The sequence below is a fragment of the Variovorax sp. P4_B11 genome, assembly GCF_056402355.1.
In genome coordinates this window covers 1-40,598 of sequence record NZ_JBFUHO010000063.1, presented here as the reverse complement: position 1 = coordinate 40,598, position 40,598 = coordinate 1, and the positions used below count along the sequence as shown (strand labels likewise).

41 protein-coding genes and 1 pseudogene are annotated in these 40,598 nt (G+C 68.1%); 25 read left to right on the top strand and 17 right to left on the bottom strand.

All coding sequences use genetic code 11. From position 1 onward, the window contains the following. The 3 genes from AC1DYD_RS34060 to flgL form a co-directional block, all read left to right on the top strand. The coding region (locus tag AC1DYD_RS34060; protein ID WP_478177151.1) for a methyl-accepting chemotaxis protein at nucleotides 1–684 on the top strand (684 nt) is incomplete at its 5' end. Nucleotides 685–766: 82 nt separating this feature from the next. Beyond that, nucleotides 767–2,731: a flagellar hook-associated protein FlgK gene (gene flgK / locus AC1DYD_RS34055; protein WP_478177150.1), complete on the top strand. Its 1,965-nt coding sequence runs from the start codon at nucleotides 767–769 to the stop codon at nucleotides 2,729–2,731. 35 nt (nucleotides 2,732–2,766) lie between these two features. After that, nucleotides 2,767–3,978, top strand: coding sequence for a flagellar hook-associated protein FlgL (flgL, locus tag AC1DYD_RS34050; protein WP_478177149.1), 1,212 nt, complete (start codon nucleotides 2,767–2,769; stop codon nucleotides 3,976–3,978). A 3-nt stretch (nucleotides 3,979–3,981) separates the two neighbouring features. On the opposite strand, the gene AC1DYD_RS34045 is transcribed toward flgL, so the two are convergent. From AC1DYD_RS34045 to fliF, 17 genes are all read right to left on the bottom strand, one after another. Beyond that, on the bottom strand, nucleotides 3,982–4,611 hold the full coding sequence (locus AC1DYD_RS34045; RefSeq protein ID WP_478177148.1) for a hypothetical protein: 630 nt from the start codon (nucleotides 4,609–4,611) through the stop codon (nucleotides 3,982–3,984). Nucleotides 4,612–4,642: 31 nt separating this feature from the next. After that, nucleotides 4,643–5,431 carry a DUF899 domain-containing protein gene (locus AC1DYD_RS34040; RefSeq protein WP_478177147.1) on the bottom strand — a complete coding sequence of 263 codons (789 nt, stop codon included), beginning with the start codon at nucleotides 5,429–5,431 and terminating at the stop codon, nucleotides 4,643–4,645. 32 nt (nucleotides 5,432–5,463) lie between these two features. After that, complete coding sequence (locus tag AC1DYD_RS34035) at nucleotides 5,464–6,141, bottom strand: Vgb family protein (RefSeq protein WP_478177146.1); 678 nt, start codon at nucleotides 6,139–6,141, stop codon at nucleotides 5,464–5,466. Between the two features lie 46 nt (nucleotides 6,142–6,187). Then, nucleotides 6,188–7,408, bottom strand: coding sequence for a helix-turn-helix domain-containing protein (locus tag AC1DYD_RS34030; protein WP_478177145.1), 1,221 nt, complete (start codon nucleotides 7,406–7,408; stop codon nucleotides 6,188–6,190). A 73-nt stretch (nucleotides 7,409–7,481) separates the two neighbouring features. Continuing rightward, complete coding sequence (gene fliR, locus AC1DYD_RS34025) at nucleotides 7,482–8,276, bottom strand: flagellar biosynthetic protein FliR (RefSeq protein ID WP_478177144.1); 795 nt, start codon at nucleotides 8,274–8,276, stop codon at nucleotides 7,482–7,484. Nucleotides 8,277–8,448: 172 nt separating this feature from the next. Next, the gene (gene fliQ, locus AC1DYD_RS34020; RefSeq protein ID WP_478177143.1) at nucleotides 8,449–8,718 is read right to left on the bottom strand and encodes a flagellar biosynthesis protein FliQ; all 270 of its coding nucleotides are present in this window, start codon (nucleotides 8,716–8,718) and stop codon (nucleotides 8,449–8,451) included. 145 nt (nucleotides 8,719–8,863) lie between these two features. After that, the gene (gene fliP, locus AC1DYD_RS34015; protein ID WP_478177142.1) at nucleotides 8,864–9,622 is read right to left on the bottom strand and encodes a flagellar type III secretion system pore protein FliP; all 759 of its coding nucleotides are present in this window, start codon (nucleotides 9,620–9,622) and stop codon (nucleotides 8,864–8,866) included. After that, a complete protein-coding gene (fliO, locus tag AC1DYD_RS34010) occupies nucleotides 9,616–10,029 on the bottom strand; it encodes a flagellar biosynthetic protein FliO (RefSeq protein ID WP_478177141.1) in 414 nt (137 codons plus the stop codon). The genes fliP and fliO overlap by 7 nt, the downstream gene beginning before the upstream one ends. After that, a complete protein-coding gene (gene fliN, locus AC1DYD_RS34005; protein WP_478177140.1) occupies nucleotides 10,026–10,460 on the bottom strand; it encodes a flagellar motor switch protein FliN in 435 nt (144 codons plus the stop codon). Before fliN ends, fliO begins: the two co-directional genes overlap by 4 nt. Beyond that, nucleotides 10,453–11,454 (bottom strand): flagellar motor switch protein FliM, encoded by a 1,002-nt coding sequence (gene fliM, locus AC1DYD_RS34000; protein WP_478177139.1) that lies wholly within the window; start codon nucleotides 11,452–11,454, stop codon nucleotides 10,453–10,455. Before fliM ends, fliN begins: the two co-directional genes overlap by 8 nt. A gap of 21 nt (nucleotides 11,455–11,475) precedes the next feature. After that, nucleotides 11,476–11,949 carry a flagellar basal body-associated FliL family protein gene (locus AC1DYD_RS33995; protein ID WP_478177138.1) on the bottom strand — a complete coding sequence of 158 codons (474 nt, stop codon included), beginning with the start codon at nucleotides 11,947–11,949 and terminating at the stop codon, nucleotides 11,476–11,478. 163 nt (nucleotides 11,950–12,112) lie between these two features. Continuing rightward, entirely contained in the window at nucleotides 12,113–13,459 is a 1,347-nt protein-coding gene (locus AC1DYD_RS33990; RefSeq protein WP_478177137.1) for a flagellar hook-length control protein FliK, read from the bottom strand. 19 nt (nucleotides 13,460–13,478) lie between these two features. Next, entirely contained in the window at nucleotides 13,479–13,934 is a 456-nt protein-coding gene (gene fliJ, locus AC1DYD_RS33985; RefSeq protein WP_478177136.1) for a flagellar export protein FliJ, read from the bottom strand. Between the two features lie 17 nt (nucleotides 13,935–13,951). Continuing rightward, nucleotides 13,952–15,361: a flagellar protein export ATPase FliI gene (fliI, locus tag AC1DYD_RS33980; RefSeq protein ID WP_478177135.1), complete on the bottom strand. Its 1,410-nt coding sequence runs from the start codon at nucleotides 15,359–15,361 to the stop codon at nucleotides 13,952–13,954. A 3-nt stretch (nucleotides 15,362–15,364) separates the two neighbouring features. Then, nucleotides 15,365–16,165 carry a flagellar assembly protein FliH gene (fliH, locus tag AC1DYD_RS33975; protein WP_478177134.1) on the bottom strand — a complete coding sequence of 267 codons (801 nt, stop codon included), beginning with the start codon at nucleotides 16,163–16,165 and terminating at the stop codon, nucleotides 15,365–15,367. Next, entirely contained in the window at nucleotides 16,152–17,150 is a 999-nt protein-coding gene (gene fliG, locus AC1DYD_RS33970) for a flagellar motor switch protein FliG (RefSeq protein WP_478177133.1), read from the bottom strand. Before fliG ends, fliH begins: the two co-directional genes overlap by 14 nt. Next, a complete protein-coding gene (gene fliF, locus AC1DYD_RS33965; protein ID WP_478177132.1) occupies nucleotides 17,140–18,879 on the bottom strand; it encodes a flagellar basal-body MS-ring/collar protein FliF in 1,740 nt (579 codons plus the stop codon). Before fliF ends, fliG begins: the two co-directional genes overlap by 11 nt. 281 nt (nucleotides 18,880–19,160) lie before the next feature. Between fliF and fliE the strand changes: the two genes are divergently transcribed. The 22 genes and pseudogenes from fliE to AC1DYD_RS33855 form a co-directional block, all read left to right on the top strand. After that, complete coding sequence (gene fliE, locus AC1DYD_RS33960) at nucleotides 19,161–19,478, top strand: flagellar hook-basal body complex protein FliE (protein ID WP_478177131.1); 318 nt, start codon at nucleotides 19,161–19,163, stop codon at nucleotides 19,476–19,478. Nucleotides 19,479–19,884: 406 nt separating this feature from the next. Beyond that, on the top strand, nucleotides 19,885–21,549 hold the full coding sequence (locus tag AC1DYD_RS33955) for a flagellin N-terminal helical domain-containing protein (RefSeq protein ID WP_478177130.1): 1,665 nt from the start codon (nucleotides 19,885–19,887) through the stop codon (nucleotides 21,547–21,549). A gap of 152 nt (nucleotides 21,550–21,701) precedes the next feature. Continuing rightward, nucleotides 21,702–22,049, top strand: a complete 348-nt coding sequence (locus tag AC1DYD_RS33950) for a flagellar protein FlaG (RefSeq protein ID WP_478177129.1) — start codon at nucleotides 21,702–21,704, stop codon at nucleotides 22,047–22,049. Between the two features lie 42 nt (nucleotides 22,050–22,091). After that, entirely contained in the window at nucleotides 22,092–23,540 is a 1,449-nt protein-coding gene (fliD, locus tag AC1DYD_RS33945; protein WP_478177128.1) for a flagellar filament capping protein FliD, read from the top strand. 22 nt (nucleotides 23,541–23,562) lie between these two features. Beyond that, entirely contained in the window at nucleotides 23,563–23,985 is a 423-nt protein-coding gene (gene fliS / locus AC1DYD_RS33940; protein WP_478177127.1) for a flagellar export chaperone FliS, read from the top strand. A 29-nt stretch (nucleotides 23,986–24,014) separates the two neighbouring features. Then, entirely contained in the window at nucleotides 24,015–24,347 is a 333-nt protein-coding gene (locus AC1DYD_RS33935) for a flagellar protein FliT (protein WP_478177126.1), read from the top strand. A gap of 16 nt (nucleotides 24,348–24,363) precedes the next feature. Continuing rightward, on the top strand, nucleotides 24,364–25,659 hold the full coding sequence (gene fliK, locus AC1DYD_RS33930; protein WP_478177125.1) for a flagellar hook-length control protein FliK: 1,296 nt from the start codon (nucleotides 24,364–24,366) through the stop codon (nucleotides 25,657–25,659). Between the two features lie 8 nt (nucleotides 25,660–25,667). Further along, nucleotides 25,668–25,946, top strand: a complete 279-nt coding sequence (locus tag AC1DYD_RS33925) for an EscU/YscU/HrcU family type III secretion system export apparatus switch protein (RefSeq protein WP_478177155.1) — start codon at nucleotides 25,668–25,670, stop codon at nucleotides 25,944–25,946. A gap of 711 nt (nucleotides 25,947–26,657) precedes the next feature. Then, nucleotides 26,658–27,008 carry a flagellar transcriptional regulator FlhD gene (gene flhD, locus AC1DYD_RS33920; RefSeq protein WP_478177124.1) on the top strand — a complete coding sequence of 117 codons (351 nt, stop codon included), beginning with the start codon at nucleotides 26,658–26,660 and terminating at the stop codon, nucleotides 27,006–27,008. A 56-nt stretch (nucleotides 27,009–27,064) separates the two neighbouring features. Further along, a complete protein-coding gene (gene flhC / locus AC1DYD_RS33915; RefSeq protein ID WP_478177154.1) occupies nucleotides 27,065–27,673 on the top strand; it encodes a flagellar transcriptional regulator FlhC in 609 nt (202 codons plus the stop codon). A 63-nt stretch (nucleotides 27,674–27,736) separates the two neighbouring features. Next, nucleotides 27,737–28,597 (top strand): flagellar motor stator protein MotA, encoded by an 861-nt coding sequence (gene motA / locus AC1DYD_RS33910; RefSeq protein ID WP_478177123.1) that lies wholly within the window; start codon nucleotides 27,737–27,739, stop codon nucleotides 28,595–28,597. 18 nt (nucleotides 28,598–28,615) lie between these two features. Beyond that, a complete protein-coding gene (motB, locus tag AC1DYD_RS33905; RefSeq protein WP_478177122.1) occupies nucleotides 28,616–29,542 on the top strand; it encodes a flagellar motor protein MotB in 927 nt (308 codons plus the stop codon). Between the two features lie 50 nt (nucleotides 29,543–29,592). Continuing rightward, a complete protein-coding gene (gene cheA, locus AC1DYD_RS33900) occupies nucleotides 29,593–31,593 on the top strand; it encodes a chemotaxis protein CheA (RefSeq protein WP_478177121.1) in 2,001 nt (666 codons plus the stop codon). A 73-nt stretch (nucleotides 31,594–31,666) separates the two neighbouring features. Beyond that, nucleotides 31,667–33,013, top strand: a complete 1,347-nt coding sequence (locus AC1DYD_RS33895; protein WP_478177120.1) for an EAL and HDOD domain-containing protein — start codon at nucleotides 31,667–31,669, stop codon at nucleotides 33,011–33,013. Between the two features lie 61 nt (nucleotides 33,014–33,074). Continuing rightward, on the top strand, nucleotides 33,075–33,944 hold the full coding sequence (locus tag AC1DYD_RS33890) for a CheR family methyltransferase (protein ID WP_478177119.1): 870 nt from the start codon (nucleotides 33,075–33,077) through the stop codon (nucleotides 33,942–33,944). A 168-nt stretch (nucleotides 33,945–34,112) separates the two neighbouring features. Next, complete coding sequence (gene cheD, locus AC1DYD_RS33885; protein WP_478177118.1) at nucleotides 34,113–34,775, top strand: chemoreceptor glutamine deamidase CheD; 663 nt, start codon at nucleotides 34,113–34,115, stop codon at nucleotides 34,773–34,775. Between the two features lie 56 nt (nucleotides 34,776–34,831). Further along, nucleotides 34,832–35,857 carry a protein-glutamate methylesterase/protein-glutamine glutaminase gene (locus tag AC1DYD_RS33880; protein WP_478177153.1) on the top strand — a complete coding sequence of 342 codons (1,026 nt, stop codon included), beginning with the start codon at nucleotides 34,832–34,834 and terminating at the stop codon, nucleotides 35,855–35,857. 30 nt (nucleotides 35,858–35,887) lie between these two features. Further along, complete coding sequence (gene cheY, locus AC1DYD_RS33875) at nucleotides 35,888–36,277, top strand: chemotaxis response regulator CheY (RefSeq protein WP_478177152.1); 390 nt, start codon at nucleotides 35,888–35,890, stop codon at nucleotides 36,275–36,277. Between the two features lie 6 nt (nucleotides 36,278–36,283). Then, the gene (cheZ, locus tag AC1DYD_RS33870) at nucleotides 36,284–36,925 is read left to right on the top strand and encodes a protein phosphatase CheZ (RefSeq protein ID WP_478177117.1); all 642 of its coding nucleotides are present in this window, start codon (nucleotides 36,284–36,286) and stop codon (nucleotides 36,923–36,925) included. Nucleotides 36,926–37,044: 119 nt separating this feature from the next. Then, complete coding sequence (gene flhB / locus AC1DYD_RS33865) at nucleotides 37,045–38,184, top strand: flagellar biosynthesis protein FlhB (RefSeq protein ID WP_478177116.1); 1,140 nt, start codon at nucleotides 37,045–37,047, stop codon at nucleotides 38,182–38,184. A 28-nt stretch (nucleotides 38,185–38,212) separates the two neighbouring features. Continuing rightward, the gene (flhA, locus tag AC1DYD_RS33860) at nucleotides 38,213–40,306 is read left to right on the top strand and encodes a flagellar biosynthesis protein FlhA (protein ID WP_478177115.1); all 2,094 of its coding nucleotides are present in this window, start codon (nucleotides 38,213–38,215) and stop codon (nucleotides 40,304–40,306) included. 2 nt (nucleotides 40,307–40,308) lie between these two features. Next, nucleotides 40,309–40,598 (top strand): annotated as a pseudogene (locus tag AC1DYD_RS33855) (flagellar biosynthesis protein FlhF); the annotation flags it as partial.

Genomic DNA, 40,598 nt, shown 5'->3' with positions numbered 1-40,598 from the left:
CAGACGGCGGCGTCGATGGAAGAACTCACCAGCACGGTCAAGCAGAACGCGGACAACGCGCGTCAAGCGAATCAACTGGCCGTCTCGGCCTCCGAAGTGGCGGTCAAGGGCGGGGAGGTGGTGAGCCAGGTGGTGGACACGATGGCCTCGATCAACGCCTCGTCGAAGAAGATCGTGGACATCATCGGCGTGATCGACGGCATCGCCTTCCAGACCAACATCCTGGCGCTGAACGCGGCGGTGGAAGCCGCGCGCGCCGGCGAGCAGGGCCGCGGCTTCGCGGTGGTGGCSKCGGAGGTGCGCAGCCTGGCGCAGCGCTCGGCGGCGGCGGCCAAGGAGATCAAGGGGCTGATCGACGACTCGGTGGGCAAGGTGGGCGCGGGCAGTGCGCTGGTGGCGCAGGCCGGCAAGACGATGGAAGAGATCGTCGGCAGCGTCAAGCGGGTGACCGACATCATGGGCGAGATCACGGCGGCCAGCCAGGAGCAGACCTCGGGGATCGAGCAGATCAACCAGGCGATCACGCAGATGGACCAGGTGACGCAGCAGAACGCGGCGCTGGTGGAGGAAGCCTCGGCGGCCGCGCAGTCGCTCCAGGGGCAGGCCGGCGACCTGTCGCAGGTGGTGGGCGTCTTCAGGCTGCGGGCTCAGGATGACGCGGTGCGGCCTTCAAGCCTTGCCTAGTGTTGCCGATATAGACCCCGAAGGCATTGCAGCGACGATGCCGCATGCAACACCCAACCTACAGCCAACCAGGTAATCCCCCATGTCAGGAAGTTTGTTCTTTACGGGCCTGAGCGGTCTCAACGTCGCGCGAACCGCGCTGATGACCACGGCCCACAACACCGCCAACGTCTACACCACGGGCTACAGCCGGCAGGTCGCCGAGCTTGCCGCCAACGCCGCGGTCGGCACCGGCTCGGGCTACATCGGCACCGGCGCCAACGTCACCACGATCAGCCGCAGCTACGACCGCTACCTGACCGCCCAGCTCGCGTCGGCCCAATCGTCCTCGGCCGCGTTGAATTCCTACGGCACTGAGATCGATCGCATCGACTCGCTGCTGGCCGACAAGACCTCCGGCATCAGCGTGCTCATGCAGGGCTTCTTCACGGCGGTGCAGGGCGTCGCCAACACGCCGGCCGACTCGGCCGCACGCCAGCAGCTCATCAGCTCGGCGCAGTCGCTGTCGAACAAGTTCCGCTCCACCGACCAGTACATGAGCGACCTCAACGATTCGGTCAACGACCAGATCACGGGCAGCGTCTCGCAGATCAACACCTATTCGAGCCAGATCGCCAGCCTCAACCAGCAGATCAGCATGATGAGCGCGGTGGCCGGCGGCCAGCCGCCGAACGACCTGCTGGACCAGCGCGACCAACTGGTGAGCGACCTGAGCCAGATTGTCGACGTCAAGGTGCTCCAGCAGGACAACGGCAAGTACAACGTCTTCATGGGCAACGGCCAGTCGCTGGTGACGGGTGACCAGGCCATGAGCGTCAAGGCGGTGCAGTCGGCCGCCGATCCGACCCGCATCGCGGTGGCGCTGGTCGGAATCGCCGGCAACGTCTCGGAGCTCGGCGAGGACGTCATCACCGGCGGCTCGCTGGGCGGATTGATGTCCTTCCGCAGCCAGACCCTCACCCCCACGCAGAATGCCATCGGCCGGCTCGCGATGGCGGTGTCGGGTGCGTTCAACGACCAGCACAACCTGGGCGTCGACCTCCATGGCGCACTCGGGACGGACTTCTTCAGCAGCGCCACGCCCGGCGTCTTCACGAATGCGAAGAACAGCGGCAACCTGGTGCTGGCCGCAGCGGTGACCGACACCAGCCAACTCGGCACCAGCGACTACTCGGTGCAGGTCACCGATGTCGCGGGCACGCTGAACTACGCGGTGACCCGCCTCTCGGACAAGCAGTCGATGGGCACCTTCACCACCTTCCCGATCAGCTTCGACGGCGTGAGCCTGACCGCGGCGAGCGGCACCGCGCAGAACGGCGACTCCTTCCTGGTCCAGCCCACCCGGACCGGCGCGCGCGACATGGACGTGCTGGTGCTGGACCCGGCAAAGGTGGCGGCAGCCTCGCCGGTCATCACCGGCAACAGCGCCGGCAACCAGGGCAGCGGCAAGCTCGGCGCGGCGACCGTCGACGCCAGCTATCCCGGCACGCCGCTGGCTGCCAACGTGACGCTGAGCTACGACGCTGCGACCGGCACGCTGTCGGGCTTCCCCGCGACCTCTGCCGTCACCGTCACGCTGGCCAACGGCAGCTCCACCCTGTACCCGGCCGGTACCGCCGTTGCGTTCACGGCGGGCGCCACGATGAGCTTCGACGGCATCAGCACGACGATGGCGGGCGCACCGGCGGACGGCGATACCTTCACCATCGGCAAGAACAGCGCCGGCGTTTCGGATGGCAGCAATGCCCTGCTGCTCGGCGCGCTGCAGCGCCAGCCCACCATGGGCAACGGCACGACCACCTTCAACGGTGCCTATTCGTCGCTGGTCAGCGAGGTCGGCAACAAGGCGATGGAAATCAAGGTCGCGACCAAGACCCAGGAGAGCGTGACCAGCCAGATCAAGGCCAGCCAGCAATCCATTTCGGGCGTCAACCAGGACGAGGAAACCGCCAACCTGCTGATGTACCAGCAGATGTACCAGGCCAACGCGAAGGTGATCCAGACCGCCTCGACGATCTTCGACGCGATCCTCGGCATCCGCAGCTGATCGAACCGATCCCGCAACAGAATCAAGGAGCCGTGATGCGCATCAGCACCAGTTCATTCTTCGAGCTGAACACCCTCGCGATGGGCCAGCAGCAGCAGAACCTCTTCAACGTGCAGCAGCGCCTGTCCGCGGGCACCAAGTTCCTGACCGCCGGCGACGACCCGGTGGGTGCGGCACGCGCGCTCGGCGTCAGCGAGACGCTGGCCGAATCCTCGCAGTACGCGTCCAGCCGCGAGCGCGCGACACTGGCGCTCAAGCGCGAGGAGACTGCGCTCGACAGCACGACCGTGCTGCTGCAGAACATCAAGACCCTGACCGTGCAGGCAGGCAACGGCACCTTGTCGGACGCCGACCGTGCCGCATTGGCCACCACCATCCAGAGCAACCTGGACCAGCTGGTGGGCCTTGCGAATTCCGACGACGGCAACGGCCAGTTCCTGTTTGCGGGCTTCAAGAGCGCCAACCCGCCTTTCGCGGCGCAGGCCGGCGGCGGGGTGCAGTACGTGGGTGACCAGGGCCAGCGCCTGATGCAGGTCGACGTGGCGCGCCAGCTGTCGACGTCGGACGACGGCCGCAGCGTGTTCCAGTCGGTGCAGGGCGGTGCGGGCTATGTCAGCTCGGGCGCGGCGGGCAACCTGGGGACGGGCGTCTTCGGCGCGATCAGCGTGGTCGACGCCACCGCGGTCAACTACGGCAAGGACTTCACGGTCAGCTTCACGGGCGGCAACTACACCGTGTCGACCCAGGACACGCCGCCGGTGGTCGCCGCGACCGGCGCCTTCACGGCCGGCTCGCCTATCGCCTTCGGCGGCTTGCAGCTCAGCTTCACCGGCACGCCGGCGGACGGCGACAGCTTCGACGTCAGCACCGCCAAGAATGCCGGCACCGACATCTTCGCGACCATCGGCGAACTGGTCACGGCGCTGCGCACCCCGCTGACCGGTGGCGGCGCGGCGGCGCAGGCCAAGCTGCAGAACGCTTTGAGCACGGCCAATGTGAAGGTCACGAACGCCCACGACAACGTGCTCACCATCCTGTCGTCGGTGGGCTCGCGCATGAACGAGGTCGATGCCCTCGACAGCGGCGGGGCCGCGCGCGACCTGATGGACAAGAGCTACCTCTCGGCGGTCCAGGACCTGGATCCGGCCAGCGCGATCTCGGAGTTCTACCAGCGCCAGACTTCGCTGCAGGCGACGCAGATGACTTTTGCGAAGCTGGCGTCGATCTCGCTGTTCAACTATCTGTGAGCGCTAGCGAAGCACCATCAACAGCAGGCCGGTGACGGCCAGCGCCCCGTTCCAGGCCTGTCGCGGCAGCGGGCCGCTCAGCAGGCGCGGGTGCAGGGCGACGCCGCGGCACACGCCGCCGGCGATCGCGCCGGTCGTGGCCAGCATTGCCGCCGTGTGAACGCCGACGGCCGCCAGCGCCAGGACCAGCGAGCCCGATGCGGTGATCTCGCGCGCGGGATTGTCGGCCAGGCACAGCGGCACCAGCGCCGGGACCAGCATCAGGCCGGACCCGTGCGCAGTGGCCATCAGGAAGGACCAGAGCGCGATGCCGACATGGCCGGCGCGCATGCCGAGGGGCCTGTGCGGGCCAGCGCGGTGCAGCAAGCGGAACGCCGCCGCGCCGACCAGCAGCGCGCCGGCGAGGCCCTGGACCAGCGTGCGGTCCATCGACAGGCCCCGCGCAAAGGCCCAGGCCACGACCGCCACCGATGCGGCGTGCCCGATGGCGATGGGCAGCAGGGCACGCCGCACCTGCGCGCCGTCCCGAGTCCGGACGCCGCAGGCGGCTGCGAACATCCAGCCGCTGGCCGGACTCAATCCGTGCAAGGCGCCGAGTCCGGCGATGGCCAGCCAGGGCCAGAGGTGGGTCATGGCGCAGTCATCCCGGCGATGCGCGGCAGGCTCAGGCCTGCGCCTGGCAGCAGGCGCTGGCCGTCGGCGCTGCCGTTGCGACCGGTGCCGACGCGTAGCGGTCGTGATGCCGCAGCCATTCCATCCCGTAGCTCAACTGCGCCTCGTCGCGTCCCTTGGGAACGAGGTCCAGGAACGCATAGGCGCCCATCATCAATTCCACGCCGCGCCCGTAGGTCGAGTAGGTATGGAAGACCTCGCCCGCGTCGTCCTTGTAGAACACGCTGATGCCGGGGGCTTCCTCCTGCGGGAAGGGCTGCAGCGCATAGTTGTAGTCGACCTGGCCGGTCGCGCGTTCCTCCGGCGTGAAGCTGACGCCGAAGTCGTGATTGAAGTCGCTGCCGTGCGAGGATACCCACTTGAACTGCCAGCCCATGCGCTGGCGAAAGCGCTCGATTTCGGCCAGCGGCGCGCGCGCGACGACCACCAGCGTGAGGTCGCGCTGGGCCAGGTGCACGGTGATCCCGTCGATGTGGTCGGCCATGAAGGAGCAGCTCTTGCAGCCTTCCTCCCACCCCGGGCCGAACATGAAGTGCTGCACCACCAGTTGGTGGCGGCCTTCGAAAAGGTCGGCGAGCGTGCGTGGGCCCTCGGGCCCGTCGAAGACGTAGTCCTTGTCGATGCGCACCCAGGGCAGGTTGCGGCGCTCGCGGGCGAGCTGGTCGCGCAGGCGCGTCAGCTCCTTCTCGCGCGCCAGCAAGGTCTTTCGCTCGGCGATCCATCGGTCCCTGGACACGACGGAATGATTCACGGTGCTCGTTTCGGAAATGGCGGTGTTCATGATGTGCTCCTTGGCGGGCTTGCGGCGTGCGATCACGGCGTGGCGCTTTTCGGGCGACGCACGGCGCGGACCTTTCCGCTCCCACCGCCGCCGCAATAGAAGAGATCCGCACCGTCGGACTCGAGCCCGCTGACGCCGATGCCGGGCGGCATCTCGAGCCGTTCGAGCACGGTACCGTCGTCCGGGTCGATGCGGCGGATCTCGCTCTCGTCTCCCTCCCAGGTCCCGTGCCACAGTTCGCCGTCGACCCAGGTGACGCCGGTGACGAATCGGTTGGATTCGATGGTCCGCCTGACCGCGCCGGTCTCGGGGTCGATCTGGTGGATCTTGCGGTCGCGGTACTGTCCGACCCACAGGCTGCCCTCGGCCCAGGTGAGCCCCGAGTCGCTCCCGTGGCCGGGCGTGGGAATCGACGCCACCACGTTGCCGCTGGCGGGGTCGATCTTGTCGATGCGTTCCTCGGCGATCTGGTACAGGTACCTGCCGTCGTAGGCGGTGCCGGCGTCGCAGGCGCGGTCGAGCGTGCGCGTGGGCGCTCCGCTTTCGGGATCGAAGGCCACCAGCCTGTCGCCGGTGGCGGCCCAGACGCGCTGGCCGTCATGGGTCACGCCGTGGACGCGCTCGGCGCCGGCGAAGGGCCCGTATTCGCGCACGATCTCGGCCGCGCGCACCGTGGCCTGAGGTCTGTCCTTGCTGGTCTTTCGGGTCATCGTCGGCTCCTTGTGTCGCGCCTCGGATCGGCGCGGTGAGACAACTCTATTCAATCGGGAGCGCAGCGGGGAGTAACAATATCGTCGTGAAACCGGCCAGCGGCGGCGACAGCCAGCGGCGCGCCCGGGTCTGCCCGATGGCGCGCACCCGGCCGGCCGCCTCGAGCTCGGCGAGTGCGCGCTGGACGGTGCGTTGACTGGCCCCCAGGGCCAGCGACAGGGCCGAGGTCGACCAGGCCGCGCCGTCCGAGAGCAGCGCCACCAGCGATGCCTGTTCGCCGTCGATCGGCGGCGCCAGGACGGCGACATCGCGCCCGTCGCGGGGCCCGAGCACGAAGCCGCGCGGCGTGGCCTCGATCGACGCCAGCGTGGCGACCAGCGCGCGCAGACGGCCGATCTCGACCCGCAGCCGCGCCCGGTGTGTCTCGTCGGGGCGGCGGGTACCGAACGCGCACGCGATCAAGGCCTCCCGATCGACATCGCCGGGCCATGCCTCGGCGAGTGCCCGCGCCAGCGCGAACAGCACCGGCCGGCGCGCGAGCGGCCGCCACGCGGCACCCGCGCGCAGCCCGCGACGGCAGGCGTCGACCACCAGCGTGCCCGAGTCCAGCAGGGCGGCGACCTCGCCGAGGCGCAGCGCCTGCTCGCCGCCGGCGTCCAGGCGCCGGGCCGCGGGGCGATCGAGCGCGGCCCGTGCCTCCGCCACCTCGGCCAGCAGGGCCGGCACGCGTGCGCGAACGGCCGCCTCGCGCGCCCGGTCAAGTGCCGCCAGCGCCGGGCCGGTGCGCAGCGAGCGCAGCGCGAGTTCGGCCGCGGTCAGCTCGGCCACCGCCGCCAGCGACGGCGGCAGTCCGCCCGCATCGAGACGCGCCAGCGTGGCCGCGGCCTCCTCGAGGCGGCCGAGCAGCAGCAGCCGGCGCGCCGCGATCAGCCGGGCCTGCAGCGCATTGGCGTGATCGGCGCGGGCGTCCAGCGTGGCCGCGGCTGCCGCCAGCGAGCGCGGCGAACCGCCGAGATCGCGCATGGCCAGCGCCACTTCGGCCTCGGCGACGATGCAGCGGGCGCGCGCCAGTTCTTCGTGGGTGCCGAAGCCGCGGGCGGCACGCCGCAGCAGCTCGCGGGCGCGCGGATGTTCGCCGAGCTGGGCCATGGCGATGCCGCGCATGGCCAGCGCCGGCGGGTCGTCACGCAGGGCGACCCGCTTGAGGGCACCGAGCGCGTCGCCTGCGGCCAGGGCGCGCGCGGAGGCGGCGATCAGGGAGTCCATGGCGACAGGTTACCCTGCCGGGCGGCCCGACGGGCCCGTCCCGGCAAGCCGTTGCGCTCGCCGGCCGCCGCGCTCAGCGCCGCAAGGCGCCGGCGAAGCGCAGCATGGCATCGATCCCGGCCGCGAAGCGCGGCTCCAGGAACACCGCCAGGTGCGGGATCAGCAGCTGCATCATGCCGATGCCGGCCAGCAAGGTCAGCGGGAAGCCGACCGCGAAGATGCTGAACTGCGGCGATGCGCGATTCAGGATGCCCATCGCGAGGTTGAGGATCAACAGCGCGGCCACCAGCGGCAGCGAGAGCATCATGCCGCTGGCGAAGATCTGGCTTGCGCCCGAGACCAGGAACATCCAGCCCTGCGCGGCCAGCGGCGCATCGGCGATCGGCAGCGCCTCGAAGCTGCGCGCCAGCGCGGTGATCATCAGCAGGTGGCCGTCGACGGCGATGAAGATCAGCGTCGCCAGCATGTTCAGCAGGCGCGCCACCACCATCGTGGCGCCGCCGTTCATAGGGTCGAAGAAGGAGGCGAAGGACAGGCCCATCTGCAGGCCGATGTACTCGCCCGCCGCCAGCACGGCGGTGAACACCATGCGCATCGTGAAGCCCATCGCGGCGCCGACAAGCACCTGCTGGATGATGATCCAGACGCCGCCGGCCGAGACCACCGGGACGTCGGGCATCGGCCCCAGCGTGGGGGCCAGCACCAGCGCGAGCATCGCGGCGATCGCGACCTTGATCCGGCGCGAGACCCAGGTCTCGCCGAAGATGGGCGCGGTGCTCACCAGCGCCAGCATCCGGACGAAGGGCCACAGGAAGCCCACCATCCATGCGGTGAGCTGCGCCGACGTGACCTCGAAGACGGGTGGCATCAGGCCGGCGCCGGGCCGCCCCAAGGCGGCCTGCGGCCCCCTCGGGGGGCAGCGACCCACACGAAGCGGGGGAGCGTGGGGGCCATCCAGGCCGGCGCCGGGCCGCCCCAAGGCGGCCTGCGGCCCCCTCGGGGGGCAGCGACACACGAAGTGAGGAGCGTGGGGGCCACATTCACCCCACGATCTGCGGAATGCTCATGAACAGCGCGCGGATGTAGTCCAGCATCTGGCCGAGCATCCAGGGGCCGGCGATCACCAGGGTCGCGAACACCGCCAGCAGCTTCGGGATGAAGGACAGCGTGGCTTCGTTGATCTGCGTCGCGGCCTGGAAGATGCTGATGATCAGGCCGACGACCAGCGCCACCAGCAGCAGCGGCGCACCGAGCGCCAGCGACACCTGGATCGCCTGGTTGCCCATCGACATGATGGTTTCTGGAGTCATCCTGTTTCCTTCCTTCCGATCCATGGTCGTTCCCGCTTCCGGGGTGTTCGTGAAACACCGCGGAACCGGCTTTGCCGGGCCGCTGGTGTTGCCCCCGGTAGGGGGTGGGCGGGCTACACGAAGTGAGCCCAACCTGGGGGCGAGCTCATGTGTAGAAGCTCTGCGCCAGCGCGCCGATCAGCAGTTGCCAGCCATCGGCCAGCACGAACAGCATCAGCTTGAAGGGCAGCGCGATGCTGGCCGGCGGCACCATCATCATGCCCATCGACATCAGCACGCTGGCCACCACCAGGTCGATGATCAGGAAGGGAATGAAGATCGTGAAGCCGATCTGGAAGGCGGTCTTCAGCTCGCTGATCACGAAGGAGGGCAGCAGGATGCGCAGCGGCACCTCTTCCGGCCCCTGCATGTCGGGCACCTTGGCCAGCTTGGCGAACAGCGCCAGGTCGTTCTCGCGGGTCTGCCGCAGCATGAAGGCCTTGAAGGGCTCGATGCCGCGCTCGAGCGCGCGGTCGGCGCTGATCTTGTTCTCGGAGAAGGGCTTGTAGGCCTCGGCATAGACCTTGTCGAACACCGGCGCCATGACGAAGAAGGTCAGGAACAGCGACAGACCGACCAGGATCTGGTTCGGCGGCGAGGACTGCGTGCCGATCGCGGTGCGCAACAGCCCCAGCACGATCAGGATGCGCGTGAAGCTGGTCATGCACAGCAGCAGTGCCGGCAGGAAGGACAGCGAGGTCAGCAGCACCAGCGTCTGCACGCTGAGCGACCAGGTCTGGCTGCCGCCGGGTCCGGGCGTGCTGATCAGGCCGGGCATGCCCTGGGTCCACGCGGCCATCGGCAGCGCAGCCGCGAGCAGCGCCAGGCCGGCCTTCAGGCTCCGGCGAAGAGGCGTGTTCACCATGGCGCGGGGCTTGCCTTGCCGGTCAGGGACTCGCGCAGCTTGCGGGCGAACAGGCCGACCGGGCTGCGCGCACCGGCATCGGCAGCCGCCGGGGTGCCGGCCACGGCTTGCGCCGGCAGGGAATGCAAGGTGTTGATCTGGTTCGAGGTCACGCCCAGCACCAGCCAGGTCCCGGCGACCTCGACCACCACCACGCGCTCGCGCTGGCCGATGCTGGCGTTGGAGACCACCTTCACCACCTGGCCGCTGCCGCCGAAGCGCTGCAGCCCGAAGCGGCGCGCCAGCCAGGCGCACGCGAAGATCAGGCCCAGCACCATCAGCATGCCGAGGCCGGCCTGCAGCAGGCCCGAGGCACCGACCACCGGCGCCACCTCGACGGCCTGGGAGGGCACGGTCGGAAGGCTCATGAACGCGCCAGCTTCTGCATCCGTTCCGGCGGCGTGATGATGTCGGTCAGCCGGATGCCGTACTTGTCGTTCACCACCACCACCTCGCCCTGGGCGATCAGGTAGCCGTTGATCAGCACGTCGAGCGGCTGGCCGGCCAGGCCGTCGAGCTCGACCACCGAGCCCTGCGACAGCTGCAGCAGGCTCTTGATGGTGATGCGGGTGCGGCCGATCTCGGCGGTGAGCTGGACCGGCACGTCCATCACCCGCGCGATGTCGACCGCCGAGACCGCGGCGGTCGAGGCCGGTTCCTGGATCTGCTGGAAGACCTGTGCGGTGGCGGGCGCCGGCACCGGCTCGGCGGCCGGCGCGGGAGGCGTTGCAGCGGTCTGCTCGGCCAGCGCGCTGGCCCAGTCGTCCGCGTCGCTGGCGGTGGCGTTGTTGTCAGTCATGGTCGTTCTTCACATCGCTGTCTTGGTGGGAGATCATGTTTTGCACGCGCAGGGCGTAGCGCTCGTTCGAGGTGCCGAAGCCGCACTCCATCACCGGCACGCCATCGACCCGGGCGATGACGGTGGAGGGCAGTTCGATCGGCAGCACGTCGCCGACCTGGAGCTTGAGGACCTCGCCGATGGTCGAGGACATCGTCACGAAGTCGGCCGTGAGCTCGACGTCGGCGGCCTGCATCTGCCTGGACATCTGCTTGACCCAGCGCTTGTCGATCTCGACCTCGTCCTGGATCGGGTTCGACAGCAGGTCGCGGATCGGCTCGATCATCGAATAGGGGATGCACACGTGCAGGAAGCCGCCGATGGGGCCGAACTCGATCTGCAGCGTGGTGTTGATCACCACCTCGTTGGGCGCCACGATGTTGGCCAGCTTGCCGTGCATCTCGGCGCGCACGTAGTCGAATTCGAGCGGGTACACCGGCTGCCACGCCTCGCCGTAGCATTGCAGCGAGAGGTCGAGGAGGCGTTTGATGATGCGCTGCTCGGTGCGCGTGAAGTCGCGGCCTTCCACGCGCACGTGGTAGCGGCCGTCGCTGCCGAACAGGTTGTCGACCACCAGGAACACCAGCTTCGGATCGAACACGAAGAGCGCCGTGCCGCGCAGCGGCTTCATGTGCATCATGTTGATGTTGGCGGGCACCGGCAGGTGGCGCACGAACTCGCCGTACTGCTGGATCTGTACCGGCCCGACCGAGATGTCGGGGCTGCGGCGCATGAAGTTCAGCAGCGCGCCGCGCAGGCCGCGCGCAAAGCGGTCGTTGATGACCTCCAGCGTGTGCATGCGGCTGCGCACGACCCGGTCGGGCGCGCCGAGGTCGTAGGCCGGCAGCCCGTCGGCGGGCGCAGGCGGCGTGGATGTCTGGTCGACGCTGCCGCCGGTGACGCCTTGCAGCAGGGCATCGACCTCGTCCTGCGAGAGGACTTGTTCATAGGCCATGGGTGGCTTGCCTGGTGGGGGTCACTGCACCACGAAGGTGTTGAAGGCGACGCTGGCGATGCCCTGCTCGGGCAGATCGCCGTTGAGCGGCCGGTTCAGCTCGGTGCGGATCTCCTCGGCCAGCTTGTTCTTGTCCTCGGGCGAGACCAGCGAATCGGCGGTCCGGTTCGACAGCAGCATCAGGGCCCGGCTGCGCAGCTCGGGCATGAACTCGACGATCTGCGCCTTCGACGGCTCGCCGTGCACCTTGAGCGCCATGCCGACATGCAGGAATTTGGCGCGGCCTTCGCCCTGCAGGTTGACGGTGAAGGGCTCCAGGGTCACGAAGATCGGTTTCTCGGGCGCCGGCTTGGCGGCCTCGGCCTGCGCGGCCTTGGGGGCGACGAACACATAGGCGACCGCGCCGGCGGCCAGCAGGCTGATCCCGATCAGGAGGCCGATCAGCAGCTTCGAGGAACGAGGCGCGGCGGAGGAAGCGTTGGGTGAGGTGGCCATGGTGAAGCTCGATTGACTTGTTCGGTCTATTCTTTGCGAACTGAAGGCTTGGCGAACGGCCGATCAGGGGTGGAAAAGCGCGTCAGATCCGTTCATTGCGGTCTGATCAGTTGAGGACAGAGCAAAAACTGCTGCGCAGTTTCTTGGTCTGTCCCGCAAGGTCTCAGGCAAAGGTGTCCAGGCCGGCATTGGCCGCCCGTGCGACAGGGGCCAGTGGCGCTGGCTGCGCTGCCGTGGCGCTGTCGATGCCGCGGCCGGCACCCGGATACGCCGGCTGGCCGGACGAGCGCCCCGGGTTCTGGTCGGCGAAGCCGCCCTGTTGCGAGGGCTGGCGGGTCTCGGCACCGACCGAGGTGTGGCCCAGGCTGATGCCCTGGTCGGCGAGGGTGGTGCGCAATTGCGGCAGGGCGGCCTCGACCGCGCGGCGCACGCCTTCATGGGCCGAGACGAACATCGCCTGGGCCTGGTTGTCTCCCATCGTCAGCGTCACCTTGAGCGGGCCGAGGCCGGCCGGGTTGAGGTTCAGCTCGGCCACCTGGTGGCCGCTGGCACTCATGCGGATCATCTGCTGGCCGATGGCGGGCCCCCATTCGTGGCTGCCCACCGGCGGCGCGACCGACAGCACGGGCGTGGCGTCGCGGCCGGCATTGGTGCGATCGGCCGCCGGCAGGGCCGAGGCCAGCTGCGGCAGGGTCTGCGGGCTCGAGGCGCTGTCCGCGTCGATCGCCTCGCTGCGCTTCGTTTCGGGGACGGCGGCGAAGCCGTTCGCCGCGCCGGCGGCCTGGACCGCGGCGGTCTTCGGTGCGTCGGTCGCAGCGGTGGCCGCGGCGCCGCCGGCTTCGCTGGCGGACTTCAGGGCGTCCTTGGCGGCAGGCAAGGGCATGGCCGGTGCGGGCGCGGCCGTGGCCACCGGGGACGAGGCGCTTGCGGGTGCGGCGGCCGTCTCGGCCGCAGCCGCCGGTGCCAGGGCGGTCTTGATCGTTGCGTCGATCGCGCTGGCCGGTTTGGCCGCGTGCGCGGTGTCCGCCGCTGCATCCGTTGCCACGGTCTCGGAAGCCTCTTCGGCTGCGCCTGACCGCGAGGCCGCGGCGGTTGCGGCGTCCGCTTCGTGAAGCGCATTCGCAGCGCTGTCCCGTGCGCTGCCGTCCGGCAGGACGCCGGCCGAGCCCTTGGCGGCGGACAGTGCCGCATCCGTGCCCGGGCCGGCATGGGCCGGGTCGGCCACCACCGGTGCCGCGACCGGCGCCGCCAGCGGTGCCAGCAAGGCCAGCACGTCGGCGGCGCTGAGCTCGCTCTTGCGCTCGCCGTCGCGGACCGGCCGCCGCACGGCCGCGGTTTCCGGTGCGGCATCGGAAGCGTCCGGGCTTTGCTCGCCGCGGGCGGCGCGCGAGCGCTCCAGCGCTGCGCCGAAGCCGCGGCCCTCGGGCTGTTCGGCACCGCGGCCGCGCGGGCCGGCCTGCGAGACCTGCGGGCCGGAAAGATTGACGGAAGGCGAAATGAGGGTGGACATGGGCAATCCTGGGAAGACTTCAGGGAGTCGGATGGGCGGCGCGGTCGAAGAACTTCCGGGCCGAGCGTTCGTCGCTGTCGCGCTGCTCGCGCTTGGCCTGCGCCAGCATGTCCTGGCGGCGCACGCGCTCGGCCAGGGTGTCGAAGGAGTTGAGCCGGCGCTTGTGCTGCTGCCAGTCGGTGCGGCCGTGGTCCAGCCGGCTGGCGGCCTGGGCCACGATCGCGCGCTGCTGTTCGATGGCGCCGTCGAGCGTGCCCAGGAAGGCCTGGAAGTTGCGCCACTGCGCGGTCGGCAGGCCCTTGTTCATCAGCAGGTGCAGCTGGTCGTAGTAGTCCTGGCGGTACTGCAGCAGCAGGTCGAGCTTCTGGTTGGCACCCAGCTGCGCGCTTTGCAGGGCGCCGAGGCGCCGGGCGGCATCGTCGGTCCGGGTGCGCGCCAGGTCGGTCAGGGTGTCGAGCGGGAGTTTGCTGGCCATCGGTCTTGCTTCCTTCTTCAGGCGGGTTCGAACAGCTTGCTCATGCGTGCGATCGACGCCGGGTAGTCGGTGCGCTCGTCCATCGGTTGCTGCAGGAAGGCCTCGATGCGCGGATACATCGCGATCGCCTGGTCCAGCTGCAGGTCGTGGCCGGGCGCGTAGGCGCCGACGCTGATCAGGTCGCGGTTGCGCTGGTAGCGCGACAGCATCTGCTTGAAGCGGCGCACCGTGTCGAACTGCGGCGACGGGATCAGGGCGGTCATCGCCCGGCTGATCGAGGCCTCGATGTCGATCGCCGGGTAGTGCCCGGCCTCGGCCAGGGTGCGCGACAGCACCACGTGGCCGTCGAGGATGGCGCGCGCCGAGTCGGCGATCGGGTCCTGCTGGTCGTCGCCTTCCGACAGCACCGTGTAGAAGGCCGTGATCGAGCCGCCGCGGCCTTCGGCATCGCGGGCGCCGTTGCCGGCCCGCTCCACCAGGGCCGGCAGCCTGGCGAACACCGAGGGCGGGTAGCCCTTGGTGGCCGGCGGCTCGCCGACCGCGAGCGCGATTTCGCGCTGGGCCATCGCGTAGCGGGTCAGCGAGTCCATGATCAGCAGCACGTCCTTGCCGAGGTCGCGAAAGTGCTCGGCCAGGCAGGTGGCATAGGCCGCGCCCTGCAGCCGCAGCAGCGGCGAGTTGTCGGCCGGCGCGGCCACCACGACGGCGCGCGCCAGGCCTTCCTCGCCGAGCGTGTTCTCGATGAAGTCCTTGACCTCGCGGCCGCGCTCGCCGATCAGGCCGACCACGATCACTTCGGCGCTGGTGTAGCGCGCCATCATCCCGAGCAGCACGCTCTTGCCGACGCCCGAGCCCGCGAACAGGCCCATGCGCTGGCCGCGGCCGACCGTGAGCATGGCGTTGATGGCGCGCACGCCGACGTCCAGCACCGAGTCGATCGGCGCCCGCGTGAGCGGATTGATCGGCGGCGACGACAGCGGCACCTTGCGGCTGACGTCCAGCGGGCCGAGGCCGTCGAGCGGCCGGCCCACGGCATCGACCACCCGGCCGAGCATGCCGATGCCCACCGGCAGCCGCTTGGTGTGGGCGTCGCCGGCCAGGCCCGAGCCGGGGGCGCCGGTACGCGGGAAGACCCGCGCGCCAGGCACCAGCCCGGCCACTTCGGTCTGCGGCATCAGGAACAGCTTGTCGCCGGCGAAGCCGACCACTTCGGCTTCGGCATGGCGCTGCGGATGGCCGGGCGGCAGTTCGATCAGGCAGTCGCTGCCGACCGGCAGCTGCAGGCCGACGGCCTCCAGCACCAGGCCGACGGCGCGAGTCAGGCGGCCCGAATGGGCCGTCATCGCGCACTGGCTGACATCGCTGCGGGCCTGCGCGAGCGTGCTCAGCAGCGATTGCAGATGGGGGTTGGGCGCAAGGCTGGTCATGGCTCAGGCTTCCTGGGCGTCGATGTCGCGGCGCAAGGCCGCGGTGACGCTTTTCCAGCGCGTCTCGAGGCTGGCATCCATCTCGCCGGTGGCCGACTGCACGCGGCAGCTGCCGCGGCTCATTGTGTCGTCGGGGCGCAGCTGCCAGCCGGCGGCCTGCAGTTCGTTGCCGAGGCTGTTCTTCACCAGCGCGACGTCGTCCGGATGCAGCAGCAGGCGCGGCTCGCCCTGCAGCGCCGGCTCGGTCTGCAGCAGATCCTGCACCAGCGGCAGCACCCATTCAGGCTCGGCACGCAAGGTGCGATGCACCACCTGGCGCGCGACGTCGAGCGCCAGCGTGAGCACGGCGTCGGCCAGCTCGCTGTCGGCGCGTCGCAGCGCGGCGGGCAGGCTGGCGGCCAGCGCGCGCAGTTGCTCGGCATGCGCGCTGGCGGCGGCCAGGCCGGCGGCCAGTCCTTCGGTGCGGCCCTGCGCATAGCCTTCGGCATGGCCTTTGGCATGGCCCTCGCGCCTGCCTTCGGCCTCGCCGGCGCTGCGGGCCTCGCGGCGCAGGCTCACCAGTTCGGCGGCATGCAGCAGTGCCGCCGAGGGCGGGGCTTCGACCGGCGGGACGGACGTCCCGCGGCCGCTGGGGGCCGGGGCGCGCCGCGCGGGCTCGTCCAGCGTGTCCATCTCCCAGCGCTGCCAGGCGGACAGCACCGGCTTGTCGGGCTTCGAGGCGGCGGCGCGCGGCGGCGCATAGGCCGTGGCCGCGCGCGCCCGGGCGCCGAAGGGCGAAGGCGCTGGGTACTTAGACGTAGTCATCGGTGCCTGGCGCAGCAATCACGATCTCGCCGGCTTCGGCGAGGCGGCGTGCGACCTGCAGGATCGCCTTCTGCTCGGCCTCGACCTGCGAGACGCGCACCGGACCGCGCAGCTCGATGTCCTCGCGCAGCGTCTCGGCGGCGCGCTGCGACATGTTGGCCAGGAACTTGTCGCGCAGCTCCTGCGGCGCGCCCTTGAGCGCGGTGATGAGCGAGTCGGATTCGATGTCCTTGAGCAGGCGCTGGATGCTGCGGTCCTCCAGGCTCAGCAGGTTCTCGAACACGAACATCTCGTCGATGATCCGCTGCGCCAGCGCCTCGTCGTGTTCGCGCACGTGGGCGATGGCTTCTTCTTCCTGCGCGCTGTTCATCAGGTTGACGATCTCCGCCGCGGTGCGCACGCCGCCCAGGCGGCTGCGCTTCAGGCCCTGGCCCGAGAGCATCTCGGTCAGCACATCGGTCAGCTCCATGAGCGCCGAGGGCTGCACGCCGCCGAAGGTGGCCACGCGCATGATGACGTCGTGGCGCAGGCGGGTCGGCAGCTTCTCGAGCACCTCCGAGGCCTTCATGCGATCCAGGTGGATCAGCACGGTCGCCAGGATCTGCGGATGCTCGTCGCGGATCAGCTCGGCCACTTCGCTGGCCTCGAGCTGGTTCAGGCGCTCGATGCCGCTGTGCGGCTCGTCGGCCTGCAGGATGTCCTCCAGCAGGTTGCTGGCGCGATCGTCGCCGAGCGCCTTCTTGAGCACCGCCCGGATGTAGCTGCTCGAGCCCAGGTGCAGCGCCGAGAGCTGCTCGGTCTCGTGGCGGAACTCGGACAGCACCGCGTTCAGCTCGTCCTTCGAGACCGAGACGAGCTTCGCCATCGCGAGGCCGAGGGTCTGCACTTCGCCGGTGGCGAGGTGGGCCAGCGCCGCGGCGGCGCGGTCTTCACCGAGGGCCATCAACAGGATGGCGCTCTTGCGGGTACCTGCTTCACTGATCATGTTTGTTCATCCAGTGCTGGATCAGCGTGGCGACCAGCTTGGGATCCTGTTCGGCGAGTTGATGGGCGTAGTCCAGGTCGGCCTTCTGGCGCAGGGCCTCGCGCTGGCGCAGGGCTTCTTCGGCCGAGATCGCCGGTTCATCCGGCTGTTGCGGCGCGTCGCCGGCGGCATCGCCGGAGGCGCCCGGTTCGGCCGCGGTCGGTGCCGGGGCCGGCGGCGGCGCCAGGTGCTTGCGCAGCAGGGGCCGCAGCACCGCGAACCAGGCGAAGAGCGCGAGGAAGGCGAGCAGCAGGTACTGGCCGAGGGTCTTGCCGAGTTCGAGCTTGTCGTGATCGCGCCAGAACGGGACCACGGCCGCGCTCGGCTCCTTGTTGTCGTCGGCGAAGGCGCTGTTCACCACGTTGAGCGAATCGCCGCGTTCCTGGCTGAAGCCCATCGCCTCGCGCGCCAGGTTGCGGATCTGCTCGATCTCGACCGGCGTCAGGGCCCGCGGGCTGCTCTTGCCGGTGCTGTCGGTCGCATCCTTGTAGTTCACGACCACCGCCACCGACAGCCGCTTGATGCCGCCGGCACCCTGCTGCACGTGGCGGATCGAGCGATCGAGCTCGTAGTTGGTCGTCACGTCCTTGCGCGAGTTGCTGGGTCCGCTCGACTGCGTGCTGCTCGCCACCGTGGCGCCGTTCGAGGCGCCGGGAGCGGCCGGGGCACCGGGCGTGCCGGGCCGTGGCGCGGTCGTGATCGGCGCGCTCGGGGTGCCGGGCGGCTGGTTCGACAGGGCGCCGGGCACGCCCCCGGGCGGCGTGCCGCCCTGCTGGAGCGATTCGCTCGACTGCTGGCTGCGCATCGCGGCCTTGCCGGGCTCCTGGTTGGGCTTGTACTTCTCGTCGGTGTGTTCCATCACCGAGAAGTCGATGTCGGCCGCGACCTGGGCGCGCACGTTGTTGGCGCCGACGATCGGCTGCAGGATCGCCTCGATGCGGCGGATGTAGCCCTGCTCGATTTCCTGCGCGTACTTGAGCTGGCTCACGTCCAGGCCGCGGGCGCCGCTGTTGGCCGCCGACAGCAGGTTGCCGCGCTGGTCGACCACCGTGACCGCCTTCGGGTCGAGCTCCGGCACGCTGCTGGAGATCATGTGGACGATGGCGCTGACCTGGCCTTCGTCGATGCTGCGGCCGCGCTGCAGGGTCAGCACCACCGAGGCCGAGGGCTTCTTCTGCTCGCGCACGAACAGCGAGGGCTTCGGCAGCGCGAGGTGCACCCGCGCCGACTCGATCGTGCCGACCGATTCGATCGAGCGCGCCAGCTCGCCCTCGAGCGCGCGCTGGTAGTTGACCTGCTCGGCGAACTGGCTGGTGCCGAACTTCTGGTTGTCCATCAGTTCGAAGCCGACGCCGCCGGCTTTCGGCAGGCCCTGGGCGGCGAGCTTGAGCCGCACCTCGGGCACCTTGTCGCCGGCGATCAGGATCGCGCCGCCGCCTTCGGCGAACTTGTAGGGCACGTTCATCTGCTGCAGCGAGGCGATGATCGCGCCGCCGTCGCGATCCGAGACGTTGGTGTAGAGCACCTTGTAGTCGGGGCCGCGGTTCATCAGCGTGAACGCGGCCACGGCGGTCACCAGCGCCGCGGCGCCGATGACGATCGGCAGCTTCGGCTGGGCCCGCAGGCGCTCGAGCAGCGGGGGGAGCGAGGACGTCGCGGGCGCAGCGATCGCCGGTGCCGTCGAACTCATGCGCGGATCCTCGCCATGGCCGGTGCGCCGGGCAGGTGCGTCGTCATGCGGAGGGAGTGAGGTTGTTGTTCAGAGGTCATGCCGTAGGGCGTTGAAGTCGTCAGCGGGCTTGTCGTTTCGCGGTTGATTGTGAGCAGCCGTAACAAATTCGATAGACCGAACAGCGGGGGCTTTTGCCGTCTGTTGGCGGCTTGTATCGGGGTCTTCCCTTGCTACGCTGAAAGGACGACGGAGCGCCTGGGCGCTTCTATAGCAACACCAAAGTAAACAAAGGAAAGCCCATGTCGATCACCGCCATCGAATCCGTCCTGCAACAGATGCGGGCCACCGCCGTGCAGGCCGGCTTCTCGCCCGCCGCCGCCGCACCCACCGAAACCGGTGGCTTCGCCGCCGAACTCAAGCGCTCGCTGGACAACATCAGCGGCGCGCAGACCAGGGCCTACGGCCAGGCCGAGTCCTTCGAACTCGGCAAGCCGGGCATCGCGCTGAACGACGTCATGGTCGACCTGCAGAAGGCCAACGTGGCGTTCCAGACCGGGCTGCAGGTGCGCAACCGGCTGGTGAGCGCTTATCAAGAGGTGATGAACCTGCCGGCTTGAGTGTGGCTCGCCCCCAGGTTGCCCGGCACTTCGTGTCCGGGCGCCCACCCCCTGCCGGGGGCAACACCAGCGGCCCGGCGAAGCCGGTTCCGCGGTGTTCCCCCAACGGGCCTGGCTGCGCCGGCCGGGGAAGCCGGCGCTGCGTCTGCTCTTCGGCTGCGCGCAGCGCGCCCTTCGTGGGCAGCCGCGGAACCGGCTTCGCCGGGCCGCTGGCTGCGCCCCCTGAAAGGGGGTGGGCGGCTACACGAAGTGAGCCAACCTGGGGGTTTTCTCAATGCCTCCCTAAAGGTTTCAGGGGGCCTGCCGATAACTGATCCAACGGTGGCCTGAGTCTCACGGCGAGAGCAGGTCCAGCGTTACGGCCAGAGGCCGGAAGTCCACAACCTTTGTCAAACAGGAGTCGAGCATGGCGCAAGTCATCAATACCAACAGTCTCTCGCTGCTCACGCAGAACAACCTCAACAAGTCGCAATCGTCGCTGAACACCGCGATCGAGCGCCTGTCTTCCGGTATGCGCATCAACAGCGCCAAGGACGACGCCGCCGGCCAGGCCATCGCGAACCGTTTCACGGCCAACATCAAGGGCCTGACGCAAGCGACCCGCAACGCCAACGACGGCATCTCGATCGCTCAAACGACCGAAGGCGCGCTGACCGAAGTCAACAACAACCTGCAGCGCGTTCGCGAACTGTCGGTGCAAGCCGCCAACGGCACGAACTCGGACAGCGACCTGTCCTCGATCCAGGCTGAAATCACCCAGCGCCTCGACGAAATCAACCGCGTGTCGGAACAGACCCAGTTCAACGGCGTGAAGGTCCTCTCGGCCGACGCCGGCAAGCTGACCGTCCAGGTCGGTGCCAATGACGGCGAGACGATCGACATCGACCTGCAGGAAATCAGCGCGAAGACCCTGGGTCTCGATGGTTTCAACGTCGACGGCACGGGCTCGAAGAACAAGCAGGCCGGTGCCAGCGACCTGCTGGTGGCGGGTTTCGCGGCCGGCGCGACGACGAACGGCGTCACGGCCTACTCGCGCACCCTGACCGCGGCGGCCAACGGCGCCAAGGCGGACGACGTGCTGGCGAAGATGCAGAACGGCGGCACCGTGAGCATCACCGGCGCGGCGACCTACACCTACAACGCGTCGACCAAGAGCTACACGGCCGCGGAAGCCGCACGCACCCAGGCGAACACCCTGACTTCGCTGACGCCGGCCGCCGGTACCAGCGTGACCGCGACGGTCAAGCTCGGCAGCTACTCGACGGACGTCAAGATCGACAGCAACGGCAACCTGACCGATGCGGCCGACGGTTCCACGCTGTACCTCGACGCCTCGAACAACCTGACCAAGACCGGCAGCGGCACCACGGTGGCGGCCACGCTGACGAACCTGGTCGATTCGACCAACGGCATGACGACCGCCGGCGACTCGATCACGATCGCCAGCACCGGCGCCAAGTACACGGTCAACGCGAGCGGCGCGGCAGCAGGCGCGAACGCCTTCACGGTGGCCAACGAAGGTGCAACGGCGGGCCAGGTCTCGGCCCTGATCAACGCCGGCGCCGGTTCGATCGACATCGACGGCGCAGGCGCCACGGCGGCCTACGCGGTGGCAGCCGCCGGCGGCGCGGTGACGGGTGCCTTCATGGGCGTCGCCGGCCTGACCACTGTCGCAGCCGAGAACGTCAACCTGAACGCCAATGGCGTGGTCACCGACTCGGCCGGCAGCGTGGTCTATGCGGACTCCGCCCATCCGGGCAAGGTCACGACGCAAGCCGTCAGCAACTCGACCAAGACGGTCGATCCGCTCGCCGCCATCGACGCCGCCCTGTCGAAGGTCGACAAGCTGCGCAGTTCGCTGGGTGCGGTGCAGAACCGTTTCGACTCGACGATCGCCAACCTCGGCACCACCGTCACCAACCTGTCCTCGTCGCGCTCGCGCATCGAAGACGCGGACTACGCGGTGGAAGTGTCGAACATGACGCGCGCCCAGATCCTGCAGCAAGCCGGTACCTCGGTGCTGGCCCAGGCCAACCAGACCACGCAAGGCGTGCTGTCCCTCCTGCGTTAATCGGAAGAGAACAGAAAAGGAAAGGAATGCCGGGCCCCTCCTGCAAGGGAGGGCCTGGCCACCGCAGGCCCCGCCGCCTGCGTTGTCCTCTGCGGCCATGCCTCATGGCGAGGCCGCAGAGCACAGCGAACCCCGCAACCAGGATTGAAATCATGTCGAACCCGCTGCCAGCCATTCCCGCCAAAGAAACGCCATGGACGCAACTGCTCGCCGGTCCCGTCGCGGGTACCACGGCCGCGGCGGCAGAGACGGCCGCGGGCGCGGTGGCGCAGGCGACGCCTGCGCAGATCGAGACGGCGGTGCGCGAAGTCAACGCCTCGCTCGAGAGCCGTTCGATCAGCCTGCAGTTCGAGATCGACAAGGACACCGACAAGGTCATCGTGAAGGTGGTCGACCAGGCCAACGGCGAGGTGATCCGCCAGATTCCGACCGAGGAAGTGGTTCGCATCGCGAAGGTCATGGGCAAGGCGCGCGGGCTGCTGGTGAGCCATCAGGCCTGAAGCACGCACCTCTTTTCCTACGCAGTTCAAGAAAGCAGCAAGATGGCAACGATCAGCAGCCTGGGCGTCGGTTCCAACCTCGATCTGGCGACGCTCCTGACCCAGCTCCAGACGGCGGAAAGCCAGCCCCTGGTGGCCCTGGACGCCAAGGCGAAGAGCTATACCAGCAAGCTGTCCGCCTACGGAACGCTGCAAAGCGCGCTGGGCGTCCTGCAGACCGCCGCCAAGAAGTTGGGCGACCCGGCGCTGTTCCAGACCGTCACGGGAACGCCCACGGTGAGCGGCATCCTGGCCGCCTCGTCGACCGATGCCAGCGCCGCCGGCAACTACAGCATCACCGTGTCGCAGCTGGCCCAGGCGCAGTCGGCGATCACGGCGGGGCAGGCCAGCACCACCACCGCGATCGGCAACGGCAAGATCACGATCGAGTTCGGCACCATCAGCGGGGGGGCGCTGGACGCGGCCACCGGCAAGTACAGCGGCGCCGCCTTCACGCCCGATGCGTCGCGTGCCGCGAAGTCCATCACCATCGATCCCACCGACAACACGCTGGGTGGCATCCGCGATGCGATCAATGCGGCCGATGCCGGCGTCACGGCCAGCATCGTCAACGACGGCAGCGGCACGCCGAATCGCCTGGTGCTGGTCTCGACGCAGACCGGCGAGACCTCGAGCATGCGGATCGCGGTCGATGGCGACGCCGGACTGCAGAGCCTGCTGAACAACGATCCGGCCGGCACGCAGAACCTGCAGCAGACCATCGCGGCGCAGAACGCCAAGCTCAGCGTCAACGGCATTGCGATCACCAGTGCGAGCAACACGGTCAAGGAAGCGATCCAGGGCACGACGCTGACGCTGGTTCAAACCGGCACGACCGGTCTCTCGATGAAGGCCAACACGGCCTCGGTGAAGACCGCCATCAATGATTTCGTCAAGGCCTACAACAGCCTCCAGAGCACCGCGAGCAGCCTGACCGCCTACGACGCCGACACCAAGACCGGTGCCGCGCTGATGGGCGACTCGACCTTGCGCAACCTGCAGACCCGGATCCGCCAGGCGCTCACGACGCCGCAGGCCGGCGGCGCCAACGACTTCAAGGTGCTGACCGAGATCGGTGTCGGGTTCCAGAAGGACGGCACGCTGGCGGTGGACACGACCAAGCTGGACAAGGCGCTCGACACCAACCTGGAAGGGGTCTCGAAGCTCTTCGCGAGCGCGACCGGAAGCACGGCGGGCTACGGCAAGCAGCTGGATGCACTGGTCGACGATCTCACCCAGACCGGCGGCTCCCTCAAGGTGGCCACCGACGGCGTGACTTCGACGATCAAGGAGCTCGACGATCAGTACAACGCGATGCAAACCCGGGTCAACGACACCGTGGACCGCTACCGCAAGCAGTTCAACCAGCTCGACGTGCTGATCAACAGCATGAAGAGCACCATGACCTACCTGACGCAGCAGTTCGACGCGATGAATGCCAGCAGCAACTGACGCAACCCACCGAAAGATCCCGATGTACACCCCGCACACTGCCAGGACCGGCGCCGGCGCCTATGCCCGCGTCGGCGTGGAGACCGGCGCCATGAGCGCCTCGCCGCACCAGCTCATCTGCATGCTGTTCGATGGCGCCAAGTCGACCATCGGCATGGCCCGCCACCACATGTCGAACGGCGACATCGGGCCCAAGGGAAACGCCATCTCCAAGGCGATCGACATCGTCGACAACGGCCTCAAGGCCGCACTCGACGCCAAGGCCGCGGGCCCCGAAGGCGAGGCCCTGGTGGCCAACCTGTCGGCGCTCTACGGCTACATCATCCAGAGGCTCCTCCATGCCAACCTGCGCAACGACACGCGGGCGCTCGACGAAGCCGATGGCCTTCTCGAAGACATTGCATCGGCCTGGCGCGAGATCGACGCCGGCCCGGGGCGCGCTTGACGCGGCCGCCGACCAACACAGGGGACACCATGGCGACCAGGAGTGAAGTCGTGCATTGCTACGGGCAACTGGCCTCGGGCGTCGCACGCATGGCGGAACTGGCCCGCTCCAAGGAGTGGGGCCGCCTTCCCGCGCTGGAGGCGCAATGCGCGGCGATCGTCGAGCGGCTCAAGGTGCTGGTGCCGCTGGAGGCACTGGATGCGAGCCAGTTCGAGGAAGCGCTGCGCCTCATCGAGCGGATCCGCGCCGACCAGGACGAGGTCTGCGGGCTGGTCAAGCCGCAGATCGAGCGCTTGATCGCCCACATGGGCCACCTGCAACAGCAGCGCAGCCTGGGCAAGGCCTACGGGCCGCCGCACTGAAGCGCAGGAGCTGCCCATGAGTGGACTCACCGGACTGATCGATGCGCTGCTTGCCGTCAAGGCGTCGCCGCGGCCGGACGTGCTCGCGATCAAGGCCGAAGCCGAGATCGGCTCGCCTGGTGCGGTGGCGCGAGTGCTGAAGGTCGAGAACGACATCCGCCTGCCGTCGAAGGCCGCGCTCGACCGCGTGCTGCCCGGAAGGCCGACGAGCCTGCCGGCCGCAGCGGCGCCGCAGCAGCCTCTGGAGCGGGAGGCCGAACTGTCGGTGGCGGCGCGCGTCATCAGCGCGGTGCTGGCCGATCTCGAATCCGATCCCGGACCGGTGCGCGGCGTTGCGCCCGCCTGGCCGTCGCGGCAGGCACCTCCGGTGCCCGAGCTTGCGCGCGCGCTGGCGCAGACCGTCGATCACAGCGGCCTGTTCTACGAGTCCCATCTGGTCGAATTCGCATCCGGCATCCGGCCGCTGGCGCAACTGATGCAGGAGCCGCAGGCGCAGTGGGCCACGCCGCTGGCCGCGCAGCGCGCCGTCGAAGCGCTTGCGCCCGCGGCCGCGTCGCCGGGCGCTGCGACCACGTCGTCGCCGCTTGCGCTCGCCCTCGCCGCAGGGGCGCCGGCGACTGAAATGCCCGCCGCCGCGACCGGGCGAGGCGAATCCGCGTCGCCGGCGGAGGCCGCTTCTCCGGTGGCGCCTCTTGCCGCACGGACGGATGGGGCGCCGTCCATCGGCACCGCCGCTGCCGCGGCACCGGCGGATGCCGCCAGGCTGCAAGCCACCTACGGACGCGGCGAGGCCGCGCGTCCGGTGACGGGGAGCGAGGCGGACGGGGCCTCCGACAAAGCCGAGGAAGTCCGCCCTGCGCATCCCGTGGCCGTCGCCAGGCCGGCCACTCCGGCCGCCGAGGTCATCCATCCGCAGGCCGTGAGCCTGGTGCACCAGCAACTCGACCTGCTGGCGACCGCCGTGTTCCGCTGGCACGGCGAGGCTTGGCCGGGGGTCCCGATGGACTGGTCCGTCGAGAAGGACGCCGGCGAGCCCGACGCCGATCCGGCCGTCGAGGACAACCCGCAACGCTGGTCGACCCGGGTGTCGATGAGCCTGCCGCGGCTCGGACAGGTGGACGTTCGCCTGATTCTTGCGGGCCCGGGTCTGCAGGCGCGGCTGGCGGCCAGCGAGCCCGGCACGGTGTCGGTGCTGCACGCCGACGGCCGCTCGCTGGTGCAGCGGCTGGAAGCCGCCGGCCTTCGGGTGCAGGAGCTTCAGGTGGCGCCGATGGAGAAGGTGCCGGCGGACGGTGGGGAGGGCGCATCGTGAGCACCCCAATGGACGATCGGCAAAGCGCTGTGGCGCTGTCCTATGCCGACAAGACGCGCGCTCCCGTGGTCGTGGCCAAGGGCTACGGCGTGGTGGCCGAATCGATCATGCGCGAGGCGAGGGACAACGGTCTCTATGTCCATGCATCGGTGGGCCTGGTCAAGTTGCTGATGCAGGTCGACCTCGACCGGCAGATTCCGCCGCAACTCTATCTCGCAGTGGCGGAAGTCATGCGCTGGATCCATGGTCTCGAAAGCCGCGCCGAGGCGCCGCCGGGCCCGCCATGAAATATGTCACGTTCGTCCTGATGGTGAATGAACTCTTTCGTTTAAATATCAATGAATCTTCATTGGATTGAATCTGTTTTTGAGGAAATGAATACTTTTTAGCTCGGTGGAAATGTTAGTACTTTATTAAACATTCAATGCGGCTCATGCGCCCATTTGGGCTGTAAACAGTTTAGGTTACTTCTGATTTCGAGCGTGCAAGTCGTTTGGGGGGATGTCAGAAAAGTCTCACTTTCTGAAAACGCTCTTCTACAGTCTGATGAAGTTGTTAAAAATTGTGTATAGACTGCCTACTTGATGGAATGAGGTATGGAGAAATGCATGTCGGCGGTCCTCCGCAAAGTGGTTGTCGAAAGAATCAACTGCATTCTTCGCCTCTCTTTTCAGGTGGTTGTCGCGGTCGATTGAAGACTTGAAGGCGAAGGCGCTGCAGGAGCGAATTCGATCGGAGGGTGGATCTTCAAGTGATTGATTTTTTTGGGGAGTCTGAGGCACTGTCCTTGTAGCTGGCTTTGCTCGGAACATGTTTTTTCAGGTGCGAAATCGTCTGAATCGCAGATGAGAAGAATTCGGTTTTCGACAGGAAATCGTTCCAAGAAATTTGCCTGCGAGGCGGTGGATGGTGCCCGGAATTCATTGAATCCATAAAAGAATTATTTCAAATTGTCAGATTTTGTGTTTAAGATACACATTGATTGATTGGAGTTCAGAGTGGAAATCGATACGGATGGGGATGCGGCAAGCCACATCTCGAAAGAGATCGGCGACATCAACCTGGCTTATATGCTGCTCGCTCAAAAGCTTGCCAAACAGGATCGTGCCGCGGCAATGTACCGCCTCGGCGTCGGGCGCGAATTGGCCGATTTGCTGGCCAACATGTCTTTGACGCAGATTGTCAAATTGGCGACATCCAATTTCCTGCTCTGCAGCTTCCGTCTCGATGACCACCCCATGTTCGCCGTGTTCGGGGAGGGCAAGGACACCTCGCTGCAGCAGGCGCACATGTCGATCCTGATGGCCGCACGCCAGCTTCAGCCGCGTGACACGGATGCCCTGGCATGAGCCGCCGGGCCGCTCCCAAGGCGAATGCCGAAGCGCTGCCGCGCGAAGGTGCTCGGGTGACCGCCAAGAGCGTTCTCGGCGAGGTCCGCCAGGTTCAGCTGGCGGTTGAACTCATCGAGCTCGGTGCCCGCCTGCAATTCCTGGAAGCGGAGGTCGGACTGAGCCGAGAGCGGCTCATCCGCCTCTACAAGGAACTCAAGGGCGTTTCGCCGCCAAAGGGCCTGCTGCCGTTTTCCACCGACTGGTACATGACCTGGCTGGCCAACATCCATTCGTCGATGTTCTACAACCTGTACCGGTTCATGCTGCTCGAGGCCAACGAGACCGGCTTGCAGGCACTGATCAAGGCCTATCGCCTCTACACGGAGCAGATCGGGGCCCATGGCGGCGAAATCGTGCTCGACTTCACGCGGGCCTACACGATGGTCCGGTTCTTCGACAGCGACATGCTGCAACTGAGCACGTGCAGCCGCTGCGGCGGCCATTTCGTTGCCCATGCGCATGACCACAAGCACGGCTACGTGTGCGTGCTGTGCCGCCCGCCGTCCCGGGCCGGCAAGGCGCGCGCCCCGAAACGCGACGACGAAACCGTCCAGGCGCCGCGGGTCTCGCCGCCTCCCGCTCTGGCCGTGCATTCCGCGCTGAGCGCCAACGCAGCCCATTGAAACCGGCAATTTCTTTCAACTCTTCGATCTTGATTTGATGCCTGCGGGCAAAAGGGGACGCGCGTGCTGGTGCTGGTTGGATACCTGGTAGTGATTGGGGCCGTTTTCGGCGGCTACGCCCTGATGGGTGGGCATTTCGGCGTCCTGTTCCAGCCCGTCGAACTGCTGATGATCGGCGGCTCCGCGCTGGGCGCCTTCATCGCAGGCAACAACGGCAAGACGATCAAGGCGACGATGAAGGAACTGCCGCTGCTGCTGCGTTCCTCCAAGCACAACCGCCAGCTCTACATGGACCTGCTGGCGCTGCTGTACGAGCTGCTCGCCAAGGCGCGCAAGGACGGCATGATGAAGCTCGAGTCCGATGTCGAGAACCCGGCGCAGAGCGAGATCTTCGGGCGCTACCCGGCGCTGATGGCCGACAGCGAGTTGATGGAGTTCCTCTGCGACTACCTGCGCCTGGTGATCAGCGGCAACACCGACCCTTTCGAGATCGAGGCCCTGATGGACCACGAGATCGAGACCATCCGCCACGAGGCCGAGGTGCCCCAGCACAGCCTGGCCGCTGTCGCCGACGCGCTGCCCGCACTGGGCATCGTGGCCGCGGTGATGGGCGTGGTCCACGCGCTCGCCTCGGCCAACCTGCCGCCCGACGTGATGGGCGCCCTGATCGCGCACGCGCTGGTCGGCACCTTCCTCGGCGTGCTGCTGGCCTACGGCTTCGTGGCGCCGCTGGCCTCGCTGATCGGCCAGAAGGTCGAAGAGGCGATGAAGGTCTACCAGTGCGCCAAGGTCACGCTGCTGGCCAGCCTGAACGGCTACGCGCCGCAGCTCGCGGTCGAGTTCGGCCGCAAGGTGCTGTTCTCGACCGAACGTCCTTCCTTCACCGAACTGGATGACCATGTTCGGGAAGTCAAGGCACGCTGAGTTCCCGGGGCAGCGACCATGAGCGCAGAGAAGCACCGCGTCGTCATCAAGCGGGTGGCGGCCCATGGGAGCGGCCACCATGGCGGGGCCTGGAAGATCGCCTATGCCGACTTCATGACCGCGATGATGGCCTTCTTCCTGGTCATGTGGCTGTTGTCGATCTCGACGCCGAAGCAACGCGCGGGCATCGCCGAGCACTTCCGGATGCCGCTCAAGGCGGCGCTCTCCGGCGGCGAGAAGAGCAGCCTGAGCAGCAGCGTGATCCCGGGCGGCGGCGCCGACGTCATGCAGGCCGAAGGCGAGGTAAGAAAGGCCGACCCGAGCGAGGAAGAGCTGGACGCGCAAAGGCTGGCCGACATGAAGCAGAAGCTCGACACGCTGATCGAGAACAGCCCGGTCTTCAAGCAGTTCCGTTCGCAGATCCTGATCGACATCACGACCGAGGGCTTGCGGCTGCAGCTGGTCGACAGCGAGAACCGGCCGATGTTCGACCTCGCCAGCGCGCGCGTGGTGCCGCACATGCGGGCCATCCTGCGCGAACTCGGGCCGAAGCTCAACGAGCTGCCGAACAAGATGACGCTGTCGGGCCACACCGACGCCATCGTCTACACCAACGGCGACAAGGCCTACGGCAACTGGGAACTCTCGGCCGACCGGGCCAATGCCTCGCGGCGCGAACTGGTGATCGGCGGCATGGCCGAGTCCAAGGTGCTGCGCGTGGTCGGCCTCTCCGACAGCATGCACCTGGACAACGCCGATCCGCGCAACCCGATCAATCGGCGCATCAGCATCATCCTGCTGAACCGCCAGACCCAGGACCGCATCGAGCGCGAGAACAGCGGCGACGGCTCGGCGATGCGCGCCAGCGCGCTGAAGGCTCGCGCATCGGGCAGCAGCAGCGAGATGAAGCCGACCTCATTCAAGCCAGCGGCCCCGACGCAGTAACCAACGACAGACCCAGCGCCGGCGTTCAGCGCCGGCATCGGAACACACAGATGGACCTCAGCCAGTTTTCCCAAGCCTTCTTTGTCGAAGCGATCGAGCTTCTGGCACAGATGGAGCAGCTGCTCCTCGAAATCGACATCGCGTCGCCGGACAGCGAGCAGCTCAACGCGATCTTCCGTGCGGCGCATTCGATCAAGGGCGGAGCCGCCACCTTCGGCTTCACCGCGCTGACGGAGACGACGCACGTGCTGGAGACCCTTTTGGACCGGGCACGCCATGGCCAGTTGCGCCTGAGCGGTCCGATGATCGATGCCTTTCTGGAAACGAAGGACGCCTTGCAAGAACAACTCACTGCCTACCAGGCGGGCAAAGAGCCTGAAGCCGAACGCGTCGCGCAGATCTGCGCCGTGCTGCAGCAGCTGGCGCGCGACAGCGGCGAGGGCGCAGCATCGCCGGCACCCGCTGCGGCGCCGGTCGCGGCCGCCGCGCCTGCACCCGCGCCTGCCGCCGCATCCTCGCCATCCGGCGCATTGCGCATCCGCTTCGCCCGCCTGTCGGACAGCGAATGCGAGCTGCTCGTCGGCGAACTCGGCAACCTCGGCAACGTCGCCTCGCGCACCCGCAGCAACGACCAGCTCACCGTGATGCTGGAGACCACCTGCGAACCGGAGGACATCATCGCCGTCTGCTGCTTCGTGATCGACGAGTCGCAGATCGACATCTCGCGCGATGCGGCCGACGCCGCCGAGGCGCCACCGTCGGCTGCGCCCGGCGCCAAGCCGAACGCGGCGGCGCCGGCGGCCGCGGCCCAGCCTGCAGCCGCCGCCAAGGAATCGAGCTCGATCCGCGTCGACGTCGAGAAGGTCGACCAATTGATCAACCTCGTGGGCGAGCTGGTCATCACGCAGTCGATGCTGACCCAGGCCGCCACGATGCTCGACCCGGTCATCTACGAGCGCTTCCTGAGCGGCCTGGGCCACCTGGAGCGCAACGCGCGCGACATGCAGGAGTCGGTGATGTCGATCCGCATGATGCCCATGGACTACGTCTTCAGCCGCTTCCCGCGCGTGATCCGCGACGTCAGCGCCAAGCTCGGCAAGCAGGTCCGGCTGGACACCAACGGCCGCGAGACCGAGCTCGACAAGGGACTGATCGAGCGGATCATCGACCCGCTCACGCACCTGGTGCGCAACAGCCTCGACCACGGCATCGAGACGCCCGACATCCGGCTCGCGAAAGGCAAGGAAGCCACTGGCCAGCTCCTGCTGTCGGCGCAGCACCATGGCGGCAACATCGTGATCGAGGTCAGCGACGACGGCGCCGGCCTGAACCGCGAGAAGATCCTGGCCAAGGCGCTGCAGCAGGGCCTGCCGGTGAGCGAGACGATGCCGGACGAGGAAGTCTGGCAACTGATCTTCGCGCCGGGCTTCTCGACCGCCGACCAGGTCACCGACATCTCGGGCCGCGGCGTCGGCATGGACGTGGTCAAGCGCAACATCCAGGAGATGGGCGGCCACGTCGAGATCCAGTCGCGCGGCGGGCGCGGCACCACCACCCGGATCGTGCTGCCGCTGACCCTGGCGATCCTCAACGGCATGTCGGTCAAGGTCGGCAGCGAGGCCTACATCCTGCCGCTGAGCTACGTGATCGAGTCGCTTCAGCCGCTTGCGGAGCACCTGCATTCGATCACCAGCGACGGCCATGTCATCAAGGTCCGCGGCGAATACCTGCCGCTGATCGAACTGCATCGCGTCTTCGACGTCTCCGGTGCGCAGGTGAACCCGACCCAGGGCATCCTGGTCATCGTGCAGGCCGACGATGCGCGCTTCGCGCTGCTGGTGGACGAGCTGCTGGGACAGCACCAGGTGGTGGTGAAGAACCTCGAGACCAACTACCGCAAGGTGCCGGGCATCTCGGCGGCGACGATCCTGGGCGACGGCAGCGTGGCGTTCATCATCGACGTCGCCGCCATGCCGCGCATCCAGCGCGCGCAGGCCGCGAGCAGCGCCGTGCTGGCGGGCGCGGCCCGGCCGGCGACGACCGCCGCCTGAGCCCGCCCATGCAATGCCCGGACATCCTGTAGTCAGGAACGCTTGATCCAAGCTTCAGACGGAGACATTTGCAATGCGCTTTGATTTCTTTCGACGCCCCGATGCGGGTTCCGCGGCCAGCGCCGCCAACGACGGCAGGCGGGCCGACGCCAGCGATGCCGGAGAGCCGGAGGCGGGGGCTTCGGCGCCGCAGGAAGCCTGCGGCTATGTGCGCTATGCCCTTCAGCTCGACGCCCAGCAACGCGTCAGGGGCTATCGCATGGCCTGGCTCGCAACGCCCGGCGCCGAGCCGGTGCCCGACGCGTCGAGCCAGTTCAACGTGCTGCTCGACAACATCTGCAGGCACCTGAATCCTCCGCGCACCGGCTGGCGGCTCGGTCGCCTGGTGCTGTTCCTCGACGTCACGGCCGATGCGCTGTTCCAGCCGGCGCTGCAGTCGCTGCCGCCGGAGAACGTGGTGCTGTGCATGGGCATGTCCGATCTCAGCGACGCCGATACGCGTTCGATGCTGCTCTTCCTGCGCGAGCAGGGTTTCGGCTTCATGCTGAAGGGCGCCGACGCGCTGCCGGCCGATCCCGAGCTGCGCGAGATCATCACCCATCTCGACATCGGCGACGGCGACGCGGAGCGCGTGTCGCGCGTGCGCGAGCGTCAGGAACCAGGTCTTGCGCCGCTGCAACTGGTGGCGACCCGCGTCGACAGCTGGCAGCAGGCCGCGGCCTGTGCCGATCTTCGCGTGGACCTGTTCGTCGATGGCGCGCTCAGGAATCCGCCGGTGCGAGAGGGCGCCGATGCGCTGCAGCCCGAGTCGGTGCTGATCGTGCGCCTCATGCACATGATCCAGCGCAACGAGAACGTGCGCAGCATCGAATCGGCGCTCAAGCGCGATGCCGCGCTGACCTACCGGCTGTTGCGTCACATCAACTCGCCCGCCATCGGCGCCGGCGTCGAGATCGACTCGCTGCGCCACGCGGTGGCGATGCTCGGCTATGCGCCCCTGTTCCGCTGGCTGTCGCTGCTGCTGGCCACGAGCAACCGGGCCAGCGCGCCATTCATGACCAAGAAGGCGATCACGCGCGGCCGTTTCGTCGAGCTGATGGGGCAGCGGATGCTGCCGCCGGGCGAGGCCGACAACCTGTTCGTGGTTGGCATGTTCTCGCTGATCGACCAGCTGCTCGGCGTGCCGATGGCGCAGGTGCTCGCCAAGGTGCAGCTGCCGGGAGCGGTCCAGCAGGCGATCCTGCGCCGCGAAGGGGTCTATGCGCCGTTCCTGGCCCTGGCCGAGGCCTGCGAGACCGACGGCGCCGAGGCGGCGCGCTTGTCGGAAGCGCTCTTCGTGAGTGCCGGCCAGGTCAACGCGGCGCATCTCGCGGCGATGGTCTGGTCGCAGGAAGTCGACGTCCACGAAGGCGGAAGCTGAATGAGGCGCGAGCAGCAAGGTATTTGTCCCGTTGATCGAAGCATTGGAATAGAGGCTCGCTATGTACATTGAGACGCTCGCACCGAAGCCCGCCGTGAACACCGAATTCCCATTTACCGACAACGACTTCTCGAAGGTCCGCGCGCTGATCCATCGGCGCGCCGGCATCGCGCTGGGCGAGCAGAAGCGGCAGATGGTCTACAGCCGGCTGTCGCGCCGGCTGCGCGAGCTGCGGCTGCCGGAGTTCTCTTCGTACCTTGAATTGCTGGAATCTCGCCAGGACGGCGAAGAGTGGCAGTCCTTCATCAACTCGCTGACCACCAACCTGACCTCCTTCTTCCGCGAGGCCCATCACTTCCCGGTGCTGGCCGAGCACGTGCGCAAGGCGCGCGAGCCGGTCACGATCTGGTGCTCGGCGGCCTCGACCGGCGAGGAGCCGTATTCGATCGCGATCACGCTGATCGAGGCGCTTGGCGAGAAGGCCAACGCGGCGCGCGTGATCTCGACCGACATCGACACTGCCGTCCTGGCCAAGGCCCAGGCGGGGGTCTTCACCGCCGAGCAGGTCGGGCGGCTGTCGCCCGAGCGGCTGCGGCGCTTCTTCAACAAGGGAACCGGATCGAATGCCGGCAAGGTGCGCATCCGGCCGGAGGTCGCGCAACTGGTGAAGTTCTCGCGCCTCAACCTGCTCGATCCCTCCTGGTCGGTCAAGGAGCCGGTGGATGCGATCTTCTGCCGCAACGTGATGATCTATTTCGACAAGCCGACCCAGAAGAAGGTGCTCGACCGCTTCGCGCCGCTGCTGAAGACCAACGGGCTCCTGTTCGCCGGCCATTCGGAGAACGCCTCGCTGGTCAACCAGACCTTCAAGCCGCTCGGCCAGACGGTGTACGAACTGGCACGTGCGAAAGGCAAGGCGGGAGCTCCATGAGCGCCGCGCCGGGCCGCCCCAAGCAAGCTCGCGCCCCCTCGGGGGGCAGCGAGGACACGAAGTGCCGAGCGTGGGGGCTCGAATGAGCGCCGCGCCGGGCCGCCCCAAGCAAGCTCGCGCCCCCTCGGGGGGCAGCGAGGACACGRAGTGCCGAGCGTGGGGGCTCCGATGAATTCAGGGGTGCCGGGGTCGCTGGCGAGCCATCACTATTTCGACCGCGACGTCGGCAGCATGGCGGTCAAGCTGCTGCCTTCCGAGTATTTCGTCACCACCACCGACACCGTGCTGACCACGGTGCTGGGCTCCTGCGTGTCGGCCTGCCTCCTCGACACCGACAACGGCGTTGCCGGCATGAACCACTTCATGCTGCCCGATGAGGGCGATTCGGTCAGCCGGGACGCCGCCGAGTCGATGCGCTACGGCGCCTACGCGATGGACGTCCTGATCCGCGAGCTGATCCGTGCCGGTGCGCGGCGCGAGCGGCTGCAGGCCAAGGTGTTCGGTGGCGCCGCGGTGCTGGCCAACATGACCACGCTCAACATCGGCGACCGCAACGCCGATTTCGTGCTGCGCTACCTGAAGGCCGAGCGCATCAGCGTGGCGGCCCAGGACCTGCGCGGCCAGCATGCGCGCCGCGTCTGCTTCATGCCCGCGAGCGGCAAGGCCGTGGTTCGCAAGCTGCGCGGACAGAACGACGTGCAGGCGATCCGGCGCGAGGAGGGCGAGCTGCTGCGCACGCTGGCCGCCCAGCGCCCGGCGTTCGGCCTGCGCAAATCCAACAGTCCAGCGGGCGAGACCCAGCTGCTGGCAAAAAGCAAAGGAAGCTGGTGAGCGCAAACAAGATCAAGGTGCTGTGCGTCGACGACTCGGCACTGATACGCAGCGTGATGACCGAAATCATCAACAGCCAGCCCGACATGACCGTCGTCGGCACGGCGGCCGATCCGCTGGTGGGGCGCGACCTCATCAAGGTCACCAATCCGGACGTGCTGACGCTGGACGTCGAGATGCCGCGCATGGACGGCCTCGAGTTCCTCGAGAAACTGATGCGACTGCGGCCGATGCCGGTGGTCATGGTGTCCTCGCTGACCGAGCGCGGCTCGGAGATCGCGCTGCGCGCGCTGGAACTCGGCGCGATCGACTTCGTGACCAAGCCGCGACTGGGCGTGCGCGACGGCCTGCTCAACTACACCGAGCTGATCGCCTCCAAGATCCGCACCGCCGCCAGCGCGCGGCTGCTGCCGTCGAAGCATGCCGCATCGGCCCGCCCGGCTGGCGACGGCGCGCCGGAGGCGCTGCTGCGCAGCCCGCTGCTGAGCACCGAGAAGCTGATCATCATCGGCGCCTCCACCGGCGGCACCGAGGCGATCCGCGAGGTGCTGCAGCCGCTGCCGCCGGACTCGCCGGGGATCCTGATCGCGCAGCACATGCCGTCCGGCTTCACGCGCTCCTTCGCGCAGCGGCTCGACGGCCTGTGCCGCATCACCGTCAAGGAGGCCGAGCACGGCGAACGTGTGCTGCCGGGCTACGCCTACATCGCGCCGGGCGGCTTCCACCTGTCGCTGGCGCGCAGCGGCGCCAACTACGTGGCGCACCTCGACCAGGAGCCGCCGGTGAACCGGCACCGCCCCTCGATCGACGTGCTGTTCGATTCGGCGGCCAAGCACGCCGGCAAGAACGCGATTGGAATGATCCTCACGGGCATGGGCAAGGACGGCGCCGAGGGCCTGCTGCGCATGAAGCGCGCCGGCGCCCACACCCTGGCCCAGGACGAGGCGAGCTGCGTGGTCTTCGGCATGCCGAAGGAAGCCATCGCGCTCGGCGCGGCCGACGAGGTGGCGCCGCTGGGAGAAATGGCGCGCCGTGTGCTGGCGCACCTGCGCACCTTCGGTGCGCGCACGAATCGGGTTTGACAACGAACTGTTGGAGTGGAGAGAAACGTGATTGACAAGAGCATCAAGATCCTGGTCGTGGACGATTTCCCGACCATGCGCCGCATCGTGCGCAACCTGTTGAAGGAGCTCGAGTTCCTCAACGTCGACGAGGCGGAGGACGGCGCCGCCGGCATCGAGAAGCTGCGCGGCGGCAACTTCGGCTTCGTGGTGTCGGACTGGAACATGCCCAACATGGACGGCCTGACCATGCTGCAGACCATCCGCGCCGACCCCGAGCTCGGCAAGCTGCCGGTGCTGATGGTCACGGCCGAAGCCAAGAAGGAGAACATCGTCGCGGCGGCCCAGGCCGGCGCGAACGGCTATGTGGTCAAGCCCTTCACGGCGGCCACCCTCGAGGAGAAGATCACCAAGATCTTCGAGAAACTCGCGAAGGGGTGAGGCGCCATGAGCAAGAACGCGTCCGACGCCGAACAGGGGAACACCGCTGAAGAGTTGCTGGGCCGCATCGGGCAGTTGACGCGTCAGTTGCGCGAAGGCCTGCGCGAACTGGGCCTCGACAAGGAGGTCGCCAAGGCCGCGCAGGCGATTCCCGATGCCCGCGACCGGCTGGCCTACGTGGCCGCAACCACCGAGCGGGCGGCACACCGCGCGCTCAACGCCATCGATGTCGCGCAGCCGCTGCAGGAAGAGCTGGCCAGCGGGGCCAAGGGCCTGAGCAAGCGCTGGGACGAATGGTTCGAGAATCCGGTCGAGCTCGACCATGCGCGCGCGCTCGTGATGGACACGCGCGGCTACCTGCAGCAGGTGCCGCAGAAGACCAACGCGATCAACACCCAGCTCATGGAGATCCTGATGGCGCAGGACTTCCAGGACCTGACCGGGCAGGTCATCAAGAAGATGATGGAAGTGGTCAACGACATGGAGACCGAGCTGCTCCAGGTCCTGATCGACAACACGCCGCTCGAGAAGCGGCAGGAAATCGTCAACAACAGCCTGCAGAACGGTCCGCAGATCGTGGCCGGGAACCCCGATGCGGTGGCCGACCAGTCGCAGGTGGACGACCTGCTGGAGAGCCTGGGCTTCTGAGGCTCCGATTCAGCGAGAAGGAGGGCGATAGCGCTCTTGATCGGGCGATTGTTCCGGCCCTTCGAATCGAATAATCAGTCATGTGCAGGCGTTCCTCGCCTGCTGCTCCAGGAGCATGAATGGCTGAGGAAAGCGATCTCGAAAAAACGGAACCCGCCTCCGAGCGGCGCCTCGAGAAGGCGCGCGAGGAAGGCAATGTGGCCCGCTCCCGCGAGCTGACCACGCTGGCGATGCTGGGCACGGCCATCGGCGGCCTCTGGTTCACCGCCGGGTCGCTCGGCGGCACCCTGAGCGCCGCCATGCGCCGCGGCCTGCAGTTCGAGCGCGGCATCGCCTTCGAGCCCTCGCAGATGCTGGCGCGCACCGGGTGGATGGCGCTGGAGGCCCTGCTCGCCATGGCGCCGCTGTTCGCGATGATGGTGCTGGCCGCCGTGGCGGCGCCCATGATGCTCGGCGGCTGGCTGCTGTCGGGCAAGGCGGTCTCTCCGAACTTCGGCAAGCTCGATCCGCTGGCCGGCATCGCCCGCATGTTCTCGACCCAGTCGCTGGCCGAGCTGTTCAAGGCGCTGGCCAAGTCGCTGCTGATCGGCGGCGTCGCCTACCTGGTGATCACGGACGAGCTCGAGGCCGTGATGGCGCTGATGGGCCAGCCCGAATCGACCGCCTTGCCCCACACCATCATGCTGGTGGCACGCAGCTGTGCGCTGATCGCGGCCGCGCTGCTGCTGGTGGCGCTGGTCGACGTGCCCTGGCAGCTGTGGACGTACTACAAGAAGCTGCGCATGTCGCGCGAGGACGTTCGCCAGGAGCACAAGGAGAGCGAGGGCGATCCGCACATCAAGGCGCAGATCCGTCGCCAGCAGCAGGCGATCGCCAAGCGCCGGATGATGGCCGAGGTGCCCAAGGCCGACATCGTGGTGACCAACCCGACGCACTTCGCGGTGGCCCTCAAGTACATCGACGGCGACATGCGTGCGCCGCGCGTGGTGGCCAAGGGCACGGACCTGGTCGCCGAGCGCATCCGCGAGATCGCGGCCGCCCACAAGGTCGCGATCCTGGAGGCGCCGCCGCTCACCCGGGCGCTCTACAAGCACACCCGGCTGGGCGACGAGATCCCGGCGGGCCTCTACACCGCCGTGGCGGAGGTGCTGGCCTGGGTCTACCAGCTCAAGCGCTGGAAATCCGAAGGCGGCGAGGCGCCGCGCACGCCGACCGATGTCGCCGTGCCCGAAGAACTTCAATACACCGTGGCCGCATGAGCGCAGCGCGCAGCACGAAGGTACTCCTGTGAACGCGATGACCAATCTGATGCGTCTGCCGACGCAGTTCTTCTCCGGCAGCCAGTTCAAGGGACTGGCCGGCCCGATCCTCATCATCATGATCCTGAGCATGATGGTGCTGCCGCTGCCGCCCTTCCTGCTCGACCTGCTGTTCACCTTCAACATCGCGCTGTCGGTGATGGTGCTGCTGGTCAGCATGTACACCATGAAGGCGCTCGACTTCGCGGCCTTCCCGGCGGTGCTGCTGTTCTCGACCCTGCTGCGGCTGTCGCTCAACGTGGCCTCCACCCGCGTGGTGCTGATGCATGGCCACACCGGGCCCGATGCCGCGGGCAAGGTGATCGAGGCCTTTGGCCACTTCCTGGTCGGCGGCAACTTCGCGGTCGGCGTGATGGTCTTCATCATCCTGGTGCTGATCAACTTCATGGTGATCACCAAGGGTGCGGGGCGCATCGCCGAGGTCGGCGCGCGCTTCATGCTCGATGCCATGCCCGGCAAGCAGATGGCGATCGACGCCGACCTCAACGCCGGCCTGATCGGCGAGGACGTGGCCCGCAAGCGCCGCACCGAAGTCGCGCAGGAAGCCGACTTCTACGGCTCGATGGACGGTGCCAGCAAGTTCGTGCGCGGCGACGCGGTGGCGGGGTTGCTGATCATGGTCATCAACATCATCGGCGGCCTGGTGGTCGGCGTGGTGCAGCACGGGCTCGACTTCAAGACCGCGGGCACCACCTACACGCTGCTGGCCATCGGCGACGGCCTGGTGGCGCAGATCCCGGCGCTGGTGATCTCCACCGCCGCCGGCGTGATCGTCTCGCGCGTGGCGACCGACGAGGATGTCGGCCGGCAGCTCACCGGCCAGCTGTTCTCGAATCCCCAGGTGCTGTTCCTGACCGCCGGCATCGTCGGCCTGATGGGCATGATCCCGGGCATGCCGAATGTGGCCTTCCTGCTGGTCGCCGGCGGCTTGGCATGGCTCGGTCGCGGGCTGCTCAAGCGCAAGCCGCAGCAGGCGGCGGCGCAGGCCGCCGCGGCCCAGGCCTCGCTGCCGCCGACAGCCGAGACCGCCGAAGCCAGCTGGGACGACATCGCGCTGGTCGATCCGCTCGGCATGGAGGTCGGCTACCGGCTGATCCCGCTGGTGGACCAGTCGCAGCAGGGCGAGCTGCTGGGCCGCATCAAGAGCATCCGCAAGAAGATCGCGCAGGAGATCGGCTTCCTGGTGCCGGTGGTCCACATCCGCGACAACCTCGAGATCAAGCCGAACACCTATGTCATCAGCCTGAAGGGCGTCGAGATCGGCCGCGGCGAGGCCTTCCCGAACCAGTGGATGGCGATCAATCCGGGCCAGGTCACGGGCAGCCTGCCCGGCACGCCGACCCAGGACCCGGCCTTCGGGCTGCCGGCGGTGTGGATCGACGGCAGCCTGCGCCAGCAGGCGCAGATCCACGGCTACACGGTGGTCGATGCCTGCACCGTGATGGCGACCCACCTGAACCATTTGATCCAGACCCACGCGGCGGAGCTGCTGGGCCGCCAGGAAGTGCAGCAGCTGCTCGACCAGATCGCCAAGACGGCGCCGAAGCTGACCGAGGACCTGGTGCCGAAGCTGATCTCGCTGAGCACACTGCACAAGGTGCTGCAGAACCTGCTCGAGGAGGAAGTGCCGATCCGCGACATGCGCACCATCCTCGACGTGCTGGCCGAGCACGCGCCGACGGTCAAGGACGCCACCGAACTCACGACGCTGGTTCGGCTGGCCCTCGGCCGCGCGATCACCCAGCAGCTGTTCCCGGGCAATACCGAGCTGCAGGTGATCGGACTCGACGGCTCGCTCGACAGCGTGCTGCAGCAGGCCATGACCAGCAGCAGCGGCATCGAGCCCGGCCTGGCCGACAACCTGCTGCGGCAGGCGCAAGCCGCGATCGTGCGGCAGGAACAGATGGGGCTGGCACCGGTGCTGGTCGTCCAGCATGGATTGCGCGTGCTGCTGTCGCGCTTCCTGCGCCGCAGCCTGCCGCAACTCAAGGTGCTCTCCCACGCGGAGATCCCTGACTCTCGCAACATCAAGATCACCGCCACTATCGGAGGAAGAGTTTGAACATGTCTACAGACGTGCGGACCACGGCCCGCAAATTCGTTGCGGCGACCAGCCGAGAAGCCTTGCGCCGGGTCCGCGAGGCCTTGGGTGCCGAGGCCATCGTGCTGAACCACCGTGCGATTCCCGAGGGCGTCGAGATCGTCGCCATGGCCGAAGGCGAGGTCACGCAGGCCGTGGCGGTCGCCAGCGGCGCGCCGCTGGTGGCAGCCAAGGCGCCGGCGCAGGGACCTGCGCCTGCGCCCGCGCCGGCCGCTCCGCCGACGCCTGCGGCGCTGCCGGCCCCGGCGCCGGC

What these genes read in the sequence shown, in the direction of transcription:
- flgK (WP_478177150.1), top strand. Translation starts at nt 767, where the DNA reads ATGTCAGGAAGTTTGTTCTTTACGGGCCTGAGCGGTCTCAACGTCGCG.
- flgL (WP_478177149.1), top strand. Translation starts at nt 2,767, where the DNA reads ATGCGCATCAGCACCAGTTCATTCTTCGAGCTGAACACCCTCGCGATG.
- AC1DYD_RS34045 (WP_478177148.1), bottom strand. Translation starts at nt 4,611, where the DNA reads ATGACCCACCTCTGGCCCTGGCTGGCCATCGCCGGACTCGGCGCCTTG.
- AC1DYD_RS34040 (WP_478177147.1), bottom strand. Translation starts at nt 5,431, where the DNA reads ATGAACACCGCCATTTCCGAAACGAGCACCGTGAATCATTCCGTCGTG.
- AC1DYD_RS34035 (WP_478177146.1), bottom strand. Translation starts at nt 6,141, where the DNA reads ATGACCCGAAAGACCAGCAAGGACAGACCTCAGGCCACGGTGCGCGCG.
- AC1DYD_RS34030 (WP_478177145.1), bottom strand. Translation starts at nt 7,408, where the DNA reads ATGGACTCCCTGATCGCCGCCTCCGCGCGCGCCCTGGCCGCAGGCGAC.
- fliR (WP_478177144.1), bottom strand. Translation starts at nt 8,276, where the DNA reads ATGCCACCCGTCTTCGAGGTCACGTCGGCGCAGCTCACCGCATGGATG.
- fliQ (WP_478177143.1), bottom strand. Translation starts at nt 8,718, where the DNA reads ATGACTCCAGAAACCATCATGTCGATGGGCAACCAGGCGATCCAGGTG.
- fliP (WP_478177142.1), bottom strand. Translation starts at nt 9,622, where the DNA reads ATGGTGAACACGCCTCTTCGCCGGAGCCTGAAGGCCGGCCTGGCGCTG.
- fliO (WP_478177141.1), bottom strand. Translation starts at nt 10,029, where the DNA reads ATGAGCCTTCCGACCGTGCCCTCCCAGGCCGTCGAGGTGGCGCCGGTG.
- fliN (WP_478177140.1), bottom strand. Translation starts at nt 10,460, where the DNA reads ATGACTGACAACAACGCCACCGCCAGCGACGCGGACGACTGGGCCAGC.
- fliM (WP_478177139.1), bottom strand. Translation starts at nt 11,454, where the DNA reads ATGGCCTATGAACAAGTCCTCTCGCAGGACGAGGTCGATGCCCTGCTG.
- AC1DYD_RS33995 (WP_478177138.1), bottom strand. Translation starts at nt 11,949, where the DNA reads ATGGCCACCTCACCCAACGCTTCCTCCGCCGCGCCTCGTTCCTCGAAG.
- AC1DYD_RS33990 (WP_478177137.1), bottom strand. Translation starts at nt 13,459, where the DNA reads ATGTCCACCCTCATTTCGCCTTCCGTCAATCTTTCCGGCCCGCAGGTC.
- fliJ (WP_478177136.1), bottom strand. Translation starts at nt 13,934, where the DNA reads ATGGCCAGCAAACTCCCGCTCGACACCCTGACCGACCTGGCGCGCACC.
- fliI (WP_478177135.1), bottom strand. Translation starts at nt 15,361, where the DNA reads ATGACCAGCCTTGCGCCCAACCCCCATCTGCAATCGCTGCTGAGCACG.
- fliH (WP_478177134.1), bottom strand. Translation starts at nt 16,165, where the DNA reads ATGACTACGTCTAAGTACCCAGCGCCTTCGCCCTTCGGCGCCCGGGCG.
- fliG (WP_478177133.1), bottom strand. Translation starts at nt 17,150, where the DNA reads ATGATCAGTGAAGCAGGTACCCGCAAGAGCGCCATCCTGTTGATGGCC.
- fliF (WP_478177132.1), bottom strand. Translation starts at nt 18,879, where the DNA reads ATGAGTTCGACGGCACCGGCGATCGCTGCGCCCGCGACGTCCTCGCTC.
- fliE (WP_478177131.1), top strand. Translation starts at nt 19,161, where the DNA reads ATGTCGATCACCGCCATCGAATCCGTCCTGCAACAGATGCGGGCCACC.
- AC1DYD_RS33955 (WP_478177130.1), top strand. Translation starts at nt 19,885, where the DNA reads ATGGCGCAAGTCATCAATACCAACAGTCTCTCGCTGCTCACGCAGAAC.
- AC1DYD_RS33950 (WP_478177129.1), top strand. Translation starts at nt 21,702, where the DNA reads ATGTCGAACCCGCTGCCAGCCATTCCCGCCAAAGAAACGCCATGGACG.
- fliD (WP_478177128.1), top strand. Translation starts at nt 22,092, where the DNA reads ATGGCAACGATCAGCAGCCTGGGCGTCGGTTCCAACCTCGATCTGGCG.
- fliS (WP_478177127.1), top strand. Translation starts at nt 23,563, where the DNA reads ATGTACACCCCGCACACTGCCAGGACCGGCGCCGGCGCCTATGCCCGC.
- AC1DYD_RS33935 (WP_478177126.1), top strand. Translation starts at nt 24,015, where the DNA reads ATGGCGACCAGGAGTGAAGTCGTGCATTGCTACGGGCAACTGGCCTCG.
- fliK (WP_478177125.1), top strand. Translation starts at nt 24,364, where the DNA reads ATGAGTGGACTCACCGGACTGATCGATGCGCTGCTTGCCGTCAAGGCG.
- AC1DYD_RS33925 (WP_478177155.1), top strand. Translation starts at nt 25,668, where the DNA reads ATGGACGATCGGCAAAGCGCTGTGGCGCTGTCCTATGCCGACAAGACG.
- motB (WP_478177122.1), top strand. Translation starts at nt 28,616, where the DNA reads ATGAGCGCAGAGAAGCACCGCGTCGTCATCAAGCGGGTGGCGGCCCAT.
- cheA (WP_478177121.1), top strand. Translation starts at nt 29,593, where the DNA reads ATGGACCTCAGCCAGTTTTCCCAAGCCTTCTTTGTCGAAGCGATCGAG.
- AC1DYD_RS33895 (WP_478177120.1), top strand. Translation starts at nt 31,667, where the DNA reads ATGCGCTTTGATTTCTTTCGACGCCCCGATGCGGGTTCCGCGGCCAGC.
- AC1DYD_RS33890 (WP_478177119.1), top strand. Translation starts at nt 33,075, where the DNA reads ATGTACATTGAGACGCTCGCACCGAAGCCCGCCGTGAACACCGAATTC.
- cheD (WP_478177118.1), top strand. Translation starts at nt 34,113, where the DNA reads ATGAATTCAGGGGTGCCGGGGTCGCTGGCGAGCCATCACTATTTCGAC.
- AC1DYD_RS33880 (WP_478177153.1), top strand. Translation starts at nt 34,832, where the DNA reads ATGACCGAAATCATCAACAGCCAGCCCGACATGACCGTCGTCGGCACG.
- cheZ (WP_478177117.1), top strand. Translation starts at nt 36,284, where the DNA reads ATGAGCAAGAACGCGTCCGACGCCGAACAGGGGAACACCGCTGAAGAG.
- flhB (WP_478177116.1), top strand. Translation starts at nt 37,045, where the DNA reads ATGGCTGAGGAAAGCGATCTCGAAAAAACGGAACCCGCCTCCGAGCGG.